Origin of the sequence: Hyphomicrobium sp. GJ21 (genome assembly GCF_001006785.1) — a bacterium.
Taxonomy (GTDB): domain Bacteria; phylum Pseudomonadota; class Alphaproteobacteria; order Rhizobiales; family Hyphomicrobiaceae; genus Hyphomicrobium_B.
This window is the reverse complement of the sequence record NZ_CDHO01000002.1, coordinates 512,304-567,117: the sequence shown is the minus strand read 5'-3', so window position 1 is coordinate 567,117 and position 54,814 is coordinate 512,304. Positions and strand designations below refer to the sequence as shown.

Below are 54,814 nucleotides of genomic sequence, written 5' to 3'. Positions count from 1 at the left end.
ATTGCCTTGGCTGCTTCCTTGATTGCGTCGCGGATGCGCAAATACGTGCCGCAACGGCAAATGTTTCCGGTCATCGCTTCGTCAATGTCACTGTCGCTTGGCGTCGGTTTGTCTTTGATCAACGCTGATGCCGACATGATCTGGCCGGACTGGCAGTAGCCGCATTGGACGACTTCCAGATTGAGCCAGGCGGCCTGCACGGCTTTGCCAGCCGGTGTCGCGCCGATGCCTTCGATCGTTGTCACATCATGTCCGGCGACATCGGACGCTTGCGTCAGGCATCCCCTGCGGGGTTCTCCGTCCACATGGACCGTGCAGGCGCCGCATTGGCCAATCCCGCACCCAAACTTGGTGCCGGTCATCCCGAGGACATCGCGAAGAACCCAGAGGACAGGCATGTCATCCGGCACGTCCACTGACACCTCTTTGCCGTTCACTTTGAATCCGATCATGGGGTCCTCATGGATTTGCGCAGCGGACAAGGTCAACTTAGTTATATATCGGCATCAGCGGTGTAGTTCCATCGCCGGACATCGACGTTCGTCTTCCTGGTCAGGCGGCGGCCGTCGACTTCACGCCGTAGCGCTGCGCGGGCTTCGAATTACCGAATTTTTTCGACAGTTCGCGGCGGTCTGCTTCCCAGCGGTCCCACGCTTCGCCGTCATGCAAGCCGGGGATTGTCACGAGTTCACCGTTGTCGAGGCCAACCAGTGCCGCATCGACAGCGTCCTCAGCCGACATCGTGATCGACGCCGTCTTCTGCGCGGCATAGCCGGCCACGTCCCAAAACTCCGTCGCTGTGGCGCCAGGAAGAACGGTTTGCACGCGTACGCCCTTGCCCGAGAGATCATTCTGAAGCGAATGGCCAAAGCTGATGACGTAGGATTTCGACGCGCTGTAGACGCCATTGAGCATCTCGGCGGCAATCCCGACGACCGACGCGATGTTGATGATCGTACCGCTTCCCCGCGCAACGAACGCGGGCGCGACCGCATAAGTCAGCCGCGTCAGCGCCGTGATGTTCAGGGCGATCATGTCGGTGACCGTGTCCACATCAGCTTGGAGGATGGGTGCGACGGAGCCGAGACCTGCATTGTTGACCAGAAGCGTGATGGACGTGTCGTCTCTGAGCAGCGCCTCGACCTTGGCAAGGCTCGCCTTGTCGTTCAGGTCCGCGGGAAAAGCCCTAACCTTGCGGCCCGTTTCGCTTTCGATGCGGTGGGCGACCGATTTGAGGCGTTCCTCATTCCGCGCCACGAGGATCAGATCAAAGCCGCGCTTTGCCAGCCGGTCGGCATAAACCGCGCCGATGCCGGACGAAGCACCCGTCACGACGGCAACGCCTTTGGATGTGAGGCTGCTCATTGGAGGTCTCCTTATGATTTGACTGCCATCGTTATAGGCTTGCCGCTCCGCGTCTTAAATGTCATATACACGTAGATTTAGGACATGAGGCTTTTCATGCGGCGCATCACGTTCGTCGTCTACCCGGGCAACTCGGTCATCGCGCTCGCCGCGCTTTCGGTCTTCGAAACGGCCAATATGTTCGTCGACGAAACGCCCTATGAGTTTCGCTTCGTGTCGGAAACGGGCGGAGCGGTCAGCAACTCGTTGGGCTTGAGGGTTGAAACCGTTCGCTTCAGCAACAAACCCGGCGACACGCTTCTTATCGGCGGCGGAGCAACGTCACGTGAGCCGCTGAGCCAGGGGCTGATCAAGTTCGTGCGCGCCGCGACCCGCATCCATCGGCGTGTTGCTGCCATCTGCACGGGAGCATTTGTATTGGCCGAAGCGGGGCTGCTCGATGGACGCCGCGCGACAACCCATTGGACATACGCTCGAGAGCTTCAGAGACGCTTCCCGAAAGCGAAGATCGATGAGGATCGCATATTCATCAACGACGGCCCGATTTGGACGTCTGCTGGTATGAGCGCGGGCATCGACCTCGCTCTGGCCTTGGTCGAAAACGACTTCGGGCCTGCCATTGCGAAGTCCGTCGCGCGAAAGCTGGTGCTATATCATCGGCGCGGCGGTGGGCAATCGCAGTTCTCTACGCTTCTCGAACTGTCGCCGAAGTCGGATCGCATTCAGACGGCTCTCGCTTTCGCGCGCGCAAATCTCCACACGCCGCTCACCGTGCCTCAGCTGGCCGACGCAGCCAATCTCAGCCCAAGGCAGTTCAGCCGTGCGTTCCGCGCCGAAACCGGACAGTCGCCGGCAAAGGCGATCGAGAACCTTCGCGTGGAGGCGGCACGGTCCCTCATGGAACAAAGCAGCCACCCGATCGATGTGGTGGCGCGCCTGACGGGGTTCAGTGATCGGGACCAGATGCGTCGCGCTTTTCTGCGTGCCTTTGGACAACCTCCACAGGTGCTCCGGCGCACTGCGCGAAGCGAGACAAAAGATTGGCAGAACCAAGCGGAAGTGTAGGTCAGCTTCTGGCCCGTTGCGGACTTTATCTTTTGGCTTGTGTCCACCAATTATCGCAGCGCCCAAGTATCTGCTTCGGGAGAAGAGAGTCGCTTATTTCCACCGCTAGCTTACTGACAGATCATCCGCCATTCGGTTCGATGCGTATCAGGATCTTCCACCTGCACCTGAGCGCATGTTGCTATTCCCGTCGGTGGTGTCTGGTTGGATTTTTGAGCCGCGTTGGAGTTTGGCGAGGAGCACGTAGCCGGCGCGCATGTGCGAGGTTGATCGGACGGTTTATCGCAGATCGGCTGGCTACGACCGTCAATGCAGAGACACCCGCAATCGGCCCTCGCAGGTAAAAGCGCAGGGCGCCACGCTAAGCACACACAGCGCGAACGCACCCGCGTGCATTGGTCCTGCCTCGGAGTGCTCTAACCGCGCACCCATAGCGGCGCGAATTGTAGGCCGGTTTGTGGATTGCTCAGAAAATATTCCAGAAAACTATTTAATATCAGGCACTCTTGGCAGACACGCCTTCCGCCAGTTCGGTATGAAAATCGCACCGTCGCCGTTTTCCCCGCCTTCGCGATGGGGTCGCGAAGAGCATGGCAAAGCAAAATCGTCTAAGTTGAAATTAGGGTGCAGGTCGCTTGCCTGCGCGCGATTTGTCGTCCGACTTTTCGGAAAGATTCTCGCGCTCCTTGATGCGATCTTCCGTCTCGATGATGTTCTGCTCTTTGGCGGATGGCGTGTGCTGCTGCCGCGGTTGCTGAGAGCTGTCTTCGTCCGGCTTCGCCTTCGGCGCCTTGTCCTTCATGCGTCGTGCTCCTCTCATGACGCGGGCGGCACTGCCCTGCATCGCGAATGAGCTAACGCTTATGCTTTTGTGTCGTTCCTCGACGCCGCCGTTTGAACCACGCCGCTTGCGAGATGGGAGAGACGTTCCAAAGAAATCTCTCCCAAGCTAGTTACGCGAAGTTAGCCGACAACAAAGGTCCAGATCGCGAACCCGAGAAGACCGGCAACCATAACGACGTTGAACAGGCTATTGAGCTTCCCAACGTCGTTGTCCGCTTTGGCATCATGATAATAAGCCATGGAAGTTCTCCTTAGCTGCATTACCCATGATGTGGGAACTCTGGGCGCGAATTTCCAGGAAACGGACACCGCGCCGCAGCATATGAGACGCCCGCAAAAAGGCGGAGCACGCGCTCGGAACAGGTTAGATGTCCACGCGTACCGATGCGTTGGTGTCGCAGCGAGAAACCGGCAAAATGGCTGCGTCCATCATCCCTGTTGTGGCCGGTTGCCACCGGCGCGTGCTTGGAGACAACGCGCAAGATCAGGGAGAGTTCAACACTTCGCACCGGCTTCAAGCGACCAATCTCTGCTGCGCGGATTAGCGCCTGCTGAGGCTGACCTTCGCGCCTTTGAGTTCGGAACCGGCCGTCGAAATGGTGATGTTGATCGACTGCTGCGATGCCGAGAACGCAATCGAGACCGTTCCTTCCAGACTGCCTCCGAAGTCCACGCGCAGCGCATTATCGCTGATGGTGCCTGAGGCATTTCCGGTGGCGTTATTCGTGCGTTCTTCCCACGTGCCTGACAGCTTTCCGTCGGCGTACGCGAGCTTGCTGCGAAACTCGATCTTGTCCGGCTGGCCGGTGCAGCGTAGCGCGATGCCGAGCGATTTGCCGCCGTCCGCGCTTCTATAATAACCGAGGCAGCTGAGCTTGTCGGGCGGGCCGCTGGTATAGATCAGATCGCCTCCACCGCCCCACGACCCGTTCAAAAGATTAAACGGCAAATCGCCTGCCTGTGCGGCGCTCGCAGACGCGCACGCAAGGAGCGTCGCGGCGGTCAAGAACGTGAAGCACGTTTTCATCCAGTCCCCCTATTGAACTACGGAGATCGAGTCCTGCTGTAGGACATCGACGCAAGTATTTATTTGACCCGGCGCTCGTCGAGTTTGCGCTTTGCGCCTTCCCACATCAGATCGACAAGGCCGCTCTGCCTCGGCTTCGTCTTCACGCTTTTGATCTGCTCGTCGGTCGCCAACACAAAGCCTTTTAGCAAGCTCTTCAGATCCTTTTCCGTGAAGCCGATGAAGCTTTCCCTAAAATCCGCATATTCGGCGCGCGCCGCGGCGAGAATGGGATCGGCGACTTTCGCAGCGTCGGGCCCCGAGAAGACGACAGTTACCCCGGCCGCGTCGAGCAGGCGCTTTGCAAACGTCGGATTGGCGACCGCCTCCTCCCGAATGACCTCGAAAATGCGTTCGAGAGCTTCGCCGGGTGAAACTGATTTGCTCACTGTACCCTCACTGGTTCGCGCTCAGTCTTTCCGCCACGGCTTTCGTCACCGCGACGAGATCGGGAAGTGCGTTGCCGTATTTTTCTCGCGCGGAACGAAAATTGCCTGCTCCGGGATGCGTCGCAGCGTTCTGAAGCGCTGTCGAATAAGGGACCGGACGCGGAATTGCGTTCAGCTCATACAGCCCTTGGCGGATGTGATGAAGCATCTCGCGCTGCGTGGTGTTCGTCGCATGATACTGCGTGATCAGCGGATGCACGCGCACGCGCGACGCAAGGCCGAGGTCGTCCGCGAGAATGAATCGCAAGAAATCCGTCAGCGTCGAATAGGCGTTCGTCTCCAGGCTTGTCGGCATGACGATGTGCTGCGCCAATCGCAAACCGGCCAAGCCAAGGATGCCGGGCCCAGCCGGACAATCGATCAGGACGACATCGTAGTTGGACTGGATCTGATACAGCTCGGCACGCAGTGCGTTCGAAAGCAGAACGTCGAGGCGATCCTTGCGCCGCTTCTTCCGCGCGGCATGCTCGAATTCTGGAAGCGTGCCGAGCAGCTCGTGGTTCGACGGGATGATGTCGATGAATCCGGGTTCACGGTTACGAAGCTCGATCAGATCTCCGGCGGCAACGCGATGTCCTGCGAGACGAATGTTGTCGCCTTTCTGAAAGGACTTCAGAATGGCACCGAGTCCGATCTGGCGCGATTTCAGCTCCTGCTCGGCACCGATGCTGAGCAATGCTTTTGAAACTCCGGCTTGGGGATCAGCGTCGATGACGAGGATGCGCGCACCGTATGTCAGCGCAAGACCATCGGCGAGCATCATCGTCGTCAGAGACTTGCCGACGCCGCCCTTCGGGTTCGCAACCGCCACGAAAATGCTCATCGGCGCAATTCCGTGATCCAGCTGAGCAGTTTCGTTCTGTCTTCCTGTGACAGGCGTGTTTCCACAAATTCGTCGAAAGCATCGGGCGACGGATCATGGCGGCGCGCGGGGAGATGCAGGACGTAGGACGTAAGATCGCTCGGCGCGCCGAACGTGATCAAGCCGACGCCGTAATGGGAACAGCGTGACAGGATGGTCGAGCAGTCGGCGCGGGATTCATTCCAGTCGCCGACGTGCCAGACGAGATGCGTGAAATTGACGAGCGAGGTATGGTTTAACGCCTCGTGCACGGACTGAACGGAGCACGCGCCTTGCGGCTTCACTTCAAAGCCGTGCAGATCGATCTGCCAACTCAAACCATATTTCTGGCGGGAGAGGCTGATGATGCAAAGGTCGGGCTTGGACCAGATGCCCGTCGCGTTGCCGCCGGTGTTTGCCGTGATCGCTGTAATGTGACGAAGATCGCCGCGGGCCGGTTTCAGGCGATCGCGGAAGCCGAGTTCAAGATAGTTGTATACGGGCTCGTACAGATCACGCTCGAGCATGCGCTACGCCCCCAACAAATTCCGGCGCAACCATAGGGAGTGAACGGCGCGAACGCCAGCGTATAGACAGCGCCGGCGCGTCTTTGTGTGACACGTAAATCGCTGGCGGACCGAGACGCGCCAATCAAAGATCAAGCTGCGGAACAGCAGCGAAAGTGGCTAGTGGCGTCGTGCCGCTCAGGATCGCGCGACCGCGCTTGCACCGGCTTCGGCATTGCCACGCTTGGCGACCGTCGTCACCATACGTAGCAATTCGCCGAAATCGAATGGCTTTGCGACATGAGCGGCCATGCCTGCCGCCATGCAGTTCTCGACATCCGACGGGAAAGCGTTCGCCGTCATGCCGATGACGGGGGGAAGCGTGTGCTTCGGCGTCAGGCGACCGATCGCACGCGTGGCTGCGAGGCCGTCCATCCCTGGCATCTGAACGTCCATCAGCACGACATCGAATGTGTCATCCTCGACGCGTGCGATCGCTTCAGGGCCGCTCGCTGCGGTGATGACGTCGTGGCCAGCGCGTCTCAGCACCGCGGATGCAAGCTTTCTGTTCGGTTCGACATCGTCGACGACGAGAACCTTCAGCGGGCGCGGCTCGGCGCCGCCGGCTTCGTTCGCGTTCTGTTGCGCATCGCGATCGCGTGCGGCAATCTCCAGCGGGACTTCGAACCAGAATGTCGAGCCCTCGCCCTCATGGCTTTCGATATCGATCTTGCCGCCGTTGGCCTGGACGATACTTCTGCAAATCGCAAGCCCCAACCCCGAGCCGCCGCGACGGTCGCGGCCATTGTCGAGTTGGCTGAATCTCTGGAACAGGTTCGGTATCAGATCGGCGCGAATTCCGGGACCCGTGTCACGCACGAAAAAGCGGACATTTGCCGACTTCTCTTCCCTGTCGAGAATCTTGGCGCCGACCACGACGGATCCCTGCGACGTAAACTTCACGGCATTGTTCACGAGATTGAGTAGCACCTGGCGCAGGCGATGAGCGTCGGCCGTGAACGTCAGATCATTGAGATCGGGGTCTATTTCAGAACGGATGACCAAACCCTTTTCCCGCCCTTCGGCGAAGAAAAGCGCGACGCAGCCTTCGATCAGCGGCGGAAGCGTGACGCTGCTTTTTATGAACTTCAGCCGGCCCGCCTCGATTGCCGAGAAATCAAGGATATCGTTGACGATCGCGAGCAGCGCCTTGCCCGCGTCTCGCACGATCGACAGATCGTTGGTGTCTTCGCGACTGAGACCTTGGCGCGCGAGCACAAGGCTCGTGTAGCCGATGATGCTGTTCAGAGGCGTGCGGATCTCGTGGCTCATGGTCGCGAAGAATTCGGACTTGGCGTTGGTCGCGCGCTCGGCCTCTTCCCGCGCCATCTTTGCTTCTGCCTCGGAAACCCGGATTTGATCGAGCGCGTGCAGGCGTTCGAGGAACATGCGTCCGCCGACCGCGATCAAAAACAACAGGAACGCGAGGAAGCTTGCCGCGAGAGCGGCGAGAATGAAATTCTTTTCCGCTCCGAGGAGCCCCCATTTGACGATCAAAGGCGCGAGGATCGTGATCGCCGAGACCGCCGCTGCCGCCGGGATCGGCATCAACAGCAAACTGCCGCTCGCCGCCATTCCGACGGTCAGCGCAATCAGAATGATCTGGCGGTTATCATCGAGCCAACCAAGCCACGTCACAGCGAGTGCCGCCCAAGGCAACGAAAGCAGAAAGGCGTAAACGAGCGCGACGTTTGCGTTGCGCACGTTTCGCTGCTTCGATCTCGTCTCAAACTTTCTCGCGTACGTCTGCAGACCGATGCCGGTGCATATCGCCAGCGAACAGATGGTCCAGACAAGAAGCCAGCCGAAAGGAATGGCGCCGACGAATGCGATGAACGCGATGACGGCGTTGATCGCGTACCCGATCATCGCGAACGTCGTCGTGCGCGCGATGCTCGTCATCTGTTCTTTGTAGACGGGGAGCCTAATGAAATGCATGGCGCAGATAATCTTCGATAGCACGAATTGCGCGGCCCCCGGCATCGACAACGGCTGTTGAAAGCTCAGAGTCATGCGGGGCATCTGGATCGTACCGGAGCTGATAGACTAATCGCTCACTGGCCAGTGCAAGCTCTAGAAGGCCAAGCGTTTCAGCCGTCGTCGAGAGATCATGAAGAACCTTGAACTGCGCGGCAGGTGACGCGTCCTTGCATTTCTCGAATTCGTAAAGCCGGTCGCGCAGCACGTCCTGGAAGTCGCCAATGATATCGAGCGCGGCAGCCGTCCCGATCGACTTTCGCATATCCGACAATCGTCGGGTATCGATGAGGGTTGCTGTAGATGTTCCGCCAAATACAGGCATGTCTCGATCAAAAATTCATCAGGTTACAAATCTGCGCTATACTGGGGTATCCTGTCTTACCCCTCAATTAATCCGCACGCCGTCCCCGGCGACGAGCCATCGCGCCCTGCCCTAAAGTCGCAGGCTGGAGCCTTTGTTCCGGCGTTGCGACGCAGGCATAGGATCGCGGCAAGCCCCATTATGTGAGGCGTTTTTCACGGGCTGACGATATTAAATGAATTGTTAGCTATGAAACGCAAATGCGGAGACGCGCCCACGATTGGCGGGCGGATGCCGTCAGGATTTGCTCCGCTTAGCGACTAGTTTGTCGGCGCCGGGGCTCCGGGACTCAATCAATTTCCGTACGACGCGAACCGCATACCAAACTGCGAAGAATGGCGATGCGAGCAGGAGGACCGTAGCGTCAGACGTAAGACGGATACCCCGCACGACGACCCGCGTGACAAGCGCTCTCGGACGCGGACCATATTCATACGGCAATGCAGAGGTTTGAGGCAGCGGCGAACTCTGTTCCTCTCGGTTTGCAACGGGCGTCGGCCGGCGCGCGACCGCCGGTGACAACATGCGCCGTTTTGGCGCCGCGAAACTGCGCGCGCGTTTTTTGAAGAGCGTTCGTTTTTGTGAGAGAGCGCTCGAACTGCGGGGCTTTACGCTTGACTGACCCACAACATCCCCGTTCCGTACCATCGTCGAAGCGCAAACGCGCCCTCGACGATCCTGGTTCCGCGAGATGTCTTTTTTGCGGCCTTCTTCTTACGCGGCAACACCGCGCAGAATGGAGCGTCCGGCGTAAACTGCGACGTCGCCCAGCTCTTCTTCAATGCGGATCAGCTGGTTGTATTTCGCGAGTCTGTCGGAACGCGACAGCGAGCCCGTCTTGATCTGACCGCAGTTCGTCGCAACCGCAAGATCGGCAATCGTCGAGTCTTCCGTTTCACCGGAACGATGCGACATCACCGCGGTGTAGCCTGCACGCTGCGCCATGCTGACGGCGTCGAGCGTTTCAGACAGCGAACCGATCTGGTTGACCTTCACGAGAATGGAGTTCGCGGTCGATTTCGCGATGCCATCCGCGAGGCGTTTCGTGTTGGTCACGAACAGATCGTCGCCGACGAGTTGGCAGCGATTGCCGAGCAGTTCCGTCAGCAGTTTCCAGCCGGCCCAATCGTCTTCCGCCATGCCGTCCTCGATCGAAATGATCGGGAACTTGCTGACGAGGCTTTCGAGATATTTGGCATTGCCGGCGCTATCGAGCGTTTTGCCCTCGCCCGCAAATTCGTATTTGCCGTTCTTGTAGTATTCCGTCGATGCACAATCGAGCGCCAGAGCCACGTCCTCGCCCGGCTTGTAGCCCGCCTTCTCGATCGACTTGACGATGAACGACAGAGCTTCCTCGGCACTCTTCAGGTTCGGTGCGAAGCCGCCTTCGTCACCGACCGACGTCGAGTGACCGGCATCCTTCAAATTCTTCTTCAGCGTGTGGAAGACTTCGGCGCCGATCCGGATCGCATCGGCGCATGTCTCTGCCGCGATCGGCATGATCATGAATTCCTGAATGTCGATCGGATTGTCGGCGTGCGCGCCGCCGTTGATGATGTTCATCATCGGCACGGGGAGAACGTGTGCGTTGACGCCACCGAGATAGCGATAGAGCGGCAGGTTGTTTGAGCGCGCGGCTGCCTTCGCTGCGGCAAGCGACACGCCTAAAATCGCGTTGGCGCCGAGGCGGCTCTTGTTCGCCGTTCCGTCGAGCTTGATCAGAGCCGCATCGATGCCGCGCTGATCCTCGGCGTCCATGCCAGCCAGCGCATCGAAGATTTCGCCGTTCACGGCGTCGACGGCCTTCAGTACGCCCTTGCCGAAATAGCGGTCCTTATCTCCGTCGCGAAGCTCGATCGCCTCGTGCGCGCCGGTCGACGCTCCGGACGGAACGGCGGCGCGTCCCTCGGCGCCGTCTTCGAGGAGCACATCGACCTCGACCGTCGGGTTGCCACGGCTGTCCAGAATTTCGCGGCCGATGATATCGACGATGGCGGTCATGAGAGTTCCTAAATTTTGGCGTTGGTCGGCCCGGGCGGGACCAGAGAATTTGCGCCTGGGTTGTAAACTCTATTACTACAGGAGCAAAGTCCTGCCGGGCGATGTCTCCCTACCCGAACGGCTAGTTAACTGAAAGGCGGAGCGTATGGCGGAAGCGAAAACCTGGACGGGCGGCTGCCACTGCGGCCTGGTTCGCTACGAGGTCGAATCGGATCTTGCAAGTCTGGTCACCTGCAATTGTTCCATTTGCCAGAAGCGCGGATCGATCCTGACATTCGTGCCACTCGCCAAGTTTCGGCTGTTGTCGGGCCGCGAGGCGCTGACGGACTACCAGTTCAACAAGCATATCATTCATCACCTGTTTTGCTCGACCTGCGGCGTTGCTTCGTTCGCGGAGGGCGACAATCCGAACGGAGGCCCGATGGTCGCCGTCAACGTGCGCTGTCTCGATGGCGTCGATGTCACTGCAATGACGCCAACCCAATTCGACGGAAGAAGTCTCTAGACCGTGCCCCAAACGTCTGCCCTCGTCCTTTTTTCAGGCGGCCAGGATTCGACCGTTTGTCTCGCCTGGGCGCTCGACCGTTACGAACGGGTCGAAACCGTCGGCTTCACCTATGGCCAGCGCCATGCCGTCGAACTGGCGCAGCGGCCGGTCATCCGGTCCAAGCTTGCGAACCTCAGCGGCGGATCGAAGCTCGGCGACGACGTCGTGCTCGATCTTCCGGCACTGCAAAGCATAAGCGATACGGCGCTGACGCGTGAAACCGAGATCACCTTCGCCGCGACGGGGTTGCCGACGACGTTCGTCCCAGGGCGCAATCTTTTGTTTCTCACCTACGCGGCGGCGCTGGCGTATCGCCGGGGCATCGGGACGCTCGTCGGCGGCATGTGCGAGACGGATTTTTCCGGCTACCCCGATTGCCGGAATGCGACCGTCCAAGCGCTGGCGCAAGCGCTGTCGCTCGGACTCGATACGCATCTCGAAATCGAGACTCCGCTGATGTTCATCGACAAGGCCGCGACGTGGGATCTCGCGGACAAGCTCGGCGGGAAAGCCCTCGTCGATTTGATCGTCGAAGATACGCACACGTGCTATCTCGGCGATCGTTCGCATCGCCATGTGTGGGGATATGGCTGCGGAACGTGTCCGGCCTGCGAGCTTCGCGCCAAGGGATGGAACGAATGGCAGGCTCGGACGAGTTGAAGCGCGGCGTCGAGCTGGCGCTTAATGGCGATTGGGAGGCCGCACACGCCATCGCGCAGCAGAGCGAGAGCGATCCGGACTTCTGCTGGCTGCACGCCTGCCTGCACAAGATTGAAGGCGATCAAAGCAACAGCCGCTACTGGTACGCCAAGGCGGGGCGGCGGTTCGAGGATTTCAGCGAAACCGGCGACGAGTTGCGCGCTCTGCTTGCGTCGCTCGCCTGAGAGAAATCAGAACTCGAAGATCAGGCACGTCGTCGTGGCGTGCGCGAGCAGTTTGCCGTTGGCATCCGACAGGCGGCCTTCCGCCGTTGCGCCGCGCCGACCTCGGCTCAGCAGCGTTCCTTCGGCCCGGACGATGCCGGTTTCCTTCGTTAGAGGGCGCAACAACGAGACCTTGAATTCCATCGTCGTAAAACCGGTGCCCTTGGGCAGCGCGGAGAGCACGGCGCAGGCCATGCACGAGTCGAGCAGCGTCGCGGTATATCCGGCGTGCACGGTACCTATCGCATTGTAGTGCTCGAACACGGGCGTCGAGACGAACACGGCGCGCCCCTGCTCCACTTCGGCGAGTTCCAGGCCGAGCGTCTTCGCGATCGGCATTCCCGGCAGCTCGCCGCGCTGCATTTTCTGCAAGTATTCGAGGCCCGTCATCGAGGCGAGCAGCTCGGGGCTAACAACGACTGTCGAAACGTCAGGGGGCTTGCTAGCTGTCATGGCGGCCGCTCGTGGCTTGCTTACGAAAACGCGCAACCGGCAGCGGATACGCCGCGCGAGATTCACGGCTCCGGTGCTTCGTGTCCACCCTTAACTTGGCCCGGGCAAAGGAATCGCAGGTCCACACGCTTCATACCGCTGAAGCAAAGAGCCGTGGGCCAGATTCGCGGCAGCCGAGGTGAGACAACCCATCTCGTCGACTTTGATTCCTCGCAAATGGCGTCGCGAACGATCCGGCTATGCTCGCCGATACGCTCTGCACCGATATAGCCATTTGGAAATTTAACGCTGGGCCGACGGCAGCGCCGCGCCGCATTTGCAGGAAACACAATGGATTTTGCCGAACTGATCGCACAGGTGACGAGACCTGCCCCTCCGAAGGAGCTTGCGTTGCAACTGTTGCAGCGTTCGCGCGAACCGGCGCTCGCGTTGCAGCTCTTCGCCGCCGCGTCGAAGATCCGCGACGAGACGATGGGCAAAACGCTGTGGTGGTCGGCCGGTATCTCGTCGATGATGCCCTGCCGGGTCGAGCCGCTCTGCACATACTGCACTTATTTCACGGTCAAGTCGTTTCCGCTCGATGAGCTGGTTGCGTCGGTGAAGGCGATCGAAGATCTCGAAATCCGTCATCTGCATCTTTCCGGCGGCACCGATCTCGCGGGCTACGACAACGAACTCTGCGAAGCCGTCAATGCGATCCGCGACGTCTCGTCGATCGAGATCGAAATCAATCTCGGGCCATCGCTGACGCGAAACGGCGTGCGGCGGTTGAAGCAGCTCGGCGTCGCCAGCATTACGAGTTCGCTGGAAACGTTCAATCCCGAGATCTTCGCCAAGGCAAAACCTGGCGACAGCCTGGACGCCAGGAAGGCATTGATCGAGATGTGTCAAGACGAGGGGATGCCCGTGCGCAGCATGATCCTCGTCGGTCTCGGCGAAAGCGAGGCTGACCGGATCGACCATCTCTATTGGCTGCTGCAATTCCCTCGACTCTATCATCTGCGCTTCTCGCGCTTCATGCCTTATCGAGGCACGTCATGGGAGGACCACCCGCGCTGCTCGCCCTGGGAGGTCGCACGCCTCGTCGCGGTGGCGCGCCTCCTGATGCCGCATGTCGACCTTGGCCTCGCCGCTGGCAACAGCCCCGACGACATCCCGCTCTGGTATGCCGCGGGCGGCGGCAATCAGGTGCTCGGCGCGTCCGTCTCCATGCGCCAGGGCAGAGTGAAGGCCCAGCCGGGAGAGACCGTCATTCCGGTCACGGATCGGGTATCGCTGGTCAGCCGCATGGGACACATCGCGCAGTTCGTTCGCGGTCTTGGCCGGGATATCGGCTCGGCGGCTCCGCAACTGCGCTAAGCCTCGGCGGTCTCGAAGCCTGCGACCTTAACTTGACTTGGCGCGCCGCGGGCCTAGGTATCGCGCCATGTATGCCGTCAAGGAAATTTTCTACACCCTTCAGGGCGAAGGCACGAACGCCGGACGGCCGGCGGTTTTCTGTCGCTTCGCGGGCTGCAACCTGTGGACCGGCCGCGAGGTCGATCGCGCCAGGGCTGTCTGCCAGTTCTGCGATACGGACTTCGTCGGCACTGATGGCGAAGGCGGCGGGCGCTTCCACACCGCAGACGATCTGGCGCGGGCGTGCCGGGCCGCGTGCGGTTCGGATGGCGACATGCTTGTCGTTCTGACGGGCGGCGAGCCCATGCTGCAAGTCGACCAGGAGCTGGTCGATGCCCTGCACGCACGCGGCTTCACGATCGCCATCGAAACGAACGGCACGCTGCCCGTGCTCGAGACGATCGACTGGATCTGCGTGTCGCCGAAAGCCGGTTCGCAACTTCAGCAGAAGCACGGCCACGAGTTGAAGCTCGTCTACCCGCAGGAGGGTGTCGATCCGGCGGACTATGCGGGTCTCGCCTTCGAAACACGTTTTCTGCAACCGATGGACGGGCCGGCGCGCGAAGCCAACACGCAGGCGGCCGTCGCCTATTGCAAGGCGAACCCTGGGTGGCGGCTATCGTTGCAGACCCATAAACTGCTCGGAATTCCTTAATTTAACGGCTTTCCGCGCCAGCTTGCCGCGAACGCTGCCGACCGCGCGGGGTGGCGCGGCCCGGCGAAATCCCCTATTTCAGCGCGATGCAAATCTACAAAGACTTCAGGTTCGAGGCGGCGCACTTTCTGCCCTCCGCAGCGCCGGGCACCCCGAATGCGCGCGTGCACGGGCACTCGTTCCGCGCTCGCGTCGTCGTCGAGGGCGAGCCCGGCCGCGACACGGGCTACATCTTCCATTTCGATGAGCTGTCGTCGGCATTGCGCGAGACGGAGGAAGACCTCGATCACCGCATGCTGAACGATATCGAAGGCTTGAGCGCACCGACGCTCGAGCGCATTGCGATGTGGATCTGGAACCGCTTGTCGAACCGCGTGCCCGGTCTCGTTCAAGTCGAAGTGCATCGCGACAGCTGCAATGAGGGCTGCGTCTATCGCGGACCTTCGCGCTCAACTCAACTCGCGGCGGAGTAAGGACCATGGCTCGCAAGCCGCAGGTGAAACAGCTTGGCCGTAATGTCGGTCTGCCGCGCGATCCGGACGAAGCGGAACTCGAACGCGTCGCAAATCCGCATGCCGACACGCATTACGCAGCGAGATTTACAGCGCCCGAATTCACGTCGTTATGTCCGGTCACGGGACAGCCGGACTTCGCGCATCTCGTCATCGACTACGTTCCGAATGCGTGGCTTGTCGAGAGCAAATCGCTGAAGCTCTATCTCGCGTCGTTTCGCAATCATGGGGCATTTCACGAGGATTGCACCGTGGCGATCGGCAAGCGCATCGCGGCGCTGATCGAACCGCATTATCTCAGGATCGGGGGATACTGGTATCCGCGCGGCGGCATTCCGATCGACGTATTCTGGCAGACGGGCACGCTTCCCAAAGATGTCTGGCTTCCCGATCAAGGCGTCCAAACGTACAGAGGACGAGGCTGAGCCTCGTCCTCTGCATAAATCCGTCGCTTACGGATCGCTCGCTACAGATTATCTGTAGTAACGGTGATGACGGTAGTGATGACGGTAGTAGGGACGATAGTAGTTGTGACGCCAGCCGTAACGACGGTAGCTGTAACCCCACGGGCGATTATACCCACGATGCCGCCAGTTATGGCGATGGCGCCAATTGCGGCGGTAATACTGCGTTTTTTCGACCAGCGAGTTGCCGGCCTTTGCGCTCGACTGCAGAGCCGAGACATTGCTGCCGATCGTGGCAGCTTGCGAGCCGGTCGCGGCAAAGCCGAAGCCTAACGCCATGGCGACTGCCAAAAATAGTTTACGCATCGATTTCTCCTAAGCTGAGTGTGTCGTGAGCTTTCGTTCGCCGTGCATCAGTTCGAGTTCTAGTTGCGCAACGAACAACCCCGCTTCTGTTGAACGCTACAGCACGATCTGCGCTGCACGTTGTGTTCTAGGAGACGCCCGAGAACATGTTTGTTGAACTCATCAACAGGCGTCATCCGTCGGTCTTTCGTATCGCCGACAAAGATCCCTACTTTGTGACGCGCGGTTAAACGACAGCTGAACGTGTCTGCGACTTGGAGCGACAGGTGCTCCCGCAGATAGATCATTTTCTGAGAAGCAAATCATTCTGGCGGCGCGCGATCCTCGGGGAGTGGGATGAATTCCTGTTCATCGCCGAGGACAATATCAAACTTGGCTTGCCGCCAATCGTTCCGCGCTTCGTTGATGCGCTCCTTCGAACTCGACACGAAATTCCACCAGATATGGCGCGGACCATCCATCGGTTCGCCGCCTAAAAGCATCAGGCGGGCATTCGTTTCCGCCAGGATGGAGATGCGGTCGCCGGGCTTGAAGACCAGAAGCTGGCCGCTCTCGAACGACTCGCCGGCGATATCGATACGGCCAGAGACGACGTAGACGGCGCGCTCGTCATAGCCGGGATCGAGCGGCAGAATCGAACCCGGCGCGAGGACCGCTTCGGCATAGAAGCAGTCGTGCGGAAAGCTCGCGGGCGACGTCGCGCCGTACAGCGATCCGACGACGAGGCGAACGCGTTTGCCCTCGCCTTCAAAGCGCGGAAGTTCTTCGACGGCATGATGCGCGAACGCCGGAGCGGTTTCCTCGTGCGACTTCGGCAAGGCCATCCAGGCTTGAATGCCGAAAAGGTTCTGGCCGTCGGCGCGGCGCTCCAGTCCGGTTCGTTCGGAATGAACGATGCCGCGTCCGGCCGTCATCAGGTTGACCTCACCCGGCCGGATCGCCAACGCCGATCCGAGACTGTCGCGATGCATGATCTCGCCATCGAACAGATAGGTGACGGTCGAGAGCCCGATATGCGGATGCGGGCGGACGTCGATACCGCGACCGGCGAGGAACTGCGCCGGACCCATCTGATCGAAGAAAATGAAGGGGCCGACCATCTGCCGTTTTGCCGACGGCAACGCGCGGCGCACCTCGAACCCGCCGAGGTCGTGGGCGCGTGGAATGATGACGTGCTCGATCGCGTCACACGACTTGGCGTCGCCCGGGATGGGATCGTTGTCGGTCAGCCAGCTCATCGGTGCTCCTTCCTGCCCGCCAACCAGATGAAGGCGGCTGTCGGCAAATCGCGGTAAGTTCCGGCGTTCATCTTATTACGTTTTCGTATCGGTTCAGCGCTTCCTGCGCATGCGAGGGATGAGTAAAAGGCGTAGGCCATTTATGGAACCCATCTCATGAAACGCCTGATCGCCACGATCGTTCTCCTGCTTCCCCTCGCTCCGCTCTCTGCGTACGCGCAGAAGATCGACTGCGAGAACGCCTCGTCCACCGTCGAAATGAACTTCTGCGCGGAGAAGGATTTCAAGGCGGCCGACAAGGATTTGAACGTCGCGTACGCCAATGCTGTCGCGTTCATCAAAGAACGCAAGCTCGACAAGCCCTATGACTCCGCGAGCTTCGAAGAGGCGCTGCGCGTATCGCAACGTGCCTGGCTCGCCTTTCGCGACGCCGACTGCAGGGACCTGATCGCCCAGGAATGGAGCGGCGGTACAGGGACGGCCGCGGCCAGCCTCGAATGCATGACGGCCAAGACGCAAGAGCGGACCAAAGAACTCAAAGACCGTTACGAGGAACATTGACCGGTTCGGAAGACAGGCTTTCCGCCCCGCGGTAGATCTGTCGCCGTAGAGGGGAAAACTCTGCCGCAAGCGCCGTGGCCGCCACCGATCCGACGTTATTGCCTCTTTAAACGAGGCCTTATCGTCAGACCGCTGCCAAGGTGAGTGATGGCACTCACTGGCCGTTGGCCGGTCAAAGGAGACACATGTCCATGAAGCCGTCGCTCGCCACAACGTCCTCAATTCTCGCAGCCGCCGTCGCGGTCGTTGCGGGCGCCAGCATCGAGGCAAAGCCCGCTGCCGCCGCTCCCAAGATCACGCTCGGAACGCTGACGTGCAAAGGCCACGGCGGGGTCGGCCTCATCCTCGGCTCGAAAGAACAGATGCGCTGCGTGTTCACGACGGCCGTCAGCGCGCGCCGGCATCCGTACATGGCGACGATCACGAAAATCGGCGTCGATATCGGCTTCACGGGCGAAAGCACGCTGGTGTGGACCGTTCTCGGCACGACCGTCGACATCGCGGAAGGTGCGCTTGAAGGCGGCTACGGCGGGGTTACCGCAGGCGTAGCCGTGGGCATCGGCGCCAATGCGAACGCGCTTGTCGGCGGCTCCGGCAAATCGATCGTTCTGCAGCCCATCAGCGTCGAAGGCCAGACGGGCCTCAACCTCTCCGCCGGCGTCGCCGGACTGACGCTAGAGCGCGGCTAGTCAGACGATAAGCAGCGCCACGGTGCTTTCAGGTCGCGGACCACATTCGGTACGCTAGATTTTAAGGTCACGCATGAAAGCTGTTCGGAGCGAATTATCTTCGCCGCAATACTTTAAAAAGAGCTGCTGCTCACGTTCGATCGCCACATTCCTGTCGCCAGGTTGCTCGCCGTTGACGGTTCTCGCGTCACTTTCCGCTTGAACTGCGTCAAGCCAAAGCTGCCGCAAGTATGCAGTAACAAATCCATCAAATAAAAAATGTGATCGGTTCCATGCGTCAATCACCAAGCGAAGTTCGCCTAAGTTCGGACGCCCATCTCTAGCCCAGAAGCCAAGAAATTTTTCCACATCTCGATAGACTGCAAAACGCTGGTCGAAGAGCGCTGCTCGATTGCTCTTCCTTGACTCAAGTAGAGCGAAGCCAGAAAGAACTATGGCAAAAATACTTAGTAGAATTGTAAGAGTTGAAGCAACGTCCATTTCGCCACCGCCTCTTTGTCTGCCACGCGCTCACCGCAAATCGGGCGGGATAGCTTCGGCGGCGAGGGATTTCAGAGCGTCGTCGAGGCTCATCACGGTCTGATCCTGTGAGCCGAGACGGCGCACGGAAACTTTCCGCTCTTCCGCTTCGCGCTTGCCGACAACGAGCAGCACCGGAACTTTCGCCAGCGAGTGCTCGCGCACCTTGTAATTGATCTTCTCGTTGCGAAGATCGGTCTCGACGCGCAGGCCCAGCGCCTTCGCCTTCTGAGCGACCTCGTTGGCGTAGTCGTTCGCGTCCGACACGATCGGCGCGACGACGATCTGCAGCGGCGCGAGCCACAGCGGGAAATGTCCGGCGAAGTTCTCGATCAGGATGCCGGTGAAGCGTTCGAGCGACCCGAACATCGCGCGGTGCACCATCACCGGCGTTTTCTTCTCCGAGTGCTCGTCGATGTAGAACGCGCCAAGTCGTCCGGCGAGGTTGAAGTCGACCTGGGTCGTACCGCACTGCCAGTCGCGGCCGATCGCATCCTTCAAAACGTATTCGAGCTTCGGACCATAGAACGCGCCCTCGCCAGGCTGGATTTCGGTCTTGATCAGCCCGTTCGAGCGCCGCTTGACCTCGTCAAGCACATCGCCCAGCGCCTTCTCGGCCTTGTCCCACAACTCGTCCGCACCGACGCGTTTCTCGGGCCGGGTCGAAAGCTTGATGACGATGTCCTCGAAGCCGAAGTCCTTGTAGATCGAGAGCATCAGATCGTTGATCTTGAGGCATTCCTCCATGATCTGATCTTCGGTCAGGAAGATGTGCGCATCGTCCTGGGTGAAGTGGCGCACGCGCAGCATTCCGTGCAGCGCACCCGACGGCTCGTAGCGATGCACCTTGCCGAACTCGGCGATGCGATACGGCAGGTCGCGATAGCTCTTCAAACCGTTCTTATAGATCTGCACGTGGCCAGGGCAGTTCATCGGCTTGCAGCAGAACACGCGCTCGTCCGGCAGGACGGTCGTGAACATGTTCTCACCGTAGTTCTCCCAATGACCGGAGAGTTCCCAGAAGTGCTTCTCCATCATGTCGGGAGAATTCACTTCCTCATATCCGGCGCGCTGCTGCTGACGGCGCATATAGGCGATTAGAGTCTGGAACAGCGTCCAGCCCTTGGCGTGCCAGAAGACGGAGCCCGGCGCTTCTTCCTGGAAATGGAAGAGATCCATCTCGCGGCCGAGCTTTCTGTGGTCGCGCTTCTCGGCTTCCTCGAGCTGATGCAGGTAGGCCTTGAGTTCATCCTCGGTCGCGAAGGCGGTGCCGTAGATGCGCTGCAGCTGCGGATTGTTGCTGTCGCCGCGCCAGTAGGCGCCCGCGAATTTCATCAGCTTGAACGCCTTGCCGATCTGGCCGGTCGAGGTCATGTGCGGACCGCGGCAGAGATCGAGCCATTCGCCCTGCTTGTAGATCTTCAGGTCTTCGCCAGCGGGGATCGCGTCGACGAGTTCGATCTTGAAGACCTCGCCCTTGTCGCGGAAGAACTTCTTGGCGTCATCGCGCGACCAGAACTCTTTCGTGAACGCCGCGTTCTTGGCGATGATCTCGCCCATCTTCTTTTCGATCTTCGGAATGTCTTCCGGCTCGAACGGCTGCTGCTTGGCGAAGTCGTAGAAGAAGCCGTTGTCGATCACCGGTCCGATGGTCACCTGGGTTCCGGGCCAGAGCGACTGCACGGCTTCCGCCATGACGTGTGCGGCGTCGTGCCGGATCAGCTCCAAGGCTGCCGGATCGGTGCGGGCGACGAAATTGATCGAAACGTCTTTGTTGATCGGGTCGGCCAAATCCGACAGCACGCCGTCGAGTTGCATAGCGACGGTTCGCTTGGCGAGCGATGGCGATATGGATTTGGCGATTTCGAGGCCCGTCGTTCCGGCTTTGACCTGGCGCTGTTTGCCGTCGGGGAACGTAATGGTGACGTCGGTCATGTCGGGCCTCCTGTGCTCACTCGCCGCCAACGGGCGCGGCGTAAGACGATGTCGGAACCGCTAATGGGGGCACCGCCGGTTCAAGTCAAGGCGTCTTAACGGCTCGTGAATTGTCGGGCTGCCTCAGACGTTGCCGAAGTCCTTACGGGACCGACGCAATTCTAGGCATTCGCAAAGGCCAATTCTTACGCTTCTGGCGTAGCGTCAGTCTCTCAAATCGGGGGAGCCGCCGTGTCAGCCGCAAAACTTCTCATCCGCAAGCGGATGGTCAACATCCAGGGCAAGGTGCGCCCGACCTGTTTCGTGCAGGCGGTTGTCGACCCCGCCGTGCAGGCTGCGCTCGAAACGCATTTCATGACCGAGACCTTGTTCCGCCGCGCCGCCTACTCGCAGAGCTGGCCCGAGGGGACGATCAAGATCCCGCCCGCGGTCGCGCCGTCGCTCGCCGCGTTTCTGAAAAACGACGCCTGCCCGGAGATCACGGTGAAAACCATTCTCGCGGGACAATTATATCAGGGCGCCAATGCCTGGGAGATGATGTGCTTCGAGCTGATCGCGAAAGTCGCGTTCGACAATCTGCTCGAACTGATGCGCAGCGTCATGCAGCTCGATCGCGATGTTTTCTTTCCCGGGTCGGCTCACGACCTTTCGGCTTTCGAGGCCGATGCAGCGTCGGACGCTTCGGGGACTCAGTCGTCGGTGGCAGCCGCCTGAGCGTGCCGTCCCCATCGCCCGTAGCGCCACGGCGCAAACGGGTGGCGATCGGCGCGAATGTCCGGCACCGGATCTATTCCGTGGGTGCCGCCCGGTCCGCAGCGCAGGAAGCGGGATAGCGTCAGCCAGAAGCCACGCCACGCACCGTTGAGTTCGATGGCCTCTAACCCATACTGCGAGCACGTCGGCCAGTGGCGGCATTGGCCACCGACCAGCGCTTTGAACGTGACGCGATAAACGTGGATCGGCGCTTTCATCAGCGCCTTTGCTATGCGGCTCATCGAGATTCGAACGGGCTGGCAGCTGACAGACACAGCCCTCAGCAAAGCCCATGTTCCTGCAAGAGCGCAAGTGCGGAGCTTGCGGGGCCTTCACCCAAAGCGAAATCTGGACTGCGAGGAAGTTTTTACGGCTGCGGCGAGGCGGGAGTCGCCGGGGCTGGTGATTTCGAATCCGATGGCTGAGCGGCAGCGGCCTTGGCGGCTTCGGCGTCTTTGCGAGCCGTCTGAAGCTCGGTGTTCAATGTCTCGATCTGCTTTTGAAGCAACACGACCGCTGCCTCGGCATCCGCCTTGGCTTTTTCGGCCGCCGCCCTGGCGTTTTCAGCGTCGGCTCTCGCCTTTTCCAGCTCCGCCTTGCCTCTGTTGGCGTCGTCCAAAGCACGGCCCGACTTCGCCTGCTGGTCTTCCGTCGCGGCCAGCTTCGATTTCAGATCCTGAATTTCCTTGTCCAGGCCCTGCGTTTTCGCTTCGAGTTCGGTGACCTTCGCCATCGCCGTCGAAACGTCGGCCTTGCCTTCCTCGACCTGACGCAGGGCGTCGGCCTCGGCGGTTTTCAAGCGCGCGATTTCTTCTTGCGAGGTTTTCCGCTGACCGAGCGCGTTGTCGACCTGCTTTCTCAACGCGTCGGCTTCGCTCTTGAGGGTGGAGAGCTGCCCTTCGGCCGACGTCTTGCCCTGGATGCCGTAAATCGCGAGCACGGCGAGGACGGCGATCGCGCCCCATTTGATCGCGCCGATAGGCGAATGGCTATCGCTGCCCGGTTTAACGTTGTCGCCGCTAGACGCCATCAACACTCTCCATTCCCTTCATGCCGCGCCGCTCCCTATGCGTGATCCAAGGGCGAACGCGCGCAACCCCGTAGGGCATACCCGCAGGCGCGAAAGACTTCCACTCCCAGTTTTCCCGTTGAGGCGGAACACGCATGAGACAATGTCGCGGGAAGAAATGCTGCTCGGGACCAAGACGCAAAATATCGGAAAAGCGAGCCTTGCTGATGAGCATCGAAGCGAGGCGCCGAATGTTTTTGGCGTAAAGGTTATTGCCCGGCGACTGCTGCGTCGCGCCCGGCGGCGATATCGTCGAGCGCGCTTTCAACAGCATCGAACACAAGCAGGGTCGATGCGTGGCGAGCCTTGTAATTGCGGACGGGCTCGAGCGTTGCGAGGTCGGCCCAGCGCCCGGCCGGCGGAGGGCCGCCGTCCTTCAACATGGCGCGCATCTTTCTGGCGACGGCGTGAAGCTCATCGGGCGTCGATCCGACGATTTCCCGCGCCATGACGGAGGCCGAGGCCTGGCCCAGCAGGCACGCCTTGACCGATTGTCCGTAATCGCTGACGCGGCCGTCCCGGAGCGCCAGATCGATGGTTACGGTCGAGCCACAGAGCTTGGAATGGGCCGTCGCCCGGGCATCGGCGTGCTCCAGGCGTTCGGTGTGCGAAATCGCACCTGCCAGCTCCAGAATGCGCGTGTTGTAGATTTCGTCGAGGTCGGCCATGGAAACCTATGGTTCACCGACGCCGCGCATCGACACTCGTCCAAATGCCCGGCTCGTCGTATATAGGGCCTCCTATATAGGGTACGCCGGCCGCCAATGCGAGGACCGGCGTTCGCTCGCAACGCCACGGATCACATGAAAAAGCTCACCCTCCCGACGCCCGTTACCGCGCTGTCGCCGCGCCGCCCGTCGCGCGCCGAGGCCGAAGAGGCCGTGCGCACGTTGATCGCCTGGAGCGGCGACAATCCGGCGCGTCCGGGACTGGAGAAAACCCCGGAGCGGGTGGCGGAAGCATTCGGGGAATACTTCAAAGGCTACAAGCAGGACGCGCTGGCGGAACTTGCGCAGACGTTCGAAGATCCGTCGGGCTACAACGAAATGGTGCTGCTGAAGGATATCGCCTTCGAGAGCCATTGCGAGCACCATATCGCGCCCTTCTTCGGCACCGCGCATGTCGCCTATTTGCCGTCGGACCGCATCGTCGGATTGTCAAAGATCGCGCGCGTCGTCGATATCTTCGCCCGGCGTTTGCAGACGCAGGAAAGTCTTACCGAACAGATCGCGACGACGCTCGAGGAAGGGCTTCAGGCGAGAGGCGTCGCGATCATGATGAGCGCGCGCCATCACTGCATGGCGGCGCGCGGCGTTCAGCAGCGTGACGTGGCCACCGTCACGTTTCGTTTTCTCGGCGAGTTCGAGCGCAATTCGGCGCTACGCGATCGCTTCATGGCGGTGGTCCGCGACTAGCCGCCGTTCCGCAACAGGATCCACATGACTGATACGAGCAAAAGTTCGCCCGCGCTTCGGCCCGGCGAGACGATCGAACAAACGTCGTCCTTTCTTCCCAAGTTCGGTTCCGACGGACTGATCCCCGCCATCGTTTCCGATGCGACATCGGGCAACGTTCTGATGTTCGCGCACATGAACGAACAAGCGCTTCAGCAAACGATCGCGACCGGGCTCGCGCACTTCTGGAGCCGGTCGCGCGGCAAGCTCTGGAAGAAGGGCGAGGAGAGCGGCAATCTTCTCTCCGTCAAAGAAGTCAGAACCGATTGCGATCAGGACGTCGTCTGGCTTCTGGTCGATGTCGAAGGCGACGGCGTTGCGTGCCACACGGGCGCGCCGTCCTGTTTCTATCGCCGCCTCATCGCATCGCCGGACCCGTCCGCAAGCCTGAGCCTCGAGCCCGCTGGCCTGCCGCTTCACGCCGATCACGATTGACGTTCGGCGTCGGCTTCGAGTTGCCTCAACTACAATAGGCATTGCCGGCGGCGTTCATCGATCGCTTACCTCTTGGTAGCGGCGTCTTAATGCGCCCGCGGTAGCATTCCCCAAAAGGAAAGACCTCAAAGGCCATCGCGCTTCGACGCGTTCCGCCCGAGACGGTCGGGAGTGCCACATGCCGGGGATGTCGGACGTAAAGGTCGGATTGGCGTTAGGCGGAGGCGCGGCGCGAGGCTGGGCCCACATCGGCGTCCTCAAGGCGCTGGCGCGAGCCGGCATTCAACCTGATATCATCGCGGGCACGTCGATCGGCGCGGTCGTCGGCGGCTGCTACTCAGCGGGCCACCTCGATAATCTCGAACAGTGGGCGCTCGACCTGACGCCGAAGCGGATCTTCGGATATCTCGATTTCAACCTCGCAGGCACCGGCCTGATCAGCGGCCAGCGGCTTTGCGGACGTCTCGAACAGCATCTCGGCGACTGCAATATCGAAAGCCTGAAAACGCGTTTCACCGCCGTTGCAACGGAAGTCGGCACGGGGCACGAGCATTGGCTGTCTCGCGGGCGGCTCGTCGATGCCGTTCGCGCGTCCTACGCGCTGCCCGGCGTGTTCAAGCCGGTCAAGGTCAACGGCCGCTGGCTGTTCGACGGCGCGCTGGTCAATCCGATCCCGGTTTCCGTGTGCCGCGCGCTTGGCGCGAGGTACGTCATCGCAGTCAATCTCAATTTCGATATCCTCGGGCGCGGCAGCGTCATGTCGATGCCGGAAGCGCTCTATCAGGAGGAAGAAGCGCAAAGTCTCGCGGTGGATGAAGACGCGCGCACGGATAAGGCGACGACCGGCGTTCGCGCGTTGCTGCATCGGCAGTTCTTCGGGCGTGGCGACGGAGCGCCGGGAATCTCGACCGTCATGGTCGATGCGTTCAACATCGTGCAGGACCGCATCGCGCGATCTCGTCTCGCGGGCGATCCGCCGGACGTGATGATCTCACCCAGATTGCAGGATGTCGGGCTTTTTGATTTTCATCGCGCCAAGGAGGCGATCGAACGCGGCAGCCAGGCGCTCGAACGTCAGCTCGACGATATCGTTCGCGAGATCGGAACGCGAGAAAAGAAACGCGCGCCGAGCGTCGAGGAACGCGGGCGCGCGCTGTCCATGTCGTCTTCGAGTGCGCTTCAGCCGGTCGCCAAGTAGCCGCGCATCGCGGTCACTTCCAACTCGACCTCAGCGGTGTGATGCTTGACGATATCGCCGATCGAAACAATTCCGATGAGAGCGTCGTCGTTGATCACCGGCAGATGACGGAAACGGCCGCGCGTCATCGTATCCATGATCTCGTCGATCGTGCAGGTTTCCGAGCACGATACGACGTTACGGGTCATGCCACGACTTGCGGGCATTTTCAGCGCTTCCGCACCATGCTCGGCGATCAGACGAATGATGTCGCGCTCTGAAATGATGCCGACGACCTTGCCGGTCTCGCCAACGATAACGATGGCGCCAATCTTGCGGCTCGACAAGCGCAGCGCGATTTCCTGAATTGTATCTTCCGGCCGCGCCGTCATCACACCGCGCGCCTTTGACTTGAGTATCTGTCCGATAATCACAGCTCCAGCCTCCTTTTCTGGAAGGCCGTACCGAATACAGCGGACGATATGCGCCCTGATGTTTATGGCGCTGTCCGGTATCTGGCCGGCTTCCGCAGCGTCTCCCACTGTATGTCCGCTCTTGGCGGCGAACTGCATTGAAGGCTGAGGCAAATTTGTCGCGAATGCAAGCACTCAATCGAATTCGGACGCAGGCGGAGCAGTGTTTTGCGTTGCAGCATCAAAAGCGCCGAATGCGAATAGGCCGAATACATATCCGCCGATATGCGCTTCCCATGCAATCGCGCCACTTTCACCGAATTTGCCAAATCCTACAATTGCCAGGAGATTTACGCCGACGAATACGAGCGACGCGAGAACGACGCGGCGATCCTTCAGACTTTGCGCGAGAGACATGCGCGGAATCGATCGCGGTTGCTCGCGAAGCAAATAGCCTTCGCGGCGATCAATGGCGTTGAACAGGAACCGCATCACGCCGCCCATCATCGCGGAGATGGCGCCGGACGCGCCGATCACCGGTGCGGCGAGGCCGGGATTGAACACGAGAAACAGCAGCGCGCCTGCGAGCCCGCCCATGATCGAGAAGGCGAGAAAGCGCAGGCTGCCAAGCCGCGCGCAAAGCACGGAGCCGAATGCCAGAAGCCACGCCGCATTAAATCCGAGGTGCATGATGTCGGCGTGCACGGTCATGTGGGTGATCAGCGACGTGATCGACGCGGTGTCGCCTCCGGGCAGCTGGGAAGCGAAGCCCGCATAGCGCGCCGGGATGAACGCCAGGGCGAGAACCCACCATTCGTACTCCAGCGGGCTCAGAAGCGAGAGCGCGACATGAACGGCGATCAAGACGGCGAGCGTCGCAAGCACTCCGCCCGGCACATTGAAGATTGGTTCTCGCTTGGTCACGTGCTTCCCACTCTGACGGCTGGAGCGTTCGCCGCTCCCCGGCCTCGTTAAGGTTCATGTCGATCGCAGGCGCGTTAACCGGCGGCGGGCGCCGGGCTCCTCCCCGATGGCATGAAGGATGCTCCCTCGTCCACAGCTCCGATACTCGCCGCGACGGCGTGTACCGGAATGGCACGGCTCAGGCCGATACCTTAGCCAACAGGACGGGCGCATGCTCATGCAAGAATCTGTCAGTCAAGCGCTCTATTCTTATTGGAATAGTCTCCGCGGCGACCGTGTGGCGCCGAAGCGCTTCGAAATCGAGCCGTCGTGCATCTCGGGAAATCTGCCCGACACATTTATCCTGGAACGCGTCAGCCCATCGAGCCTGCGCTTCCGCCTCGCCGGAACCCGCATCTGCGAGGCGTTCGGCATCGATTTTCGCGGCGTCGATCTGTTCCGGCTTTTCGAGGATGGCGACGCGCGCATCATCGCGCAGCAGATCGCCAGCGCCTCGGAGGGCGCCGTCTGCGTGTTTCGGATCAGCGCCGGCAGCACGAGCGGACTGTCGACCGAGTTCGAGCTTCTGATTTTGCCGTTGACGCACACGCGCGACACCATAGATCGCTTCCTCGGTGCGCTGACGCCGGTCGCGAGGCCAAACTGGCTCGGAACCGTCGCGCTGACCCAGCGCAAGCTCCTCAGTCATGAACTGATCTGGCCAGACGGCGTCGCACTTCCTGCAGAGCAAGGCAGCAATATTCCCGCCCTGATGCCGACGATCCGCGAGGCGAGGATCGTCCGCTCGAACCGCCGTCAATTCAGGGTTTACGAAGGCGGTCTCAGCCGCGTCGATAACGACTGATCATTTTGGTTCAAAACTAACCTTTCGGCGCGTTAAGGGCGCCGAGCACCCACATCGCAGCCGATTATGACGCGCAAATTAGAAGTTCATTAAGGACCGTTCCTCATAGTTGAGGCGGGTCGTCTCCGAGCCGCTCGCGGCCGATGTCCCAACCAGGTTTTTCAGGACCTCAAGGACCGGCAATGGCCGCGTATTCGACAACACTCCGCGAACCTTTGCGCCCCCAGGACGCAGCCGTCGCGCGCGACATGCGCCGGCATCGCCGTTTGCCGTTGTCACTGGCCGGACGCTTCATGCGCGCCGACCGAAACGAATTCAACTGCCAGCTTGAAAACATCTCCGTCGGCGGCGCGGCTGTCGTCTCTCCGCATGCGCCTGAAATCGGCGAGCGCGTCATCGCCTATTTCGATCACCTCGGAGGCGTCGAAGGCGTCGTCGCGCGCCACACGCCCGATGGTTTTGCTTTCAGTTTCAAAGTCACCGAGCACAAGCGGGAAAAACTCGCAGCACAGATTATGTGGCTCATCAACCGGAGTGACTTCCCGGAAGAAGCCGGCCGCTTGCACGAGCGCGTCGGAACTCGCGGGCGACGAACGACGTTGAGGGTCGAAGACGTCATCATCGACGTGGAACTGCTCGATCTTTCAGCATCGGGCGCGTCGCTCGGAACGCCGGCGCGACCGCCGCTTGGGAGTTTTGTCGTGGCCGGCAAAACCAGGGCGATCGTTCGGCGACATCATGCACAGGGCATCGGGGTGCAATTCTTGACTCTGCAATCTCCCGAGGCGCTGCGCGACAGTTTTCCATAATCGTTTTGCGTTGGTTGTGTGATGCCCCAAATCGCCCGCCGAGTTGCCAAAATCTCGAAGTTAAATTTTTATACGTTTTTAGCTCGAATGCCGATGACAGCATTCATGCTAAAAACAAGTGTTTCGCGTAGTGTATCGTACCGTGTTCGAGGGCGTATCATGATGTACGGTAGCGTGGCCATTGGCGTGGCCTTGAGTTTTGTGGCCATGGCTATGCCGGCGGCGGCGCAGCACCTTGCCATTGTCAGTCCGGCAGCGAAGCGCGCTCCGGAATTCATGCGGATCTACGGCAGCTCGCAGCCTCCTTATGGCTTCGTCTCGTTCTGCGAGCGGGAGCCGGCGGAGTGCGTCTCCAAGAATTACACCGACGCGCGCATCGAGGCGACGCCGGAGAATCTGAGCGAGCTCGACGTCGTCAATCGCACGGTCAATCATGAGATCGAACCGGCGACCGATATGGAAGTTTACGGCGTCACCGAATACTGGACGCTGCCGAAGACGCGCGGCGATTGCGAGGACTATGCGCTTCTCAAGCGCCACCGTCTGATCGCACGCGGCTGGCCGTCGAGCGCGTTTCTCATGACGGTCGTTCGCGACGAAAAGAACGAAGGGCATGCGGTGCTGACCGTGCGCACGACGCTCGGCGACTACATTCTCGACAACAAGATCGACGTCGTCCGGCTGTGGAACCAGACGCCGTACCATTACGTGATGCGGCAATCGTTTGTTGATCCGAAGGCGTGGGTCTCGCTCGATCCGAACGATGCTACGACGCCGGCGGCGATTGCGGGCGTTCAGTCCACTCCGGAACCCACCGAGTTTCAGGGCATCGAAGTCTTTCCCTGAAACTGGCCGTGAAGCTGGCCCTGCTCGAACAATCAGTCTCGCCTCTGCCGTCGGCATCGGGCGAGACTTATGATGTTTGCCCGATAACGCGATTGGCGTCAGGACGCCTGCGGCTTTAGCCCGGCGGCAAAGCGCTTCCAGTTGGCGACGTAGCGTCCGGCGCCGCGCTGAAAGCGCACGATTTCGTCATCGCTGATCTGACGGACGATCTTTCCCGGCGAGCCCATCACCATCGAGCGCGGCGGAATTTCCTTGTTCTCGGGGATCAGAGTATTCGCACCGATGACGCATTCGTTACCGATCTTAGCCCCGTTCAGAATGATCGAGCCGATGCCGATCAGGCTGCCGCGCCCGATCGTACAGCCGTGCAGCATGACCATATGGCCGATGGTGCAATCGGCGCCGATCGTCAGCGGAAACCCGGGATCGGTGTGCAGCACGCAGCCGTCCTGCACGTTCGAACGCTCGCCGACCGTGATCCACTCGTTGTCGCCGCGCAGCACCGCGCCGAACCAGACGCTGGCCTCCTCCTCCAGCTTTACCTTGCCGAGCACCACCGCGTTGGGCGCGACCCAGAAGGAACCGCTGGCAGGCGTTGCAACGTCAACGCCGTCCAGGTTGTAGAGAGTCATCGGCAATTCCTCGCAGTCTCAAACGCCTTCGAGATCCATATCGAGGATGGCCATTTGCAGCTGATAGGAGATCTCGCCTTCTTCTTCCTCGCGATAGAGCGCGGCGACGAACTCACCATTGATGAAGACCTCGGCCATGTCGTCTTTCTTTGGCTGCGGCCGAACTTCCAGCGACGGCGCGCCGAACGTTTTACGCAAATAGGCCTGCAGCTTTGCTAGCTCGTCTTTCTTCAAGTTCTTCTCTCCTGGTGAGCGTCAGAGGCCGCCGAAATCGTCAACCCAACCCTGCTCCATCGAGCGGGCGGGTTCCGAACAACCGGCACTGCCAACAATTTTTGCCGGAACTCCGGCGACGGTAACATTCGGAGGAACGTCCGATAGGACGACCGACCCGGCGGCGATGCGCGAGCACGAGCCGACTTTGATGTTGCCTAGGATTTTAGCGCCCGCTCCGACGAGGACGTTATCGCCGATCTTCGGGTGGCGGTCTCCTGTTTCCTTGCCGCTGCCGCCGAGCGTCACGGCATGCAGGAACGAGCAGTTGTCGCCGGCGGCCGCCGTTTCGCCGACGACGAAGCCGGTCGCGTGATCGAGCATGATCCCCTGCCCGAAGCGCGCCGCCGGGTGAATGTCGACGCCGAAAAAGCGCGAGCCCTGGCTTTGTAGATAAAGCGCAAAATCACGACGACCTCTTTTCCAAAGCGCGTGCGCGAAGCGATGCGTGACCAGCGCGTGAAAGCCTTTGAAATAGAGCAGCGGATCGAGATAGCGCGTGCAGGCGGGATCGCGATCATAGACAGCGGAGAGATCGGCCCGGAAAATCTTGCCGAGTTTATTGTCGTCCTGAAGCACGCCGAGGAACGTCTGCGAGATCAGCCCGGCGTCGACGTCGGTGTGATTGAGACGCTGCGCGAGACGATGGCAGATCGCCTCCTCGAGATGCTCGTGACTCAGAACCGTCGCAAAGATGAAACTGCCGAGCGCGGGCTCGGCCGTCATCGCGGCCTGCGCCTCGGACCGTATCTGCGCCCAGATAGGGTCGACGATCTGGATCTTCGTCGTTGCTGTCTTGGCGTTCGACACGTAAGGCCTCTTGCTCGCAAGGTTCCGGCATCATCGTGCCGGCAATATGACCCGTCCTCTGACGATTATCTCAGCCGATTAACGATGGCTCGCGCCCGGGTCAATCAGAGAACCTGTCCTCAGTATATAAGTCTTACCGCACCGCGCGCATCTGCCACCGGCGCCGATCTTTGCCGTACCCTGAATTGCTCATTAAATAGCCCCCCGACAGTCATAAGGATGCCCTGGAATGGCAGAGACCAACGGCGACGGCCCGACACTAAGATATGGCAAAGACGGCGCAATCGCCTGGATTACAGCCGACAATCCGTCGCGCATGAACGCGCTGACCGGGGGCATGTGGGGCGCGCTTCCCGAAGCGATCGAACGGGCCACCGCCGACAGCGAGGTTCGCGTCGTCGTGCTGCGCGGGGCGGGCGACAGAGCCTTCTCGGCGGGCGCCGACATCTCTGAATTCGAGAGCGGACGCACCGGCGACGCCGCCAAGGTTTACGACGCGCTGAACGATGCCGCTTTCAACGCGTTGATCGATTGTCAAAAGCCGACGATCGCAATGATCCAGGGATTTTGCCTGGGCGGCGGTCTCGGGCTGGCGCTCTGTTGCGATATGCGGATCGCGGACGACACGAGCCAGTTCGCAATTCCCGCAGCCAAGCTCGGCATCGGTTACAACGCGCGGTGGGTTCGTCCTATCCTTTCCGCCGTGCCCGCCGATCGCGCCAAGCAGCTGCTGTTCACGGGCCGGCGTTTCCGCTCCGCCGACGCGGAAGCGATGGGGCTCATTACGCAGCTCGTGCCGAAAGGCGAAATCGAAGCGACCGTCAGAGCCCTGGCGCAAGAGATCGCCGAGAACGCACCTCTGTCCGTCGCTGCCGCGAAATGCGTGATCGACGAAATCTCACGGCGGCCGGAACATCCGGACATGGCGAAACTCGACACCGCTGTCGAAGCCTGTTTTGCGAGCGACGATTACGCCGAAGGGCGGCGCGCCTTTCTTGAGAAGCGAAAACCGGTTTTCAAAGGCCAATGAGACATTCGAGTCATAGATTTGCTCTTTCTCTGATCGCCGGGCTCTCGGGTCTCGCATTCGCGACGGCGGGATTCGCTGCTGATGCGGCGGTTCAGAATGCGTGCTTCTCGGCCGCCGCGCTCGCAGGCGTGCCGGGCGAAGAGCAGGCCGCGAAAGGTAATCGCAGCTTCGATGCGCCGATCAAGCTCGGCGATTTCAAACCGGCCCCGGCCGTGCCGGATACCTTGCGCGGAGCGATCCGGCGCGTCGATATCGCGAGCGGAGAAAAGGTCGTCGCGCTGACGTTCGATCTTTGCGAACAGCGCGGCGAGATCGCCGGATACGATGGCCGCATCTTCGATTATCTGCGGCAGCAAGGCGTCAAGGCGACGTTCTTCGCGGGCGGCAAATGGATCGCCTCGCACCGCGCCCGCACCGAACAGCTGATGCTCGATCCGTTGTTCGAAATCGGCAATCACACGGAAACGCACGCGAACCTGAGGCTGCTTGCTCCGGCGGCGGTGCGGCAGCAGGTGGTCGCTCCGCAAAAGGCTTATGCCGACGCGCGCGCCGATCTTGGCGGCAACCAGTGCCTCGCCGCGTCGCCGAACGCATTGCGTGACATTCCCGAGCTGCCAAAAGTTTTTCGCTTTCCCTACGGCGCCTGTAACGACGCGTCGATGAAAGCCGTCAATGATGCCGGGATGCTCGCAATCCAGTGGGATGTCGCGACCGGCGATCCCGATCCGCACACGTCGGCGAAGCGCATTGCGGATGCGATGGTCAACGAAACCAAGCCCGGATCGATCATCGTCAATCACGCCAACGGGCGTGGCTGGCACACGGCTGAAGCGCTGCTCATCGCCATTCCGAAGCTCAAGGCGAAGGGCTACAAATTCGTCACCGTCAGCGAGCTTGTCGGCATGGGCAAGCCGGTCATCACGGCCGAGTGCTACGACCGCAAGCCCGGCGACACCAACCGCTACGATTTCATCGGCGCCCTGCAGCATCCGCTGAACGCGGCGCCGCGCCAGCAATCGGTTGCATCAGCTCCCGCACAACGCGCGGCAACAGCGAAGACGAGCAAGCCCTGGGCGACGTCGGTGAAGCCTCAGCAGCGCTCGCGCGCAAAGCAACCGGCAGACGGCGCGAAGTGACATGGCGAGCCTGCGCATAAAGGCCGTCCAGCTGAAGGGGTTCGACCTCGAGCCCATGACGCCGGTCGCGGCGAAAACCGTCGGCCCGCTGCTTTCACGTATCGATCCCTGGGCGCGTTATGCCTACACGGGCGACGCGTTGACGGCGTTTCTCGCGAACGAGGAACCTGGCGCGCCGCGTTTCGCGATCAAGGCCGACCGCGTCATCGCCGGAGCGATCAGCATCCGAAACAACTGGCTGCGCGGTCCCTACCTGCAGTTTCTCGGCATTCTTCCCGGCTATCAAAGCCACGGCATCGGCGGCGCGATCCTCGACTGGCTCGAGAGCGAAGCGCGCGGCATCGGCGCGCAAAATCTCTGGGTCGCGGCGTCGGAATTCAACACGCGCGCGCTGTCCTTTTACGAGAAGCACGGATTCAATCGCATCGCGACTCTGAGCGATCTCGTCGTTGAGGGAAGCTCGGAGATTTTGTTGCGCAAGCGCCTGACGGCCGACTGAACGGCGATCTCTTCCGTCATGACGCGCATTTCAAAGCGTAAGGATAATTATTTACAGTTCTTTTTTGTGCGCCGCATTTCTTGCGTGGCTGGCGATCACGCCGTCAGATTTTTCGCAACGCATGAAATGAGCGCTCGGCGGATCGGCGATTGGAAACGTGGATTTTTCCCTCACTCTCCGATCGAAGCCGTCGCGACGGGCGTGCGATGCATATGACGGCTTCCGATGTGATCGCACGCATCCCGACGCATCGAAACGCCTAGAAATCAAGGCGTTCTCTCTGCATCGCAAAATGCTTTTAACTTGTCAGCACTGCTGGCGGCTGCGTAGCTTTCGACACGCTTCGGAGAGAGGCGCGACGGAATCCAAAACTCTCATTCGAGAGGTGACGGTATGACCTTGCAAGCGAGTTTCAATGCCCTTGCTACTGTCCTGTCATTTGGTTTCGTTTTTGCGGTCGTGATCGGGGCAATCTGAGAGCGACTTTCGAGAGGAACGCCTGAATCGCAAACCCGCGGCAAACGCTCCAAGGAGCCAACGAGACGGGGACTTTGCAGGAAGCCTGGCGCGAGCCAAATGACCATCGGCGCGGCACTGAATGTGACCGCGCCGATTTTTTTTCATCCGTCGTGTTGGGTGATCAGGCCGCTTTCGTCGTCGCGGTCTGGCGGTCGTAATTCAGAACCGGCGACAGCCAGCGCTCCGCTTCTTCCACCGTCCAGCCCTTGCGCGCCGCGTAGTCGACGACTTGATCGCGTTCAACCTTGCCAACGCCGAAGTAATGGCTTTCGGGATTCGCGTAATAGAAGCCGGATACGGCGGCGCCCGGCCACATCGCGAAGCTTTCCGTCAGCTCGATGCCTGCATTGTTCTGCACGTCCATCAGCTTCCAGATCGTGGCCTTTTCCGTATGGTCGGGCTGTGCGGGATAACCGGGCGCGGGACGAATGCCCTGATACTTTTCGAGGATCAGATCGTCGTTCGTCAGCTTCTCGCCCTTGGCATAGCCCCAAAGCTCGCGGCGTACTTTTTGGTGCATCGCTTCGGCGAAGGCCTCAGCGAGGCGGTCGCACAGCGCCTTCGCAATGATGCGGCTGTAGTCGTCGGTTTTCTTGATGTGCTTGGCGATCGCTTCGTCTTCTCCGATGCCTGCAGTCACGGCGAAGCCGCCGATATAATCGGCGACGCCGGTTTCCTTCGGCGCAATGAAGTCGGCGAGCGCGGTGTGCGCGCGGTTGCGCGATGGATCGCGGGCGATCTGCTGACGGAGCGTATGCAGCGTCGTCAGCTGCGTCGAGCGCGTATCGTCCGTATACACCACGATATCGTCGCCGATGCTGTTCGCGGGCCAGAAGCCGACGACGGCAGACGCCGTCACCCATTTCTCCTCGACCAGCCGTTTCAACAGAACCTGCGCATCGTCGAAGAGCTTCTTCGCCTCGGCTCCAACCTTGTTATCGGTCAGAATTTGCGGATAGCGGCCCGCAAGCTCCCAAGCCTGGAAGAACGGAGTCCAATCGATGTACGGCACGAGAGATGCGAGGTTGTAGTTCTGGAACGCGCGGACGCCGAGAAAGCTCGGCTTCACCGGCTTGAACGCATTCCAATCGATCTTGAACTTGTTGGCGCGCGCGGCTTCGATCGTGATGCGCTGTTTGCGCGCTTCATGCGCAAGGTGATTTTCGCGCACCTTCGCATATTCGGTTTTGATGTTCTGGACGAACGGCTCTTTTTCGGTTTCCGAAAGCAGGTTCGAGACGACGCCGACGGCGCGGCTGGCATCGAGCACGTAGACCGCCTGACCCTTTTGATAGTTCGGGCTGACCTTGACGGCGGTGTGCACCTTGCTCGTCGTTGCGCCGCCGATCAGCAGCGGGCACGCGAAGCCTTCGCGCTCCATCTCGGCGGCGACGAAGCACATTTCATCGAGCGACGGCGTGATGAGGCCCGAGAGGCCGATCATGTCGACCTTCTCTTTTTTTGCAGTTTCGAGAATCTTCGCGGCGGGAACCATCACGCCGAGATCGATCACCTCGTAGTTGTTGCACTGGAGCACGACGCCGACGATGTTCTTGCCGATGTCGTGGACGTCGCCCTTCACCGTCGCCATCAGGATCTTGCCGGCTGACGGCATCTGATCGACGCCTGAGGCGATCTTTTCCGCTTCAAGATAAGGCTGCAGATACGCGACGGCCTGCTTCATCACGCGCGCCGACTTGACGACCTGCGGCAGGAACATCTTTCCGGCGCCGAAGAGATCGCCGACGATATTCATACCCGCCATCAGCGGACCTTCGATCACGTGCAGCGGCTTTTCGGCTTTGGCGCGCGCTTCCTCGGTATCGACCTCGATGAATTCCGTGATGCCGTGGACGAGCGCGTGGGAGAGCCGCTGCTCGACCGTGCCTTCGCGCCAGGTGAGATCCTTCTCCTTGGCTTTCGCGCCGCCCTCGCCCTTGAATTTCGGCGCGGCGTCGAGAAGGCGATCCGTTGCGTCGGGGCGCTTGTTGAAGATCACGTCTTCGCAGAGATCGCGCAGTTCAACCGGGATGTCGTCGTAAACCGTCAGCTGACCGGCGTTGACGATGCCCATGTCCATGCCGGCCTGAATGGCATAGTAGAGAAACACCGAGTGCATCGCCTGGCGCACCGGCTCGTTGCCGCGAAACGCGAACGACAGGTTCGAGACGCCGCCAGAAATATGCACGAGCGGCATCTTTTCTTTGATCTGACGCGCCGCCTCGATGAAGGCGATGCCGTAGCCGCTATGCTCCTCGATGCCGGTCGCGACGGCGAAAATATTCGGATCGAAAATGATGTCTTCGGGCGGAAAGCCGACTTTCTCCGTCAGCAGCTTGTAGGCGCGCTCACAGATCGAGACCTTGCGTTCGATCGTGTCGGCCTGGCCGACCTCGTCGAAGGCCATGACGACGACGGCCGCGCCGTAGCGCAGAACCTTGCGCGCCTGTTCGAGGAACGGCCCCTCGCCTTCCTTCATGCTGATCGAGTTGACGATCGCCTTGCCCTGCACGCACTTCAGGCCCGCCTCGATGACGCTCCATTTCGAACTGTCGATCATGACCGGCACGCGCGAGATGTCGGGCTCCGACGCGATCATGTTCATGAACGTGGTCATCGCCTTCTCGGAATCGAGCAGGCCCTCGTCCATGTTGACGTCGATGATCTGCGCGCCCGCTTCGACCTGCTGGCGCGCGACGGTCAGCGCACCCGCATAGTCGTTTTGCTCGATCAGCTTGCGAAACTTCGCCGACCCCGTGACGTTCGTTCGCTCACCGACGTTGATGAACAATTGCGCGGCATTTCCTGCTGTCATTTTTTTGATTTCACCCGTGGACGAAAGGTTCGAGGCCGGAGAGGCGCAGGCGCGGTTCCAGTTTCGTCGGCGTCCGCGGCTTGTAGTTCTTTGCGTGGCTGGCGATGTGCGAGATGTGATCGGGCGTCGAGCCGCAGCAACCGCCGATGACGTTGATCAGTCCGTCGGCAAGCCAGGGTTCGACCTTGCACGCCATTTCATCCGGCGTTTCGTCGTATTCGCCCATCGCGTTCGGCAATCCGGCGTTCGGATAGGCCGAGATGCGAACATCGGCGACGTGGCAAAGCTCGGCGATGTAGGGGCGCATCAACTCGGCACCGAGTGCGCAATTCAAGCCAATCGAAAACGGCTTCAAGTGCCGCATCGAATACCAGAAGGCTTCCGCCGTCTGGCCCGACAGCGTGCGTCCCGAGCGATCGGTGATCGTGCCCGAAATCATGATGGGCAGCTCGAGATCTTTTTCCTCGAACACCTCGAGCGTCGCGAAGCCCGCGGCCTTGGCGTTCAAGGTGTCGAAGATCGTTTCGATCAGAATGATGTCGGCGCCGCCGTCGATCAATCCGCGCACCTGCTCTTTGTACGCCTCGCGCAGTTCGTCGAAGTTGACGTTGCGAAAACCGGGATCGTTGACTTGCGGGGAAATCGACGCCGTACGATTGGTCGGGCCGACGGCTCCGGCAACGAAGCGTGGTTTCTCCGGCGTCCTGGCGGTCGCGGCGTCGGCGGCGCTGCGTGCGAGCTTCGCGGCCGCGACGTTGATCTCATAGCCGAGCTCGTCCATGTGATAGTCGGCGAGCGAGATGCGCTGCGCGTTGAACGTGTTCGTCTCGATGATGTCCGCGCCGGCGTCGAGATATTCGGCGTGAATGCCTTCGATGACCTTCGGCTGCGTCAGGACGAGCAGATCGTTGTTGCCTTTGACGTCCTTGGAATGGTCCGCGAAGCGCTCGCCGCGATAGTGTTCTTCGCCGAGCTTGTGGCGTTGAATCATCGTACCCATCGCGCCGTCGATGATCAGGATGCGTTCGCTCGCGGCCTTTTCCAGCGCTGCCCAACTCGGCTTACGTCTCATCTCATGCCTCGCATTCAGTGTATTCGGTTACGCCGCGTTGGCGCTGGCATCCGTTCTCGCAGACCTCAAGCCCAGCAGGTGGCAGATGGCGTAAACGAGGTCGGCGCGGTTCAATGTGTAGAAGTGGAATTTCTTGATGCCTTCGTCGACGAGGTCCATCACCTGCTCGGTCGCTGCCGCCGCCGCCACCAGGTGCGTCGTCGCCGGGTCGTCTTCCAGGCCTTCGAAACGGCGCGCCAGCCATGACGGCACCGTGGCGCCAGCGCGTTTTGCGAAGCCCGACACCTGCTTGAAATTGTGGATCGGCACGATGCCCGGCGAGATCGGCACCCAGATTCCTGCGGCACGTGCGCGTTCGAGATAGCGCAGGAAATGCGCATTGTCGAAACCGAACTGCGTGATGATGCGATCGGCGCCGGCGTCGACCTTGGCTTTCAGATTTTCGATATCGGCTTCGACCGACGGGCTTTCCGGATGCGTCTCCGGATAACCCGCAACCGAAATCTCGAAGTTCGCGATCTTCTTCAGACCGGAAACGAGATCGGCGGCGTTCGTATATCCGCCCGGATGAGGTTCGTACTTCGTGCCTGCGCCCTGAGCCGGATCGCCGCGCAACGCCACGATATGGCGAACGCCCGCGTCCCAGTATGCTCTCGCAACGGCGTCGACCTCTTCCTTCGAGGCATCGACGCACGTCAGATGCGCGGCAGGCTTCAGATCGGTTTCGCGCAGAAGACGGGTGACGGTCGCGTGCGTGCGTTCGCGCGTCGAACCGCCTGCTCCGTAGGTGACAGACACGAACTCGGGGCGCAGCGGCGCAAGACGCGAGATCGACGACCACAGCGTCTCGTCCATCTTCTCCGTCTTCGGAGGAAAGAATTCGAAGCTCACGACGATGTCGCCGGAGCCGAGAAGCTTGCTTTTGCGTTCGTTGCCCTGAGCCATCACCGAGCCTCCTCAAGAGTGCCGGTGGCCGCGGCATCTCTGTTCGTATTGCCTTTGAAGTCCCCCGGCCGCTCGGCAAGCCAAAGCGTAACCGTCAAAATGTCCTCGCTGCCGCCCGGCTTGCGAGTCAGATCCCGCACCATGCGCGGAACGAGACCGGCATCCTTCAGCCAGCCGCTGATCTGGTCGTGCGAAAAGCCAAGACGCTCGTGCGCTTCTTCCGTGCGCAGAAATTCCAGTTCGTGCGGCGCGAAATCGACGATCAGCAGCTTGCCGCCGGGCGCCAGAACGCGTGCCGCCTCGCGGATCGCGAGCGATGGATCGGACAGAAAGTGCAGGATCTGATGCATCACGATGGCGTCGGCCTGGCGGTCGGCGATCGACAGCGCATAGATGTCGCCGTGCCGGACTTGCGCGCGCGTACAGCCATCCGTGTTCAGCTTGGCGCGCGCGTACGCCAACATCGCCTGATTGACGTCGATGCCGAGCCCGCGTTCGAAGCGATCGGAAAACAGTTCAAGCGTGCGGCCGGTGCCCGTTCCGAGATCAAGCAGGAAGCGGAACGGTCCGCTGCCCATCGCTTCGCGCATCGCGGCTTCGACTTCCCGTTCCGCGACGTGCAGCGTGCGGATGCGGTCCCAATCGGCAGCGTGCTTTTCGAAGAAGGCCTGGGCGGACGCTTCGCGCTCGCGCTTCAAAGCATCGGCCCGTTCGCGATCGAGGCGAACCGCCGCCTCGAACGGGTCGACGTCGGCCACGAGGCGTAATGCCAAGCGGCCGCCGGGCTGGCGGTCCGAAATGTGGAAATAGACCCAACTGCCCTCGCGGAAGCGTTCGATCAGGCCGGCTTCGAACAGCAGCTTCAGATGCCGGCTGATGCGCGGCTGGCTTTGCCCGAGGACCAGGGTCAGATCCTTTACGTTCAGCTCCCCGCCCGCGAGCAGCAGAAGAATGCGCAGGCGCGTCGGCTCAGCCGCTGCTTTCAGCGCTGTCACGAGATCCGATGTTTTGAGTTCCGCCGTCGGCATGGCGGTAAACATATAAACATATGTTTATGTGTCAAGCCCCCTTTGGTCCTACCAAAACCTCGGACAGTCCTTAACCACGTTTTAGCAAGCGTCCAGATACCGTTCCCCAAGCGCCGGGCGGCGTGGAAGCGGTGATGTAGATGCAGCAACAATCTTCTGAGTTCGTTGTGATTTCTGGCGCGATGTACCAGCTACCGATCACTCTGAGGCGCAGCGAGCCCAAGATCGCGAAGCTGCCGGGCTTGCTTTTGATGGCAACGCTTGCGGCGCTGATCGTCGTCCCGCAAGTCGGTCTCGCCGTGTACGCCGTCGCGTCGCCTGACCTCCGCGCCGTGCTTGTGGCCAATCCGATCGCGGCCGTCGAGCTTGCGATCGCGCTCGTATTCTGGGCGGCCCTCGTCTGTTGGCCGCTGCGCAACATCGTCATCGCCATGGCGTCCGACCGCATCATCGATATTCGCAATGGCGACGTCATGGTCGTCGACAGAACGCCGTTCTCGACGCAGGGCTGGCGGATGCCGCTTTCGACCTATATCGGCGTTTCGGTAAAAATCCGGACATCGCTTTCCAGCGTCGTGCGCGACGTCGTTCTGGTCCATCCCGATGCGAGCCGCAGCGTCACGCTGGCGACGGCGGAACAGGTCGGACAGGGCGAAATTCTCGAGCTTTGCCGCATCCTTGGGCTGCCTTTGCTACGGCCGGATGCAGCGACAGGAGTGAGCGGGCCATCGGGCGGCCACAAATTCGACGCTGATCTTGCACCGGCCGGAGCGTAATCGGGCATCGTTTTGACGAGATTGTTGCTTCTCTACCGCGGTAGGTCTGGTTTGTGCGAGCAGACAGATAGCGGCACATCCCTTTCGGGCTGACTTGAGAAGAGAGAACTGGTAAGGGGCGACTATGCGAGGGTTAGACACGCAGATGACAATTTGGACGCGGACGCGCTCCGCCTGCTGGCTAATTGCCATGATGGTCTGCGTCGCGGCGCTGACGACAACGAATGCACGCGCGGAATCGCCCGCAGCCTATATGCAGGGCGTTCAAAACGAACTGCTGGCTGCGCAACGCACCGGCGGCGTCGTGGCCTTCAGCGATGTTCTGCGCAAGCACATGGACGTGCCCAACATCGGTTTGACGGCGCTTGGACCTCATGCGCGCACGCTGCCGAAGGCCGAGCGTCCGAGCTATTACAACGGCATGATCAACTTCATCGCCAAATATGCGGCGAAGACGGCTCCGGAATATCCGGTGGCGAGCGCGGTCGTCGTCGGCCAGGGTCCTGGCGACGCTGGCGGTACGAACGTCGACGCACGCATCACGCTGCGCTCGGGTCTGACCTACGATATCCGCTGGCTCGTGATGAAGTCGGGCTCCGGGTACAAGGTGCGCGACGCGCAGGTCGTCGGCTTCTGGATGACGTCGTTCCTCGACGATATTTTCCAGAAATACATCACCGAGAACGGCAACAATCCCCGTGCGCTGGTGCTGGCTCTCAGCCGCTAAGCGCGACGAAATCCTTCAAACTGCATAACCGGCGGGCAGACGATGCCTGCCGGTTTGTGCTTTTTGTGCACGCATCGAGGATATTTTTCGCCGTACACGGCGCGCCTCTTAATCTCGCTCGCATTGGCTCTTATGTGGATCGGGTGCGCGCAGCGTGTCGATGGCGGCACGCATGTCCGCGCCTACGTTCCCATTCGCGGTTATCTCATTGACACCGCTGTTCGCCTGCGGGCGCTAGCGATGCTATCGGCGTGTAATGTCCGGCACATGGGATGCCGGTCGGGTTGAAGCGGCTTGCAACATGGAAGCAAGCCGCGGAGCAGGTAAGGAGGCCGTCTTGTTCTCGGCGAAAACGTATTCTCTGGCGAGCGCTTCATTTGCTGCCGCCATGCTGGTGCTCGGAACTTCACCGGGATATTCCGCGACGAACGACAGGATCGTTCTCGCGCAGCAGGCCGAGCCGGCCGACGCTGAGCAGGCGGAACAGACCCTTTCCGCTAACGAGGAAACCGCGCAGGCGCAGACGCCTGAGGCGGGCGCTGACGGCCAGAGCGCCCCGGCAGCGGAAGGCGGCGACGCCGCGGCGCCAGCGCCGGAGCCCGAGGCTCCCGCTGCTCCGGCCGACGCCACCGAGGCCCCTGCTCCCGAAGGCGCTGCTCAGGAACCGGCCCCGGAAGCTCCGGCAGCTGAAACCGCACCGGCCGCTCCGGAGTCGGCGGGCGCTGCGAGTTCGACCATCGAAGCCAGCCAGCTCAAAATCGGCCAGGCCGTTCTCGGCTCGGACGGCGCGAAGATCGGCGAGATCAACGGCGTGAAGTCGGATACCTCCGGCAAGGTGCAGGAGATCCTGGTTACGGCCGGAACGCCTGCTGGCATGAACGCTCAGGTCTATGCCATTGGCGGCGACAAGATCACCGAGGTTTCCGACGGCGTGAAGCTGTCGATCAGTTCGGAGGAAGCCAAGCAGTTGCCGATCGTCGACAAAAGCAACGGCTAAGCTCCCTGCACTGCCTGTTTTTCAAGCCGCGCTTTCTCGAAAGCGCGGCTTTTTTCATGTCGGTTTATCCAAACCGCCGATCCCCACTTGGCTAATGTCGGTTGAGTCCATTACCCAAGTTCCCGCACGCGATGAAACTCCGCGCAGCCGGGAGAGAAATTCATGACGCCGAGAATGAGCCGCTATGCGGCCGCAGTATTCGCAATTGTCGGAATGGCGATGCTTTTACCGGCTCCGTCCGGATGGGCGGACGAGGCGCTCGATACCAGCAAGCTGCCGCGCGTATCCGGCGGCAAGGAAATCTACGCCAGTCCGCTGTCGACGATTTTCACCGCGCCGTCGTCCGTCGCCGACACGGCCGCCGAGACGCTCAAGGTCTTGAGCTCCGATGGCTGGCAGCAATACGGCCGCGTCTCTGCGAGCGAGCAGGCAAATCCCGACATGGTGCTCGCGTCTCTCAAGAAAGGCGCGCAGGGGCTTTCGGTTTTCATCAATGCGGCGCCCGCGCAGAACAATGCGACCAGCGTCACGTATTCCGGCGTGCCTCTGGCGCACGACCTGCCGTTCCCGAAAAACGCGACCGAAATCAAATTCGATGCCGATCGTCCGCATCTCAAATGCACGACGCCGGACACAGTCGACGCCACGTCCGATTTTTTCAGAACGGAGTTGATCGCACGCGGCTGGTCCCCGTGGTCAAAGGAGGACTCGGCCAAAGCCGCATATGCCGACAAGAAAACCGAGAAAGGTCTTTTCTCCTACTACGTTCAAGACAATCAAAAGCCGCTCATCCTGACGCTGCAAAAGGGCGACGACGGCAAGACGGCCGTCAACCTCGAGAGCATTCCGCCGCAAATCCTTTTCGCGGCTAAAGAAGTACCCGAAGACAAGCCGGAGCCGGCTCCGCAGCCGTCCACGCCGACGGCGCATGACAAGCTCAGCGACGCCATGGATGCGCTGGCGATCGACATTATGGAGCAAGCGAAGAAGGCGACGAAAGACGCTCTTGCAGGCGTCACCGCACCTCAGCCGCCAGCCGATGCACGCGCCGCTCAGGCATCGCAACCGCAGTCGAAGCTGACGGCCCTTGCGGGCAACTCAGCACCAATCCCCGTGCCTTCGACGGCTGACGGTCTCGATTTCGATGGAAGCGCCGGACGTCTCGATTACAACAGTTCATCCAGCGTTGCCGAGATCGTCGCATTCTATCGCTCCGAGATGCCGGCGCTCGGCTGGAGCGAGCGCAAGACAGTCATCAACCAACCAAACATGGTTGCGCTTGAATTTCACAAAGGCGAGCAGGAGGTTTCGCTCACCATCATGAAGATGGGAACGTCGGTCAATGTGACAGGCGCGGGCTCGGCTTTGCAGAAAGAGGAAGCGGCTGCGCCAGAGGCCTCCACTTCGGAGACTTCATCCGGCAACGACACGGCGCAGGCGCTCGAAGCCGACGAAGCGGGCGGACTGCCGGTGCCGAAGCCGCACTCGCTGAGCGGGAGTGAAAAGTCGCTGTTCCGATATAGCGCCAATGCAAGTGTGCCAGCGAAGCTCACGTCCGTTCTCGAATTCTATCGCGCCGAACTCGGTAAGCGAGGCTGGACCGAGGATACCTCCAAGGCGATCATCAAGCCCGACGAGGTCGTGCTTTATTATACGATGCCCGAAGGTCCGGCCGTCCTGACGCTCGGCCGTGCAAGCGGCGAGACGACGGCTCAGCTGTCGATCCGGCAGACGGAGGCCGCGAAGAAATCCGGACTGATGCCGAAACCCGGCCAGACGAAAATTCTATTCGGCAATATTCTCGAAACGCCCGCGACGCTTGTCATCGCCGGAAAGACGATCAAGATTCCGGGTGGCGCGGGGAGCAAAGCTCCTGACGGCCCCACGCTCGAACTCGCTCCGGGCAAGCACGCCTACAGCTTGAAGGGCTCGAAAGCTCCGATGGCCAACGATACCGTCGAGGTCGCAGCCGACGAAATCTGGGGCCTGATGGTCGGGCCGGGCGGCGTGCTGCCGGTGCAGATGTACTGACCGGCAGCCGGTTTACGGATCAGCGCTCAAAGCGTTTGAACTTGATGCGATGAGGCGCTCGTCCCTTTGCGCCGGCGACTCCGCTACGCGGAGCCGGCCGCCGGCGCGCAGTTACCGCTCGAAACGCTTGAACTTGATGCGATGAGGCGCTCTTCCCTTTGCGCCGGCGACTCCGCTACGCGGAGCCGGCCGCCGGCGCGCAGTTACCGCTCGAAACGCTTGAACTTGATGCGATGAGGCTCGACGGCCTCGTCGCCCAGGCGGCGCTTCTTGTCTTCCTCGTAGTCGGCGAAGTTGCCTTCGAACCATTCGACGTGGCTGTCGCCTTCGAAGGCCAGAATGTGCGTTGCCAAACGATCGAGGAAGAAGCGATCGTGCGAGATGACGACGGCGCAGCCGGGGAAATCTTCGAGCGCCGCTTCGAGCGCGCCGAGCGTTTCGGTGTCGAGGTCGTTGGTCGGTTCGTCGAGCAGCAACAGGTTGCCGCCCTCCTTCAGGAGTTTTGCGAGGTGCACGCGGTTGCGCTCGCCGCCCGACAGCAATCCGACCTTCTTCTGCTGGTCGGCACCCTTGAAGTTGAACCAGCCGCAATAGGCGCGTGACGGCACTTCCTTCTTGCCGCCGAGCAGCATCTGATCGAGGCCGCCGGAGATTTCCTCCCAGACGGTTTTCTTGTCATCGAGATGCGCGCGCGACTGGTCGACGTAGGCGATCTTCACGGTGTCGCCGAGACGGATAGATCCGCTGTCGGGTTGCTCGGCGCCGGTGAGCATCTTGAACAGCGTCGTCTTGCCGGCGCCATTCGGGCCGATGACGCCGACGATGCCGCCGGGCGGCAGCTTAAACGAGAGATTGTCGATCAGCAGGCGGTCGCCGAAACCTTTGCTCAGTCCGTCGGCTTCGATCACGACGCCGCCGAGACGCGGACCGGTCGCGATCTGGATGCTGGCGCGGCCGTTCTCTTCGCGTCCGGCTTCGTCGGCGAGTTTTTCATAGGCGGTGATACGCGCCTTCGACTTGGCCTGACGGGCTTTCGGCGAGGAGCGGATCCATTCGAGTTCGCGCGAGAGCGTCTTCTGCTTGCCCTCCTCCTGCGCCTTCTCGACGGCTTCGCGCTTGGCCTTCTGTTCGAGCCAGCCCGAGTAGTTGCCCTTCCACGGCACACCCTGGCCGCGATCGAGTTCCAGCGTCCACTCCGTGATGTTGTCGAGGAAGTAGCGATCGTGCGTCACGAGGATCACGCAGCCCGCGTATTCCTTCAGATAGCGTTCGAGCCAGGCGACGCTTTCGGCATCGAGATGGTTGGTCGGCTCGTCGAGCAGCAGAATGTCGGGCTTGGAGAGCAGCAAACGTGTCAGCGCCACGCGGCGCTTCTCGCCGCCCGAGAGCTTCGTCACGTCCGCGTCTCCCGGCGGCGAACGCAACGCGTCGAGCGCCTGCTCGACTTGCGCATCGAGATCCCAAAGGTTCTGCGCGTCGATCTGGTCCTGCAGCGCCGTCATTTCATCGGCGGTTTCGTCGGAATAGTTGGCGGCGATCTCGTTGTAGCGATCTAGAATTGCTTTCTTTTCCGCGACGCCTTCCATCGCGTTGCCGAGAACGTCCTTCTCCGGATCGAGCTCGGGCTCCTGCGGAAGATATCCGACCTTGATGCCGTCGGCCGCCCAGGCTTCGCCGATATAGTCGTCGATGCGGCCAGCCATGATTTTAAGCAGGGTCGATTTGCCCGCGCCGTTCAAACCGACGACGCCGATCTTCGCACCGGGCAGGAACGACAGCGAAATGTCCTTCAGCACCTGCTTTCCGCCGGGATAGGCCTTGGAGAGCTTGTGCATATGGTAGACGTACTGGTGTGCGGCCATCGTCGGCGCCTCTGCGTAAGACGTTTAAGGGATTAGGCGCGCGTTCTAGCCGATCGCTGCGCATTGCTCAAATATTTATCATTGGGCTCGCGTTTCAACCTGCTCAGAGGGCCGCATGCCGGCGGGTTTAGCGCGGCGGCGCGGAAACGAGTCCGGGGAGCATTTTGGCGCGTTTCTTCCAGCGGTGCTCAATCTCGGATGCGATCACATCGGCGGAGTGAAGCGGCTTATAGCTCCAGGTTGCGATTTCGCTTCCGGGGCTCGGAGGCGGCCGCGTGACGCCGTGTTCGGCGAGCGCTTTATGGAAGCGATCGAACTTCGCGCCACCGCCGGAGGGCGAAAAAACATAAATCGGTCGCCCGGTCGCGGCAGCCTCGCACGTCATGCTGACGCTGTCGGCGGTGATGAGAAACATATCGGCGTGGGCGAGAAAATCCGGATAGGGATTGTTTTCGCCGCCGGCCCAGAACAGCGCATTCGTATCGCGCACGGCGTCCTTGATACCCGCCGCGAGTTTCTCCGGTGTCCGCCGCGATGTCGTGATCATCAGACCGAAGCCGCGGTACGCGAAATCCTTGAGACATGCGACGAGCCGCGACTGGTCGTCGTCGCTGTAGGTGTAATCGCCGTTCGGTCCGCCGATCAGGCAGGCGACGCGTGGCTGCGGCAGCGCGGCGATTGCCGCCGGCATGTGCGCGCGCAGGGCTTCGAGCCGTTGCGGCGAATAACGATGCGGGGCGGTGAGCGTCGTGATGACATTCAATCCGCGCAAACGGTCATGCTCTGGAACCCAGATCAGGTCGGCGCTCGCCGGTCCTGTTCGCGGGTCCATGAGAATGACCGTGTACGTCTTAAAGCCTGCCAGCCGGCGAAGCGCGCGCAGATAAGGGATCGTCGTGCGGCCCGTCGCAAACGCGATGACAGGCCAGGGCGGAGCAAACTGCGCGCCCGGCTGCCCGAAGCGTTCACGGGGCGCGACAGGGCCCCAGGGCGCCATCCACTTGAAGACGCCGCTCGGCGCGACGCGCTTCACCTCGGCCTTCAGACCCAGCGCCTCGACGACGCCAAAACACTGAGCCTCGTGCCCAGCCTTGCCGTCGGAAATGATCCAGGCCGTCTGGCCTGCGAGGGGGTGAGCGTCGAGCGAGGAAGCGGTCATGCGGCGATGTTTTCATCTCTTCGGCGTCGGGTGTCGAGCCCCGAAGCAGGCGCGCTAACGAAACAAACGAAACGTGGTGCGGCGGAGCAGCGTTCCTGATATTACACTCGCGCTGCCTGGAACGATTGTTAATGGCGATAGAACTCGACGCGACCGACTGGCGAATCCTCAAAGAGCTGCAGGCCGACGGCCGAATGACGAACATCGCGCTCGCCAACCGGATTGGGCTTTCCGCGCCGCCGTGCCTGCGCCGGGTTCGTGCGCTCGAGGAAGCCGGGCTGATTTCAGGATACACGGCGCTGATCGACGAGGTCGCGCTCGGATATGCTTTGACAGCGTTTGCCATGGTCCGCCTGCACAATCAGGCCGAGTCCGATCTCCGCGCTTTCGAAAATCGCGTTCTCGGCTGGCCCCTCGTCCGGGAGGCCTACATGCTTTCCGGCGAAAGCGATTTTATGCTGAAATGCATCGCGCGCGATCTGCCCGAATTTCAGAACTTCGTGCTCGATGCGCTGACGTCGGCGCCGAACGTCGCGAGCGTCAAGACGTTCCTGACCATTCGACGAACCAAGCGCGAGCCTGGCGTTCCGATTGCTGTGACTGGACCGGAAGAGACCTGACGCACGAACGAAGTCGAGGACGCATGCAGGGCCTTATGAGCAATCCGACACTCATGCGCTTCATGCTTCTCGCCGGTTTGCTGTCACTCGGTGTGGCGAGCAACGCGTCGGCGACGTCGAGCGATCTCTACGATCGTTATTTCTCGAACGTGCTCGCCGGGCGGCCGTGTTTCGCGGCAACCTACGGCGAAGCGCATCTCAAAACGCACCCGGCGCAGCGCGTGCGCAGCATCGAGGTCGACCTCGCCAAAACGAATTCGGACGGCTCGCCGAATTCTGCCGATCGCTTCCAGCTCGGCTTCGCGCTCATGCTTTCCATCAAAGATGAGTGGTACGGACAGGCTGCAAGCTGCAAGGCGAGCGATCAGGGTTTCGACTGCTTTCTCGAGGCAGACGGCGGCATCTTCCGCCTAAGCCCGATCGGCGACGGCGGCCTGAGACTAAAAACGGGCGAAACCGGGCTAGCGCTCGAAGGCACGGCGGATACAGTCGAACTCAGCGGCACCGAAGGCGACGACAGAGTGTTCGATCTCCTGCCTTCACAGCGCGAATGCGACGCGGCACGCGCCTACTTCGACGGCGATAGCGATTAACGCCGATGCGGGCTAGAGCGCGGCGCCCGAGTTACTTCCAGGCGACTTTCAGAACTTCGAGGGTCCGCGTGCCCTTCGGCGTCGTGACGTCGACGCTCTCGCCTTTCGTCTTGCCGATCAACGCGCGCGCGATCGGCGACGAGATCGAGATCTTGCCGTTCTTCAGGTCGGCTTCGGTGTCGCCGACGATGGTGTACGTCACCTTGTCTTCGGAATCTTCGTCCTGAAGCGTGACCGTCGCGCCGAACTTGACCGTGTCACCAGAGAGCTTCGACGTGTCGATGACCTCGGCGCGATTGATCTTGTCCTCAAGCTCAGCGACGCGGGCTTCGTTCAGGCCCTGCTGTTCCTTGGCAGCATGGTATTCCGCGTTTTCCGAAAGGTCGCCGTGGGCGCGCGCTTCCGAGATCGCAGCGATGATACGCGGGCGCTCGACAGCTTTCAGCCGCTGCAGCTCCGTTTCGAGGTTCTTGTATCCCTCGATGGTCATCGGCACCCGTTCCATCATCTTCTCCACGTCTCGAACGGTCTCTACTCGCGGAGCGCCGGCTCCGACCCAGTTAAACTCGCGCTTTAATGAATAGAAAAGTGGCTGTGCTGGCACGCGCTATTCAAAAGCGTTCAGATCACCTGCATTGCGAACGGCTCAATGATGCGCAAAAGCCTGCAGCGGCGCCACTTGAAGCGTATCGGAATTCAACGCCCTGATGGCTCGTGTGACAGCCACTGCCCCTGACAATGTTGTATAATAGGGGATGTGGTGAAGCAAGGCCGTGCGCCGGATGTCCTTGCTGTCGCTCAGCGCCTTGGAACCTTCGGTTGTATTAAAAACAAGGTGGATATCGCCGTTTTTGATCGCGTCGACGATATGCGGGCGGCCTTCCAGAACCTTGTTGATGCTTTCGCACTGAATTCCGTTCGCTTCCAGGAACCGTTTCGTGCCGCGGGTGGCGACGACCTTGAAGCCCATCGCTTCGAGTTCCTTCACCGGGCCGACGATCCGCGCCTTGTCGCTTTCCTTGACGGACACGAACACCGTGCCGCCCGAGGGCAGCGTCTGTCCGGCGCCGAGCTGGCTCTTGCCGAAGGCCATCGCGAAATCGTGGTCGATGCCCATGACCTCGCCGGTCGAGCGCATTTCCGGTCCGAGGATCGGATCGACGCCGAGGAAGCGTGCGAACGGGAATACGGCTTCCTTGACGGCGATGTGCTTGTAGACCGGCTTCGTCAGCTTGAAGCTCGCGAGCGGCTTGCCCGCCATGATCTGCGACGCAATCGAGGCGATCGGCAGCCCGATGACCTTGGCGACGAACGGCACCGTTCGCGAGGCGCGCGGATTGACTTCGAGAATGAAGACCTCGCCGTCCTTGATCGCGAACTGAATGTTCATCAGGCCGACGACGCCGAGCGCGAGGGCAAGCTCACGCGCTTGCCGTTCGAGTTCGGTGATGATGTCGGCCGAGAGCGAGTGCGGCGGCAATGAGCAGGCGCTGTCGCCCGAGTGAATGCCGGCTTCCTCGATGTGCTCCATGATGCCGGCGACGAAGGTATCCTTGCCGTCAGAAAGGCAATCGACGTCGACTTCGACCGCGTCGGTCAGATAGCTGTCGATCAGAAGCGGGCGCCTCTCGGACACGACGAGTTCGGACGGACGGTCGAGCGTCGCGGATAGGCGCGTGACGTAGCGATCGACCTCGCTGCCGTCGTGGACGATTTCCATCGCGCGGCCGCCGAGGACATACGACGGACGAATGACGACCGGATAGCCGATCGTTTCGGCGACGGCGCGCGCCTCGCCCGGCGTTTTGGCGATGCCGCTTTTCGGCTGCTTGAGATTGAGCTTTTCGATGAGCGCCTTGAAGCGATCGCGGTCTTCGGCGAGATCGATCGCATCCGGCGATGTGCCGAGGATCGGAACACCGGCTTCTTCCAGTGCGCTCGCGAGCTTCAGCGGGGTCTGGCCGCCGAACTGGACGATGACGCCCTTGAGCTTGCCCTTGCTGCTTTCGACGCGGATGATTTCGAGCACGTCTTCGGCGGTCAACGGCTCAAAGAACAGGCGGTCGGAGGTGTCGTAGTCGGTCGAGACGGTTTCCGGGTTGCAGTTGACCATGATCGTCTCAAAGCCGGCCGCCGTCAGCGCAAAGCAGGCGTGGCAGCAGCAGTAATCGAACTCGATGCCCTGGCCAATGCGGTTCGGTCCGCCGCCGAGAATGACGATCTTTTCTTTGTCAGAAGGATCGGCTTCGCAGACGGGATCGCCGCTGAGGCCAGTTTCGTAGGTCGAATACATGTAGGCGGTCGGCGACGCGAATTCCGCCGCGCACGTGTCGATGCGCTTGAAGACCGGCGTCACGCCGAGATCGTGGCGCGCGCGCCGAACGTCGGCTTCGCTCACCTTCGCGAGGTGCGCCAGACGCGCGTCCGAGAAGCCCTGCGCCTTGAGCGCGCGAAGCTGCGTCGCCGTCTTCGGCAGGCCGTGCGCGATGACGCGCGCTTCCGTATCGATGACGCCTTTGATCTCGGCGAGGAACCAGGGATCGATCTTGCTGTACTGGTGGACCTCTTCCTGCGAGAAGCCGAGGCGGAACGCCTGCGCGACTTTCAAGATGCGGTCGAAGGTCGGCCGCGAGACGGCGGCGCGCACGACGTTCTTGTCGTCGCCCTGCCCGATGCCGTCGAGATGGATATCGTCGAAGCCGGTGAGGCCCGTTTCCATCGATCGCAATGCTTTCTGCATGCTTTCGCGGAACGTGCGCCCGATGGCCATCGCTTCGCCGACCGACTTCATCGACGTCGTCAGCGACGTGTCGGAGCCGGGGAATTTCTCGAACGCGAAGCGCGGGATCTTGGTCACGACGTAGTCGATCGTCGGCTCGAAAGATGCCGGCGTCGCACCGCCCGTGATGTCGTTCTGGATTTCGTCGAGCGTGTAGCCGACGGCGAGCTTGGCCGCGACCTTGGCGATCGGGAAGCCGGTGGCTTTCGAGGCGAGCGCGGACGAACGCGAGACGCGCGGGTTCATCTCGATGACGACGAGGCGGCCGTCTGCGGGATTGACCGCGAACTGGACGTTCGAGCCGCCGGTTTCGACGCCGATCTCGCGCAGCACCGCGATCGAGGCATCGCGCATGATCTGGTATTCTTTGTCGGTCAGCGTCAGCGCCGGCGCGACCGTGATCGAGTCGCCGGTGTGCACGCCCATCGGATCGACGTTCTCGATCGAGCAGATGATGATGCAGTTGTCCGCCTTGTCGCGGACGACCTCCATCTCGAATTCCTTCCAGCCGAGGACGCTTTCCTCGACCAGGATCTGCGTCGTCGGCGAGGCGTCGAGCCCGCGCTCGGCGATTTCGAAGAATTCCTCGCGGTTGTAGGCGATGCCGCCGCCGGTTCCGCCGAGCGTGAACGAGGGCCGGATGATCGCGGGCAGGCCAACGTGCTCAAGGGCATCGGCCGCTTCTTCACGCGTGTGGGCGAGTTTGGAGCGCGGCGTCTCGAGCCCGATCGTCTTCATCGCCTCACGGAACAGCTGGCGGTCTTCGGCCTTGTCGATCGCTGCCGCGTTGGCGCCGATCAGTTCGACGCCGTGGCGCTGCAGAATGCCCTGCTGATGAAGCGCCAGCGCGGTGTTGAGCGCCGTCTGTCCGCCCATCGTCGGCAGAATCGCGTCGGGCTTTTCCTTGGCGATGATTTTCGCGACGACTTCGGGCGTGATCGGCTCGATGTAAGTTGCATCCGCCAGATCCGGGTCCGTCATGATCGTCGCCGGATTGGAGTTGACCAGAATGATCCGGTACCCCTCCTCGCGCAGCGCCTTGCAGGCCTGCGTGCCGGAATAATCGAACTCGCACGCCTGGCCGATGACGATCGGGCCGGCGCCGATGATGAGGATGGATTTGATATCGGTGCGTTTGGGCATGCCGCGCAAGCGTTTGGCCGAGGCGAAAGCGGGCGACGCAGCCGGCTCGGCGATTGATGTTTCTGATCTCAGGCTAAGGGGGGCTTATAGGCAAAGGCGGACGGAGGGGGAACCCTGAAAATACTGCGGCATAGGGTTTCGCAACTGTCACACTGTGTCAGAAACTACGCCCTTTCCTCTTTCGCATGCTTCAGGGACGGCAAAAACAAGGTGAGCAGGCCGAGCAGCGGCAAATAAGAGCAGACGTGGTAGACATAGTCGATGCCTTTGGCGTCGGCGACGATGCCGAGAACGGCGGCCGCGATTCCCGCGATCCCGAACGCGAATCCGAAGAACAGCCCCGAGATCATGCCGACACGCCCTGGCACCAGTTCCTGGGCGAAGACGACGATCGCCGAAAACGCCGACGCCAGCACGACGCCGATGACGATGGTCAGCGCTATGGTCCACTCGAGATTGGCGTAAGGCAGCGCCAGCGTGAACGGCAGAACGCCGAGGATCGAAATCCAGATCACCGTCTTTGTACCGATGCGATCGCCGATCGGGCCGCCGAGAATCGTACCCGCGGCAACAGCGCCGAGAAACGCGAACAGCATCAGCTGCGATTGCTGCACGGACACGCCGAATTTATGGATCGCGTAGAATGTGTAGTAGCTCGTCAGGCTCGCCATGTAGATATATTTCGAGAAAACGAGCACGGCCAATGTCGCAATCGCGAGTATGGTGCGATCGCGCGGAAAGGGCATTGCAGGAGCTTCGGCGCCAGCTTTTGGACGCCCGCGAACGGAGCTTCCCCACTGGCTGACGCGCCAGAGAATGGCGATGCCGAGAAGCGCAATGACAGCGAACCACGCGATGCTCGACTGCCCATAAGGCAGCACGATAAACGCCGCGAGCAACGGTCCGAGCGCCGTTCCGAAATTGCCGCCGACCTGAAACAGGGACTGCGCGAGGCCGTGACGTCCGCCGGATGCCAGCCGGGCGATGCGCGATGATTCAGGATGAAATACAGCCGATCCGAGACCGACCAGCATCGCTCCGATGAGCAGCATCGCGTAGCCGTGCGCAAACGACAGCAGGACTAGTCCGAGCAGCGTCGAGGTCATGCCGGCGCTGGTCGAATATTCGACGGGACGGCGATCGGTGTAATAGCCGATGAGCGGCTGCAGCAGCGAGGCGGTGCCTTGAAACGCCGTTGTCAAAAGCCCGATCTGCCAGAACGACAGGCCGTAGCTGGTCTTCAGCATCGGATAAACGGCGGGCAGCAACGACTGCATCACGTCGTTGAGCAGATGGCAGAAGCTCACCGCCAGCAAAATCGAGAACGTTACCTTGGCGGCCGCCGGCCGGGCGTCCACGGATGACTCAATCGCGCTCATGAGGATCTATCTCCGGCCGCCGCTTGTAGCGGCATAGCCGGCAGAGGTCACCCTTGGAGAGGGCATAGCAGCTATCGAAGCGCGGGCAGGACCGGCGCCGGTCCTGGACGCAGTTCCAGCGGCCTTACTTGCCGGTATCGGATGCCGCACCCGGAGCGGGCGCTGGCGAAGCTGGCGGTGCAGCGGCAGGAGCCGGAGCGGCGATATCCTTCGGCGGCTCGATCTTGAGGTCGAGCGGGAACGCATACGTCGTCTTGAAGATCGGCTTGTCGTCGCGGCCCGGAACGAGCAGCGCGTTGCTGTACGGCAGGCCGGTCATGGCATCGACGTAGAACACGCGATAGGTCTGGTTTCTGAACGACTCGCCTTTGGCGGGCTGGCTTTCGAGCTTGTAGGACATGACGTCATGTCCATCGACTTTGGTTTTGCCGTTGCACGCGTAGCTGCCGATATCTTTCTGCTCGACGAGAACCGACTCTTCGACCTGCGTCTGCAATTGTCCGGCGACGTTCGCGGGCATCGGCGTCC

57 protein-coding genes and 1 pseudogene (2 of these 58 only partly in view) are annotated in these 54,814 nt (G+C 61.1%); 26 read left to right on the top strand and 32 right to left on the bottom strand.

All coding sequences use genetic code 11. From position 1 onward, the window contains the following. Positions 1–452, bottom strand: the 5' portion of a protein-coding gene (locus HYPGJ_RS05695; protein ID WP_046846269.1) for a (2Fe-2S)-binding protein. 13 nt of this gene lie to the left of the window's left edge; the window shows 452 of its 465 coding nt (coding positions 1–452); its start codon is at positions 450–452; its stop codon lies beyond the left edge, outside the window. Between the two features lie 100 nt (positions 453–552). Then, the gene (locus HYPGJ_RS05690; protein ID WP_046846268.1) at positions 553–1,365 is read right to left on the bottom strand and encodes an SDR family oxidoreductase; all 813 of its coding nucleotides are present in this window, start codon (positions 1,363–1,365) and stop codon (positions 553–555) included. 96 nt (positions 1,366–1,461) lie between these two features. On the opposite strand from HYPGJ_RS05690, the gene HYPGJ_RS05685 reads away from it, so the two are divergent. Next, a complete protein-coding gene (locus HYPGJ_RS05685) occupies positions 1,462–2,430 on the top strand; it encodes a GlxA family transcriptional regulator (protein ID WP_046846734.1) in 969 nt (322 codons plus the stop codon). 619 nt (positions 2,431–3,049) lie between these two features. Here the strand turns inward: HYPGJ_RS05685 and HYPGJ_RS05680 are convergent. From HYPGJ_RS05680 to eno, 8 genes are all read right to left on the bottom strand, one after another. Next, positions 3,050–3,232: a hypothetical protein gene (locus tag HYPGJ_RS05680; protein ID WP_143440497.1), complete on the bottom strand. Its 183-nt coding sequence runs from the start codon at positions 3,230–3,232 to the stop codon at positions 3,050–3,052. 582 nt (positions 3,233–3,814) lie between these two features. Next, positions 3,815–4,300, bottom strand: a complete 486-nt coding sequence (locus HYPGJ_RS05675; RefSeq protein WP_046846266.1) for a hypothetical protein — start codon at positions 4,298–4,300, stop codon at positions 3,815–3,817. 59 nt (positions 4,301–4,359) lie between these two features. Next, positions 4,360–4,728 carry a hypothetical protein gene (locus HYPGJ_RS05670; protein WP_046846265.1) on the bottom strand — a complete coding sequence of 123 codons (369 nt, stop codon included), beginning with the start codon at positions 4,726–4,728 and terminating at the stop codon, positions 4,360–4,362. 7 nt (positions 4,729–4,735) lie between these two features. After that, a complete protein-coding gene (locus HYPGJ_RS05665; RefSeq protein ID WP_046846264.1) occupies positions 4,736–5,611 on the bottom strand; it encodes a ParA family protein in 876 nt (291 codons plus the stop codon). Continuing rightward, positions 5,608–6,156, bottom strand: coding sequence for a hypothetical protein (locus HYPGJ_RS05660; RefSeq protein WP_046846263.1), 549 nt, complete (start codon positions 6,154–6,156; stop codon positions 5,608–5,610). The genes HYPGJ_RS05665 and HYPGJ_RS05660 overlap by 4 nt, the downstream gene beginning before the upstream one ends. Positions 6,157–6,333: 177 nt before the next feature. After that, complete coding sequence (locus HYPGJ_RS05655; RefSeq protein ID WP_159108283.1) at positions 6,334–8,133, bottom strand: ATP-binding protein; 1,800 nt, start codon at positions 8,131–8,133, stop codon at positions 6,334–6,336. Beyond that, on the bottom strand, positions 8,120–8,437 hold the full coding sequence (locus tag HYPGJ_RS19075; RefSeq protein WP_046846262.1) for a hypothetical protein: 318 nt from the start codon (positions 8,435–8,437) through the stop codon (positions 8,120–8,122). Before HYPGJ_RS19075 ends, HYPGJ_RS05655 begins: the two co-directional genes overlap by 14 nt. Positions 8,438–9,250: 813 nt before the next feature. Continuing rightward, on the bottom strand, positions 9,251–10,537 hold the full coding sequence (eno, locus tag HYPGJ_RS05645; RefSeq protein ID WP_046846261.1) for a phosphopyruvate hydratase: 1,287 nt from the start codon (positions 10,535–10,537) through the stop codon (positions 9,251–9,253). A gap of 145 nt (positions 10,538–10,682) precedes the next feature. On the opposite strand from eno, the gene HYPGJ_RS05640 reads away from it, so the two are divergent. From HYPGJ_RS05640 to HYPGJ_RS05630, 3 genes are read left to right on the top strand one after another with little or no spacing between them, the layout of a single operon-like run. After that, positions 10,683–11,042 carry a GFA family protein gene (locus HYPGJ_RS05640; protein ID WP_013215731.1) on the top strand — a complete coding sequence of 120 codons (360 nt, stop codon included), beginning with the start codon at positions 10,683–10,685 and terminating at the stop codon, positions 11,040–11,042. 3 nt (positions 11,043–11,045) lie between these two features. Next, entirely contained in the window at positions 11,046–11,744 is a 699-nt protein-coding gene (gene queC / locus HYPGJ_RS05635) for a 7-cyano-7-deazaguanine synthase QueC (RefSeq protein WP_046846260.1), read from the top strand. Continuing rightward, a complete protein-coding gene (locus tag HYPGJ_RS05630; protein ID WP_046846259.1) occupies positions 11,723–11,968 on the top strand; it encodes a hypothetical protein in 246 nt (81 codons plus the stop codon). Before queC ends, HYPGJ_RS05630 begins: the two co-directional genes overlap by 22 nt. A gap of 6 nt (positions 11,969–11,974) precedes the next feature. Here HYPGJ_RS05630 and HYPGJ_RS05625 read toward each other — a convergent pair whose 3' ends face one another. Further along, the gene (locus HYPGJ_RS05625) at positions 11,975–12,460 is read right to left on the bottom strand and encodes a PaaI family thioesterase (protein WP_046846258.1); all 486 of its coding nucleotides are present in this window, start codon (positions 12,458–12,460) and stop codon (positions 11,975–11,977) included. A 330-nt stretch (positions 12,461–12,790) separates the two neighbouring features. Between HYPGJ_RS05625 and HYPGJ_RS05620 the strand changes: the two genes are divergently transcribed. From HYPGJ_RS05620 to queF, 4 genes are all read left to right on the top strand, one after another. Further along, positions 12,791–13,819, top strand: a complete 1,029-nt coding sequence (locus HYPGJ_RS05620; RefSeq protein WP_046846257.1) for a radical SAM protein — start codon at positions 12,791–12,793, stop codon at positions 13,817–13,819. A gap of 67 nt (positions 13,820–13,886) precedes the next feature. Further along, on the top strand, positions 13,887–14,513 hold the full coding sequence (queE, locus tag HYPGJ_RS05615; protein ID WP_046846256.1) for a 7-carboxy-7-deazaguanine synthase: 627 nt from the start codon (positions 13,887–13,889) through the stop codon (positions 14,511–14,513). Positions 14,514–14,563: 50 nt separating this feature from the next. Beyond that, positions 14,564–14,986, top strand: coding sequence for a 6-carboxytetrahydropterin synthase (locus HYPGJ_RS05610; RefSeq protein WP_013215737.1), 423 nt, complete (start codon positions 14,564–14,566; stop codon positions 14,984–14,986). Between the two features lie 5 nt (positions 14,987–14,991). Continuing rightward, complete coding sequence (queF, locus tag HYPGJ_RS05605) at positions 14,992–15,450, top strand: preQ(1) synthase (protein WP_046846255.1); 459 nt, start codon at positions 14,992–14,994, stop codon at positions 15,448–15,450. 48 nt (positions 15,451–15,498) lie between these two features. On the opposite strand, the gene HYPGJ_RS05600 is transcribed toward queF, so the two are convergent. Further along, positions 15,499–15,795 (bottom strand): hypothetical protein, encoded by a 297-nt coding sequence (locus HYPGJ_RS05600; protein ID WP_046846254.1) that lies wholly within the window; start codon positions 15,793–15,795, stop codon positions 15,499–15,501. Positions 15,796–16,097: 302 nt separating this feature from the next. Then, entirely contained in the window at positions 16,098–17,033 is a 936-nt protein-coding gene (locus tag HYPGJ_RS05595; protein WP_046846253.1) for a pirin family protein, read from the bottom strand. Positions 17,034–17,189: 156 nt separating this feature from the next. Between HYPGJ_RS05595 and HYPGJ_RS05590 the strand changes: the two genes are divergently transcribed. Continuing rightward, the gene (locus HYPGJ_RS05590) at positions 17,190–17,594 is read left to right on the top strand and encodes a lysozyme inhibitor LprI family protein (protein WP_046846252.1); all 405 of its coding nucleotides are present in this window, start codon (positions 17,190–17,192) and stop codon (positions 17,592–17,594) included. 185 nt (positions 17,595–17,779) lie between these two features. Beyond that, complete coding sequence (locus tag HYPGJ_RS05585) at positions 17,780–18,283, top strand: DUF992 domain-containing protein (protein ID WP_244466020.1); 504 nt, start codon at positions 17,780–17,782, stop codon at positions 18,281–18,283. A 54-nt stretch (positions 18,284–18,337) separates the two neighbouring features. Here HYPGJ_RS05585 and HYPGJ_RS19070 read toward each other — a convergent pair whose 3' ends face one another. Both HYPGJ_RS19070 and thrS read right to left on the bottom strand, forming a co-directional pair. After that, a complete protein-coding gene (locus HYPGJ_RS19070) occupies positions 18,338–18,763 on the bottom strand; it encodes a hypothetical protein (protein WP_143440496.1) in 426 nt (141 codons plus the stop codon). A gap of 30 nt (positions 18,764–18,793) precedes the next feature. After that, entirely contained in the window at positions 18,794–20,737 is a 1,944-nt protein-coding gene (thrS, locus tag HYPGJ_RS05580) for a threonine--tRNA ligase (RefSeq protein WP_083984041.1), read from the bottom strand. Positions 20,738–20,968: 231 nt separating this feature from the next. Between thrS and HYPGJ_RS05575 the strand changes: the two genes are divergently transcribed. Further along, entirely contained in the window at positions 20,969–21,451 is a 483-nt protein-coding gene (locus tag HYPGJ_RS05575; RefSeq protein WP_046846250.1) for a hypothetical protein, read from the top strand. Here HYPGJ_RS05575 and yidD read toward each other — a convergent pair. The 3 genes from yidD to HYPGJ_RS05560 form a co-directional block, all read right to left on the bottom strand. After that, positions 21,427–21,732 (bottom strand): membrane protein insertion efficiency factor YidD, encoded by a 306-nt coding sequence (gene yidD, locus HYPGJ_RS05570; RefSeq protein ID WP_046846249.1) that lies wholly within the window; start codon positions 21,730–21,732, stop codon positions 21,427–21,429. The two genes, HYPGJ_RS05575 and yidD, sit on opposite strands and share 25 nt — an antisense overlap. 125 nt (positions 21,733–21,857) lie before the next feature. Then, complete coding sequence (locus HYPGJ_RS05565) at positions 21,858–22,520, bottom strand: hypothetical protein (protein WP_046846248.1); 663 nt, start codon at positions 22,518–22,520, stop codon at positions 21,858–21,860. 248 nt (positions 22,521–22,768) lie between these two features. Further along, entirely contained in the window at positions 22,769–23,227 is a 459-nt protein-coding gene (locus tag HYPGJ_RS05560) for an iron-sulfur cluster assembly scaffold protein (RefSeq protein WP_046846247.1), read from the bottom strand. Positions 23,228–23,362: 135 nt separating this feature from the next. On the opposite strand from HYPGJ_RS05560, the gene folE reads away from it, so the two are divergent. The 3 genes from folE (at position 23,363) to HYPGJ_RS05545 (ending at position 25,646) form a co-directional block, all read left to right on the top strand. Then, positions 23,363–23,974: a GTP cyclohydrolase I FolE gene (gene folE, locus HYPGJ_RS05555; protein WP_046846731.1), complete on the top strand. Its 612-nt coding sequence runs from the start codon at positions 23,363–23,365 to the stop codon at positions 23,972–23,974. 24 nt (positions 23,975–23,998) lie between these two features. Next, positions 23,999–24,448 (top strand): phosphoribosyl-AMP cyclohydrolase, encoded by a 450-nt coding sequence (gene hisI, locus HYPGJ_RS05550; RefSeq protein WP_046846246.1) that lies wholly within the window; start codon positions 23,999–24,001, stop codon positions 24,446–24,448. A 178-nt stretch (positions 24,449–24,626) separates the two neighbouring features. Then, entirely contained in the window at positions 24,627–25,646 is a 1,020-nt protein-coding gene (locus HYPGJ_RS05545) for a patatin-like phospholipase family protein (RefSeq protein WP_046846245.1), read from the top strand. Here the strand turns inward: HYPGJ_RS05545 and HYPGJ_RS05540 are convergent. Next, on the bottom strand, positions 25,628–26,059 hold the full coding sequence (locus HYPGJ_RS05540) for a CBS domain-containing protein (RefSeq protein ID WP_046846730.1): 432 nt from the start codon (positions 26,057–26,059) through the stop codon (positions 25,628–25,630). The genes HYPGJ_RS05545 and HYPGJ_RS05540 overlap by 19 nt on opposite strands. A 174-nt stretch (positions 26,060–26,233) precedes the next feature. Further along, positions 26,234–26,962, bottom strand: a complete 729-nt coding sequence (locus tag HYPGJ_RS05535) for a rhomboid family intramembrane serine protease (protein WP_046846244.1) — start codon at positions 26,960–26,962, stop codon at positions 26,234–26,236. 217 nt (positions 26,963–27,179) lie between these two features. Between HYPGJ_RS05535 and HYPGJ_RS05530 the strand changes: the two genes are divergently transcribed. The 3 genes from HYPGJ_RS05530 (at position 27,180) to HYPGJ_RS05520 (ending at position 29,461) form a co-directional block, all read left to right on the top strand. Next, positions 27,180–27,806 (top strand): PAS domain-containing protein, encoded by a 627-nt coding sequence (locus HYPGJ_RS05530; RefSeq protein ID WP_244466019.1) that lies wholly within the window; start codon positions 27,180–27,182, stop codon positions 27,804–27,806. A 182-nt stretch (positions 27,807–27,988) separates the two neighbouring features. Beyond that, positions 27,989–28,615 carry a PilZ domain-containing protein gene (locus HYPGJ_RS05525; RefSeq protein ID WP_046846242.1) on the top strand — a complete coding sequence of 209 codons (627 nt, stop codon included), beginning with the start codon at positions 27,989–27,991 and terminating at the stop codon, positions 28,613–28,615. Between the two features lie 207 nt (positions 28,616–28,822). Then, positions 28,823–29,461 carry a transglutaminase-like cysteine peptidase gene (locus tag HYPGJ_RS05520; RefSeq protein WP_244466018.1) on the top strand — a complete coding sequence of 213 codons (639 nt, stop codon included), beginning with the start codon at positions 28,823–28,825 and terminating at the stop codon, positions 29,459–29,461. Between the two features lie 98 nt (positions 29,462–29,559). Here the strand turns inward: HYPGJ_RS05520 and HYPGJ_RS05515 are convergent, their stop codons facing one another. The 3 genes from HYPGJ_RS05515 to cysE are packed head-to-tail and all read right to left on the bottom strand — an operon-like array spanning position 29,560 to position 31,176. Next, positions 29,560–30,093, bottom strand: a complete 534-nt coding sequence (locus HYPGJ_RS05515) for a gamma carbonic anhydrase family protein (protein WP_046846240.1) — start codon at positions 30,091–30,093, stop codon at positions 29,560–29,562. Positions 30,094–30,111: 18 nt separating this feature from the next. Beyond that, positions 30,112–30,327 carry a DUF3126 family protein gene (locus HYPGJ_RS05510; RefSeq protein WP_046846239.1) on the bottom strand — a complete coding sequence of 72 codons (216 nt, stop codon included), beginning with the start codon at positions 30,325–30,327 and terminating at the stop codon, positions 30,112–30,114. A gap of 21 nt (positions 30,328–30,348) precedes the next feature. Beyond that, complete coding sequence (gene cysE, locus HYPGJ_RS05505) at positions 30,349–31,176, bottom strand: serine O-acetyltransferase (RefSeq protein ID WP_013215758.1); 828 nt, start codon at positions 31,174–31,176, stop codon at positions 30,349–30,351. 229 nt (positions 31,177–31,405) lie between these two features. Between cysE and HYPGJ_RS05500 the strand changes: the two genes are divergently transcribed. The 3 genes from HYPGJ_RS05500 to HYPGJ_RS05490 are packed head-to-tail and all read left to right on the top strand — an operon-like array spanning position 31,406 to position 33,841. Beyond that, positions 31,406–32,206 (top strand): enoyl-CoA hydratase, encoded by an 801-nt coding sequence (locus HYPGJ_RS05500; RefSeq protein WP_046846238.1) that lies wholly within the window; start codon positions 31,406–31,408, stop codon positions 32,204–32,206. Beyond that, a complete protein-coding gene (locus HYPGJ_RS05495; protein WP_046846237.1) occupies positions 32,203–33,342 on the top strand; it encodes a polysaccharide deacetylase family protein in 1,140 nt (379 codons plus the stop codon). The genes HYPGJ_RS05500 and HYPGJ_RS05495 overlap by 4 nt, the downstream gene beginning before the upstream one ends. A 1-nt stretch (position 33,343) precedes the next feature. After that, entirely contained in the window at positions 33,344–33,841 is a 498-nt protein-coding gene (locus tag HYPGJ_RS05490; protein WP_046846236.1) for a GNAT family N-acetyltransferase, read from the top strand. A gap of 640 nt (positions 33,842–34,481) precedes the next feature. Here the strand turns inward: HYPGJ_RS05490 and metH are convergent. From metH to HYPGJ_RS05470, 3 genes and pseudogenes are all read right to left on the bottom strand, one after another. Continuing rightward, positions 34,482–38,247 (bottom strand): annotated as a pseudogene (gene metH / locus HYPGJ_RS05480) (methionine synthase). 27 nt (positions 38,248–38,274) lie between these two features. Next, positions 38,275–39,192: a methylenetetrahydrofolate reductase [NAD(P)H] gene (gene metF / locus HYPGJ_RS05475; protein WP_046846234.1), complete on the bottom strand. Its 918-nt coding sequence runs from the start codon at positions 39,190–39,192 to the stop codon at positions 38,275–38,277. Then, positions 39,192–40,232 carry a metalloregulator ArsR/SmtB family transcription factor gene (locus HYPGJ_RS05470; RefSeq protein WP_244466017.1) on the bottom strand — a complete coding sequence of 347 codons (1,041 nt, stop codon included), beginning with the start codon at positions 40,230–40,232 and terminating at the stop codon, positions 39,192–39,194. Before HYPGJ_RS05470 ends, metF begins: the two co-directional genes overlap by 1 nt. A 128-nt stretch (positions 40,233–40,360) precedes the next feature. Here HYPGJ_RS05470 and HYPGJ_RS05465 point away from each other — a divergent pair, with 128 nt between their 5' ends. The 4 genes from HYPGJ_RS05465 (at position 40,361) to HYPGJ_RS05450 (ending at position 44,751) form a co-directional block, all read left to right on the top strand. After that, on the top strand, positions 40,361–40,996 hold the full coding sequence (locus HYPGJ_RS05465; RefSeq protein WP_046846232.1) for a hypothetical protein: 636 nt from the start codon (positions 40,361–40,363) through the stop codon (positions 40,994–40,996). A 145-nt stretch (positions 40,997–41,141) separates the two neighbouring features. Then, complete coding sequence (locus HYPGJ_RS05460) at positions 41,142–41,723, top strand: ABC transporter substrate-binding protein (protein ID WP_244466016.1); 582 nt, start codon at positions 41,142–41,144, stop codon at positions 41,721–41,723. 301 nt (positions 41,724–42,024) lie between these two features. Then, positions 42,025–42,720, top strand: a complete 696-nt coding sequence (locus tag HYPGJ_RS05455; protein ID WP_046846729.1) for a PRC-barrel domain-containing protein — start codon at positions 42,025–42,027, stop codon at positions 42,718–42,720. Between the two features lie 162 nt (positions 42,721–42,882). Further along, complete coding sequence (locus tag HYPGJ_RS05450; RefSeq protein ID WP_143440495.1) at positions 42,883–44,751, top strand: hypothetical protein; 1,869 nt, start codon at positions 42,883–42,885, stop codon at positions 44,749–44,751. Positions 44,752–44,954: 203 nt separating this feature from the next. Here HYPGJ_RS05450 and ettA read toward each other — a convergent pair whose 3' ends face one another. Then, complete coding sequence (gene ettA / locus HYPGJ_RS05445; RefSeq protein WP_046846229.1) at positions 44,955–46,613, bottom strand: energy-dependent translational throttle protein EttA; 1,659 nt, start codon at positions 46,611–46,613, stop codon at positions 44,955–44,957. A gap of 127 nt (positions 46,614–46,740) precedes the next feature. Then, complete coding sequence (locus HYPGJ_RS05440; RefSeq protein WP_046846228.1) at positions 46,741–47,772, bottom strand: mitochondrial fission ELM1 family protein; 1,032 nt, start codon at positions 47,770–47,772, stop codon at positions 46,741–46,743. 131 nt (positions 47,773–47,903) lie between these two features. On the opposite strand from HYPGJ_RS05440, the gene HYPGJ_RS05435 reads away from it, so the two are divergent. Both HYPGJ_RS05435 and HYPGJ_RS05430 read left to right on the top strand, forming a co-directional pair. Then, on the top strand, positions 47,904–48,392 hold the full coding sequence (locus HYPGJ_RS05435; RefSeq protein WP_046846227.1) for an Lrp/AsnC family transcriptional regulator: 489 nt from the start codon (positions 47,904–47,906) through the stop codon (positions 48,390–48,392). A 23-nt stretch (positions 48,393–48,415) separates the two neighbouring features. Further along, complete coding sequence (locus HYPGJ_RS05430; protein ID WP_046846226.1) at positions 48,416–48,985, top strand: hypothetical protein; 570 nt, start codon at positions 48,416–48,418, stop codon at positions 48,983–48,985. A 31-nt stretch (positions 48,986–49,016) separates the two neighbouring features. On the opposite strand, the gene greA is transcribed toward HYPGJ_RS05430, so the two are convergent. The 4 genes from greA to HYPGJ_RS05410 form a co-directional block, all read right to left on the bottom strand. After that, the gene (greA, locus tag HYPGJ_RS05425; RefSeq protein ID WP_046846728.1) at positions 49,017–49,490 is read right to left on the bottom strand and encodes a transcription elongation factor GreA; all 474 of its coding nucleotides are present in this window, start codon (positions 49,488–49,490) and stop codon (positions 49,017–49,019) included. 141 nt (positions 49,491–49,631) lie between these two features. Further along, entirely contained in the window at positions 49,632–52,907 is a 3,276-nt protein-coding gene (gene carB, locus HYPGJ_RS05420; protein WP_046846225.1) for a carbamoyl-phosphate synthase large subunit, read from the bottom strand. 164 nt (positions 52,908–53,071) lie between these two features. Then, positions 53,072–54,286, bottom strand: a complete 1,215-nt coding sequence (locus HYPGJ_RS05415; RefSeq protein ID WP_046846224.1) for an MFS transporter — start codon at positions 54,284–54,286, stop codon at positions 53,072–53,074. A 124-nt stretch (positions 54,287–54,410) separates the two neighbouring features. After that, positions 54,411–54,814, bottom strand: partial view of a hypothetical protein gene (locus HYPGJ_RS05410; RefSeq protein WP_046846223.1) — the 3' portion only. 340 nt of this gene lie beyond the right edge of the window; 404 of the gene's 744 nt are visible here — the last part of the coding sequence; its start codon lies beyond the right edge, outside the window; it ends in the stop codon at positions 54,411–54,413.

Excerpts from the sequence above, each read along its gene's own strand:
- HYPGJ_RS05690 (WP_046846268.1), bottom strand. The coding sequence starts at position 1,365 with ATGAGCAGCCTCACATCCAAAGGCGTTGCCGTCGTGACGGGTGCTTCG.
- HYPGJ_RS05685 (WP_046846734.1), top strand. The coding sequence starts at position 1,462 with ATGCGGCGCATCACGTTCGTCGTCTACCCGGGCAACTCGGTCATCGCG.
- HYPGJ_RS05680 (WP_143440497.1), bottom strand. The coding sequence starts at position 3,232 with ATGAAGGACAAGGCGCCGAAGGCGAAGCCGGACGAAGACAGCTCTCAG.
- HYPGJ_RS05675 (WP_046846266.1), bottom strand. The coding sequence starts at position 4,300 with ATGAAAACGTGCTTCACGTTCTTGACCGCCGCGACGCTCCTTGCGTGC.
- HYPGJ_RS05665 (WP_046846264.1), bottom strand. The coding sequence starts at position 5,611 with ATGAGCATTTTCGTGGCGGTTGCGAACCCGAAGGGCGGCGTCGGCAAG.
- HYPGJ_RS05660 (WP_046846263.1), bottom strand. The coding sequence starts at position 6,156 with ATGCTCGAGCGTGATCTGTACGAGCCCGTATACAACTATCTTGAACTC.
- HYPGJ_RS05655 (WP_159108283.1), bottom strand. The coding sequence starts at position 8,133 with ATGCATTTCATTAGGCTCCCCGTCTACAAAGAACAGATGACGAGCATC.
- HYPGJ_RS19075 (WP_046846262.1), bottom strand. The coding sequence starts at position 8,437 with ATGCGAAAGTCGATCGGGACGGCTGCCGCGCTCGATATCATTGGCGAC.
- eno (WP_046846261.1), bottom strand. The coding sequence starts at position 10,537 with ATGACCGCCATCGTCGATATCATCGGCCGCGAAATTCTGGACAGCCGT.
- HYPGJ_RS05640 (WP_013215731.1), top strand. The coding sequence starts at position 10,683 with ATGGCGGAAGCGAAAACCTGGACGGGCGGCTGCCACTGCGGCCTGGTT.
- HYPGJ_RS05630 (WP_046846259.1), top strand. The coding sequence starts at position 11,723 with ATGGCAGGCTCGGACGAGTTGAAGCGCGGCGTCGAGCTGGCGCTTAAT.
- HYPGJ_RS05625 (WP_046846258.1), bottom strand. The coding sequence starts at position 12,460 with ATGACAGCTAGCAAGCCCCCTGACGTTTCGACAGTCGTTGTTAGCCCC.
- HYPGJ_RS05620 (WP_046846257.1), top strand. The coding sequence starts at position 12,791 with ATGGATTTTGCCGAACTGATCGCACAGGTGACGAGACCTGCCCCTCCG.
- queE (WP_046846256.1), top strand. The coding sequence starts at position 13,887 with ATGTATGCCGTCAAGGAAATTTTCTACACCCTTCAGGGCGAAGGCACG.
- queF (WP_046846255.1), top strand. The coding sequence starts at position 14,992 with ATGGCTCGCAAGCCGCAGGTGAAACAGCTTGGCCGTAATGTCGGTCTG.
- HYPGJ_RS05600 (WP_046846254.1), bottom strand. The coding sequence starts at position 15,795 with ATGCGTAAACTATTTTTGGCAGTCGCCATGGCGTTAGGCTTCGGCTTT.
- HYPGJ_RS05595 (WP_046846253.1), bottom strand. The coding sequence starts at position 17,033 with ATGAGCTGGCTGACCGACAACGATCCCATCCCGGGCGACGCCAAGTCG.
- HYPGJ_RS05590 (WP_046846252.1), top strand. The coding sequence starts at position 17,190 with ATGAAACGCCTGATCGCCACGATCGTTCTCCTGCTTCCCCTCGCTCCG.
- HYPGJ_RS05585 (WP_244466020.1), top strand. The coding sequence starts at position 17,780 with ATGTCCATGAAGCCGTCGCTCGCCACAACGTCCTCAATTCTCGCAGCC.
- HYPGJ_RS19070 (WP_143440496.1), bottom strand. The coding sequence starts at position 18,763 with ATGGACGTTGCTTCAACTCTTACAATTCTACTAAGTATTTTTGCCATA.
- thrS (WP_083984041.1), bottom strand. The coding sequence starts at position 20,737 with ATGACCGACGTCACCATTACGTTCCCCGACGGCAAACAGCGCCAGGTC.
- yidD (WP_046846249.1), bottom strand. The coding sequence starts at position 21,732 with ATGAGCCGCATAGCAAAGGCGCTGATGAAAGCGCCGATCCACGTTTAT.
- HYPGJ_RS05565 (WP_046846248.1), bottom strand. The coding sequence starts at position 22,520 with ATGGCGTCTAGCGGCGACAACGTTAAACCGGGCAGCGATAGCCATTCG.
- HYPGJ_RS05560 (WP_046846247.1), bottom strand. The coding sequence starts at position 23,227 with ATGGCCGACCTCGACGAAATCTACAACACGCGCATTCTGGAGCTGGCA.
- folE (WP_046846731.1), top strand. The coding sequence starts at position 23,363 with ATGAAAAAGCTCACCCTCCCGACGCCCGTTACCGCGCTGTCGCCGCGC.
- hisI (WP_046846246.1), top strand. The coding sequence starts at position 23,999 with ATGACTGATACGAGCAAAAGTTCGCCCGCGCTTCGGCCCGGCGAGACG.
- HYPGJ_RS05545 (WP_046846245.1), top strand. The coding sequence starts at position 24,627 with ATGCCGGGGATGTCGGACGTAAAGGTCGGATTGGCGTTAGGCGGAGGC.
- HYPGJ_RS05530 (WP_244466019.1), top strand. The coding sequence starts at position 27,180 with ATGCAAGAATCTGTCAGTCAAGCGCTCTATTCTTATTGGAATAGTCTC.
- HYPGJ_RS05525 (WP_046846242.1), top strand. The coding sequence starts at position 27,989 with ATGGCCGCGTATTCGACAACACTCCGCGAACCTTTGCGCCCCCAGGAC.
- HYPGJ_RS05520 (WP_244466018.1), top strand. The coding sequence starts at position 28,823 with ATGGCTATGCCGGCGGCGGCGCAGCACCTTGCCATTGTCAGTCCGGCA.
- HYPGJ_RS05515 (WP_046846240.1), bottom strand. The coding sequence starts at position 30,093 with ATGACTCTCTACAACCTGGACGGCGTTGACGTTGCAACGCCTGCCAGC.
- HYPGJ_RS05500 (WP_046846238.1), top strand. The coding sequence starts at position 31,406 with ATGGCAGAGACCAACGGCGACGGCCCGACACTAAGATATGGCAAAGAC.
- HYPGJ_RS05495 (WP_046846237.1), top strand. The coding sequence starts at position 32,203 with ATGAGACATTCGAGTCATAGATTTGCTCTTTCTCTGATCGCCGGGCTC.
- HYPGJ_RS05490 (WP_046846236.1), top strand. The coding sequence starts at position 33,344 with ATGGCGAGCCTGCGCATAAAGGCCGTCCAGCTGAAGGGGTTCGACCTC.
- metF (WP_046846234.1), bottom strand. The coding sequence starts at position 39,192 with ATGGCTCAGGGCAACGAACGCAAAAGCAAGCTTCTCGGCTCCGGCGAC.
- HYPGJ_RS05470 (WP_244466017.1), bottom strand. The coding sequence starts at position 40,232 with ATGTTTACCGCCATGCCGACGGCGGAACTCAAAACATCGGATCTCGTG.
- HYPGJ_RS05465 (WP_046846232.1), top strand. The coding sequence starts at position 40,361 with ATGCAGCAACAATCTTCTGAGTTCGTTGTGATTTCTGGCGCGATGTAC.
- HYPGJ_RS05460 (WP_244466016.1), top strand. The coding sequence starts at position 41,142 with ATGACAATTTGGACGCGGACGCGCTCCGCCTGCTGGCTAATTGCCATG.
- HYPGJ_RS05455 (WP_046846729.1), top strand. The coding sequence starts at position 42,025 with ATGGAAGCAAGCCGCGGAGCAGGTAAGGAGGCCGTCTTGTTCTCGGCG.
- HYPGJ_RS05450 (WP_143440495.1), top strand. The coding sequence starts at position 42,883 with ATGACGCCGAGAATGAGCCGCTATGCGGCCGCAGTATTCGCAATTGTC.
- ettA (WP_046846229.1), bottom strand. The coding sequence starts at position 46,613 with ATGGCCGCACACCAGTACGTCTACCATATGCACAAGCTCTCCAAGGCC.
- HYPGJ_RS05440 (WP_046846228.1), bottom strand. The coding sequence starts at position 47,772 with ATGACCGCTTCCTCGCTCGACGCTCACCCCCTCGCAGGCCAGACGGCC.
- HYPGJ_RS05435 (WP_046846227.1), top strand. The coding sequence starts at position 47,904 with ATGGCGATAGAACTCGACGCGACCGACTGGCGAATCCTCAAAGAGCTG.
- HYPGJ_RS05430 (WP_046846226.1), top strand. The coding sequence starts at position 48,416 with ATGCAGGGCCTTATGAGCAATCCGACACTCATGCGCTTCATGCTTCTC.
- greA (WP_046846728.1), bottom strand. The coding sequence starts at position 49,490 with ATGGAACGGGTGCCGATGACCATCGAGGGATACAAGAACCTCGAAACG.
- carB (WP_046846225.1), bottom strand. The coding sequence starts at position 52,907 with ATGCCCAAACGCACCGATATCAAATCCATCCTCATCATCGGCGCCGGC.
- HYPGJ_RS05415 (WP_046846224.1), bottom strand. The coding sequence starts at position 54,286 with ATGAGCGCGATTGAGTCATCCGTGGACGCCCGGCCGGCGGCCGCCAAG.